The organism is Vagococcus sp. CY53-2 (assembly GCF_022604695.1).
In the GTDB taxonomy this organism is placed as follows: domain Bacteria; phylum Bacillota; class Bacilli; order Lactobacillales; family Vagococcaceae; genus Vagococcus.
The window spans coordinates 57,672-115,342 of record NZ_JALAHP010000003.1; the positions used below are offsets into that span (position 1 = coordinate 57,672).

Below are 57,671 nucleotides of genomic sequence, written 5' to 3' on the forward strand. Positions count from 1 at the left end.
ATTCATTTTCAACTGTAATATCATCATATTTACCTATAGATAACCAGGGCTCTTGTTTGCTAAATCCAGCATAGTCCGTACTATCCCACTGCATAGGTGTTCTAGAGTTATCTCTAGACTTATGTTGAATGACTTCGATGGCTTCATCATGACTTAATCCATCTTCTAATAACTGAGTATACGCATTATGGGTTTCAACATCTTGATAAGAAGTCAACTTATCAAATTGAGGATCTAGCATACCAATTTCTTCTCCCATATAAACATAAGGTGTCCCTCGGTTTAAATGAATTGCTGCTGCTAACATTTTTGATCCACGTACACGATATTTTTCCCAATCAACAAAACGATTAATAGCGCGCGGTTGATCATGATTATTCCAAAACAAGGCATTCCAACCATTACCTTTACTCATACCTGTTCCCCATTCATGAAGCGTTGATTTTAGTTCGTTAAAATCATATGGCATGATAGTCCATTTTTTTCCATCTTTATAATCAACTTTCAAATGATGGAAATTGAAAATCATACTTAACTCTTCTCTTTCAGGTACAGTATATAAAATGCCGTTTTCAATAGTAGTTGAACTCATTTCCCCTACAGTAATAATAGATGGATCTTTTCCAAACGTTTCGCGGTTCATTTCATGAATAAAAGTATGCGCGATTGGTTTGTCCGTGTACTCAGCTTTTCCAATCATATCAGTCGCATCTTTTAATACATCATCTTTTCCAATGACATTAATAACATCAAATCGTAACCCTTTTACACCTAAATTTGTCCAGAAATCAACGACTTTATATAATTCTTTTCTAACATTTGGATTTCGCCAATTTAAATCAGCTTGTGTTTTATCATATAAATGTAAAAAGTAATCATCGGTCTGACCAAATCGCGACCAGGCATTTCCACCAAATTTTGACTCCCAATTTGTCGGTTCACTTCTTAATATAAAGAAATCTTGATAATAAGTATCACCATTCACTGCTTTTTTAAACCACTCATGTTCAATTGAAACATGATTTAGTACCATATCAAGCATGATTTCTATATTTCGTTCACGTGCTTTTTTTACTAATTCTTTAAAATCATCTTCTGTTCCAAAAACAGGATCAATCGCAATGTAATTGGAAATGTCATAGCCATTATCCTTTTGTGGACTTGGATAAATAGGGTTCAACCAAATCATATCTATTCCTAACGTTTCTAGATAGGGTAATTTTTCAATAATTCCTTGTAAATCACCCACTCCATCACCATTTTTATCATAAAATGATTTTGGATAAATTTGATAAATTACTTTATCCTTAAAACTCAATGAGGCCACTTCCTTTACTAAATCGATTTTACTTGTAAAATACTGGTGTCTTTATTTACGTAACCATCTTTTATAATTGGATCTACTTGATAACTATCTGAATTTGTAATCACAATTTGTGTTTGGGTTAAGAATCCTGATTCTTTAATGCCCTCAATATCAAAATCTAATAATAAATCACCGACAGTCACTCTATCACCTTGTTTGACATGTGTTTCAAAATATTGACCATTTAAATTGACAGTATCTAATCCCACATGAATTAACATGTCAATGCCATGATCATCTGTAATCCCAATGGCATGTTTACTTGGAAAGACTAAACTAATTGTTCCGCTCATTGGAGCATAAACATGACCTTCACTTGGTTCAATCACAACACCTTGTCCCATCGTACCTTGTGAGAATACTGGATCTTTTGATTCAGTAATTGGTGCCATATCTCCTATCAATGGCGCATAAACTGTTACGACTTCACTGACTACTTTTTCAGGAGCAACCGGCCCACTTAAACTAACGTCTATTGGTGAAATCGCTTCTCCTACTCTATCCAACTGATTAAAAATACCTGCTCTTCTAAAGAACAAGGTTAAGACGAATGGGACTGCCACAGCGATGATCATTCCGATAAAGAATACACCGTAATATTTTGGCACAATCGCTAAAATACCTGGTAATCCACCCACTCCAATTGATAGGGCTCTAACACCAAATAACGTCACAAACAAACCAGCAATTCCACTACCAATCATTGCCGCAACAAATGGGTACATATATTTTAAATTAATCCCAAACATCGCAGGTTCTGTTACACCTAACCAAGCTGAAATAACTGATGGAACAGATACTTGTTCTTCTTTTTTATTTCCTCTATGAGCATAAACAACAGCTAAAACAGCTGCCCCTTGAGCAATATTTGATAAACAAATCATTGGCCAAAGATTGGTTGAGCCAAAATCTGCTACTAGTTGTTGATCAATTGCTAAGGTTGTATGGTGTAATCCTGTAATAACAAGTGGGGCATAAAAAGTACCAAACACCGCTGCAAACAGCCAATTTAATGATGATGTTAAACCTGTATTAACCACTGTTGAAATAGCTGAACCTATTTTCCAACCAATTGGCCCTAAAATTAAATGAGCTGCTAAAATAGTTGGTAATAAAGCAAAAAACGGAACAAATATCATTGAAACAGCTTCTGGAATATGTTTTCTTAAAAATCGTTCCAGATATACTAACATAAATCCTGCTAACATCGCTGGAATAACTTGTGCTTGATACCCAATTTTATCCATTGTAAAGAAACCAAAATCCCAACTCCAATTAGCTGCAATATCTGCCGCACTTGTTGAGTTTACTGCATAGGCATTTAAAAGTTGTGGAGAAACCAATGTAATCCCTAAAACAATCCCTAATATTTCAGTTCCTTTCATTTTTTTAGCAATACTCCATGTAATTCCTACTGGTAAGAAATGGAAAATCGCTTCACCTGGTAACCATAAAAATCCATTAACTCCATTCCAAAAAGTAGATGACTCTGTAATCGTTTTACCATTTAAAAATCCCATCGGAACAGCTTCTAAAATATTTCTAAAACCTAAAATTAATCCTCCAACAATAATTGCTGGCAATAATGGCGTAAAAATTTCCGCTAGAACAGTTACTGCACGTTGTAGCATGTTTTGATTTTGTTTTGCTGCTGATTTAATTTCCTCTTTTGTTCCACCTTGAATACCTGAAATAGACATAAATTCTTGATAAAATGTTGGTACTTCATTCCCAATAATGACTTGGAACTGTCCAGCATTTGTAAAAATCCCTCTCACACAAGAAATATCTTCAATCTTATCTTCCTGTGCTTTTGATGGATCGTTTAACACAAACCTCATACGTGTGGCACAATGTGTGACTGCGGCAATATTTTCTTTACCACCAACATAGTCTAGTAATAATAATGCATCTTGATTAAATTTTCCCATCTTCTTTCTCCTTTCACTTGTACATACAAGTTATCTTAAATAAAATATACACCCTCCTCACCACTTTGTAAAGCGCTAACACATTTTATTTATTTTTCATTATTCCAATTCACATCATTTTGTCATAAAAAATCTAATAAAATAGCTTATTTTCACTATAACTGTACACTTATATAGTCAAATACTAACAAGCTATCAATTTAATGATTGATTTATTAAAATTCTTTCATAATTAAAACGCTTTTATTTTTTTCTTTTATACTAACTTGTATAGTTGTTCATACAAGTTTAATTGAAGGGGAAAATAGGAATGAAAGCATATGAGGTTATTTACCAATCAATAGAAAATAGTATTTTAAGAGGAGAATTTTTACCTGGAGATTATTTACCTAGTGAAAATCAATACGTGAAACAATTTAAAGTATCTAGAGATACTATAAGAAAAGCATTAAATCTTCTTATGACTAACGGTTATATTCAAAAAATACATGGAAAAGGGTCGCTTGTTTTAAAACGAGAACAGTTAAGATTTCCTATATCTGGATTAACAAGCTATAAAGAATTGCAAAATGCTTATGGTTATCAAAGTATTACGAACGTTATTTTCTTAGAAAAAATCATTATTGACAAAAAACTTGAATCACTCACTGGATTTTCTGTAGGAGAACAAGCATGGAAAATGATTCGAACTCGTGAAATTGATAAACAAAAAATTATTTTAGATACGGACTATCTTTTATGTCGATTTATTCCTACTCTCACAAAAGAAATCGGTGAAGACTCTATTTATAAACACATCGAGAAAGACTTAAATTTACAAATTTCATTTGCGGAAAAAGAAATTCGCGTAGTGAAATTAAATCAAGAAGAAAAACAATACCTTGATTTAAATCCTCAAGATACCAATATTGTTTCCATTCAAAGTCGCGTCTTTTTAGCTAATGCAGAACAATTTCAATATACAGACAGCAGGCATCGTGTGGACAAATTTTTATTTTATGACTTTGCTAGAAGAAATCCCTCAACTATATAACAAATCAAAAATCACCCACTAGATAACTCTAATGGGTGATTTTGGGTTTTATTCAGATTTTTCTTTTGTTTCTTCTTTTTTCTCTTCTTTAGGTTTTTCAATCATTGCTTTACGTGAAGCATTAACGCGTCCTTGACGGTCAATTTCTGTCACTTTCACAAGGATTTCATCGCCTAATTTAACCACATCTTCTACTTTATTCACACGTTCATGTGAGAATTGAGAAATATGCACTAACGCATCTTTTCCTTTAAATAAGTTAACAAAAGCACCGAATTTTTCAATTCTTACAACTTTAGCTAAGTATACTTGTCCCACTTCAACTTCACGAACTAAGTCTTTAATGATTTCAATCGCACGGTTGATTTTATCTTGATCTTGATGAGCAATACTTACATTACCATCTTGATCGATATCAATTTTAACATCAGTTTCTTCGATAATTTTATTGATGGTTTCGCCACCTTTACCGATAACATCTTTAATTTTTTCAGGTTTGATTTGAATCATTTCAATCTTAGGAGCATATTTACTTAACTCTTTACGAGGTTCAGCAATTGTTGATGTCAATTCAGCTAGTATTTCCATACGTGCTTTTTTCGCTTGAGTTAAAGCTTCTGTTAAGATAGCCTCTGTAATTCCTTCGATTTTAATATCCATTTGTAATGCTGTAATACCATCTTTTGTTCCGGCAACTTTAAAGTCCATGTCACCCAAGTGGTCTTCCATACCTTGTATATCTGTTAAGATAGTGTAGTTATCCCCATCCATTACAAGTCCCATTGCAATACCCGCAACAGGTGCTTTGATTGGAACACCAGCATCCATTAAGGCTAAAATTCCTGCACAGATACTTGCTTGAGAAGAAGATCCATTTGATTCTAATACCTCTGAAACCACACGAATCATATATGGAAATTCTTGTTCATTTGGAATAACTTGTGCCATCGCACGTTCACCTAATGCACCATGTCCGATTTCACGACGACCTGGTGATCTCATTGGTCCAGTTGAACCAACTGAGTATTGTGGGAAGTTATAGTGATGGATGAATCGTTTACTTTCTTCCACACCTAATCCATCAATAATTTGATGTTCGCCAAGTGGTGCTAATGTACAAACTGATAAAGCTTGCGTTTGTCCACGAGTAAATAATCCTGAACCATGAACACGAGGTAAAATTCCTACTTCAGATGATAACGGACGGATTTCGTCAATTTTACGACCATCAGGACGGACTTTTTCAACTGTAATCAGACGACGAACTTCATTTTTTTCCATGTCTTCTAAAATTTGACGTACTTCTTTCATCCATTTAGCAGACTCTTCGTCTTCAGCAAATTTTTCTTCGTAAACAGCAATCACTTCATCTTTTAAAGCTGAAATATTGTCTTCACGAGCTAATTTTTCTTCTGTTTGAATGGCTTGTGTCATACGAGGCATATATGTATCATTGATTTCTGTTTCTAGCTCAGCGTCAACTTGTAATAACTCGATTTCCATTTTTTCTTTGCCAATTTCATTGGCAATTTCTTCTTGGAAAGCCACTAAACGTTTGATTTCTTCATGACCAAATAACAGTGCACCTAACATATCTTCCTCAGATACTTCTTTTGCACCACTTTCAACCATATTAATCGCATCTTTTGTTCCAGCTACTGATAATTCAATCGTTGTTTGTTCTGCTTGTTCAACAGTTGGGTTGATAACATACTCACCGTCAACAAAACCAACTTCAACACCAGCAATTGGGCCATTAAATGGAATATCAGATACACATAGAGCTAAAGATGAGCCTAACATTGCTGCCATTTCAGGTGAGCAATCTTGCTCAACACTCATAACAGTGTTCGTAATTTGAACTTCATTACGGAATCCTTCAGCAAACATTGGACGGATTGGTCTATCAATTAAACGAGCAGTTAATGTTGCTGTTTCACTTGGACGGCCTTCACGTTTAATGAATCCTCCTGGTACTTTTCCAACAGCATACATTTTTTCTTCATAATTAACTGTTAGTGGGAAAAAATCAACATCTTTCGCTTGTTTTGAAGCTACAGCGACACTTAATACCACCGTGTCACCATATCTTACTAACACTGCTCCATTTGCTTGCTTGGCTAATTGTCCGATTTCAACAGATAATGGACGGCCTCCCCAAGTTGTTTCAAAAACACGTTTTTCACTATGCACTATAATTTTTCTCCTTTGCATACTCGAGGTGAACAGACTACTAAACAAATATCAATCATCTCAAAAATTTAAGAAAACTCATATTTGCATAGTAGACAATCAGCTCATCCTCGGTTTTTTATTAAAAGAAAAGCGAGATCAAAACGACCTCACTTATCCTCCTATTTTTGACTCAATTGATTAACGACGTAAGCCTAAACGTTTGATTAATTCACGGTAACGTTGAACATCATTTTTACGTAAGTAAGCTAATAAGTTACGACGGTGACCAACTTTTTTCATTAATCCACGGTATGAATGGTGGTCTTTTTTATGCACGTGTGCATGCTCGTTTAATGCATTAATTTCTGCAGTTAAAACAGCGATTTGTACTTCTGGAGAACCAGTATCTCCTTCGTGACGTGCGTATTCTTTAATGATTTCGTTCTTGCGTTCTTTTGAAATTGCCATGTCTTTCACCTCTTCTATATTATTTCCCCAAAACTGAGTATATCGTTGGTGATTCGATGTACCAAGTAATAGGCATGTGACGATTTATCACACAATGGTACTTTACATGATTTTTAGCATAAAAGCAACTGTTTCATACACTTAATTCTCGTTTTATTTATCTTTTTTGTACCAATCATAATGAAATATTCCGTCTCTATCTTTTCGCTCGTAAGTATGTGCACCAAAATAATCTCTTTGTGCTTGAATAATGTTGGCTGGTAAGTCTTTTGAGCGGTATGAATCATAATAAGAAATCGCCGAAGACAAGCTTGGTACTGGTACACCTAGTTTAACAGCTAAAGAAACAACTTCTCTTATATCACGTTGGTATTCTGATACAATACTTAAAAAGTAGTCATCTAACATTAGATTTTTTAGTGTTGGATTCTTTTCATAAGCATCTGTGATTTTTTGTAAAAATTGTGCACGTATAATACAGCCCTCACGAAATATTTGAGCGATTTCTCCATAGTTTAATGACCAATTGTATTCATTACTTGCCATCATCATTTGTGAGAATCCTTGTGCGTAACTCATAATCTTACTAAAATATAAGGCTCTTCTGACTTTTTCTATCATGACGTTTTTATCTATGTTTTTATCTATGTCTATATCAGCATCTGGTCCTGGTAAAATACGACTTGCCTCGCATCGCTCTTCTTTTAAAGCTGACATAAATCTAGCAAAAACTGCTTCTGTTACAAGAGGTAATGGAACACCTAAATCAAGTGCATTCTGACTGGTCCATTTCCCAGTTCCTTTATTGCCTGCTTTATCTAGTATGTGTGTGACGATGTAATCTTGCGTGTCTAAATCATCTTTCTTCATTAATAGTTCAGATGTAATCGTCATTAAGTAGCTGTTTAGTTCGCCATCATTCCAAGAATTAAAAATTTGAGAAATTTCTTCTATATTAAGACCCAATCCTTTAGATAAAATATCATAACTTTCAGCAATCAGCTGCATATCACCATACTCAATACCGTTATGAACCATTTTAACAAAATGTCCAGCCCCGTCTGGTCCAATATAAGACACACAAGGTTTTCCATCACGAGCTTTAGCTGCGATATCTTCAAACAAAGGTTTAATTAAATCATATGCTTCACGTTGACCACCTGGCATGAGTGATGGTCCGTTTAGTGCCCCCTCTTCTCCACCAGACACACCTGAACCTACAAACTTAATTCCAAACTCTTTCAAGTAATTACTTCGTCTGAGTGTATCAGTATAATGAGTATTTCCTCCATCAATCAGTACATCATCTTTATCTAAATAAGGTACTAACTGCTCAATGATAGTATCTGTTATCTTTCCAGCAGTTACCATCAGCATTATTTTTCGAGGTGTTTCAATTGATTCAATAAAAGAGTCAATTGTTTCAAATCCTTTAATGTTTTTTTCTGGATGATTTTTTAAAAACTCATCTGTTTCATGATAAAAATGACTGTAAACGGACACGCTATATCCTTTCCCTTCACTATTTAAAGCCAAATTTTTTCCCATAACACCTAATCCGACCATACCAAACTGCTGCTTACTCATTTAATCAATTGCCTCCTGTAGCTTTTTCCATTAGTTATAAATCCTTTAAAATAATAACATAACTGATTTAGTTTCTTAGAAAAATATGAAAGTTTTCATCGTTCTATTACCAAATTAAAATAAGTAAAAATAACATTTATTAAGGGTTTAAGCGATTTATTTATTTCTCAAGGTTTTCATTTTATGGTAAAATGAAAAGTACTATATTAGAATAGAAAGGAAGGGATATTGATGATTACAATGGATGATATTATCCGTGAGGGGCATCCTACCCTTCGTGAAGTTGCCAAAGAAGTTGAGTTACCTTTATCAGAAGAAGATATTGAACTAGGTAAACGTATGCAAGAGTTTTTAAAAAACAGTCAAGACCCAGAACTTGCAGAAAAATACAAACTACGTGGTGGTGTTGGACTTGCCGCACCACAATTAAATATTTCAAAACGCATTATTGCAATTGAAATTCCTAGTCAGTCAGAAGAAGATACTGAACCACTTTTAAGCACTGTCATGTACAATCCCAAAATAGTGAGTCACTCAGTTCAACAAGCTGCTCTTGAAGAAGGAGAAGGTTGTTTATCTGTTGACAGACCAGTGCCAGGTTACGTTATTAGAAATGCACGAATTACAGTTACTTATCATGATATAAATGGTGAAGAACATAAAATTCGTTTGAAAAATTACATGGCCATTGTGGTACAACATGAGATTGATCATATCAATGGTATTATGTTCTATGATCATATTAATGAAGAGCATCCAAATTATGCACCAGATGATGTGATTTTTATCCAATAAAAAGCTTGTCATACAAATTGTATGACAAGCTTTTTTGTTTTACTCGATTAATCTAAGTAGTGAACAGATTCATCTTTATTCAACCAAGAATAAGTTAACCCAATAACCAATCCCCCACCAATAAAGTTACCAATGAAAGTAAAAATCAAATTGGTCGCTACTGCACCAACCGTCATCCCAGCAATCATTCCACCTGATGAAAAATAGGCTAATGGGAAGTAAATGAAATTGGCGATAACGTGCTCAAATCCTAAGAAGGTAAAAATAAAAATAACTAGAATGATACCAAATAATCGACCCACATCATCTTTTAATTTCATCGACATCAAAACAGCCAGGTTAACAATCACATTGGCAAAAATCCCTTCTATTAATGTTTGAAGGATTCCCTTTTCAAATTTCCCCTCAACCAGATGCGTTAAAAAATTATCTGCTGGTAATCCTTTAAAAGATCCTGTAAGAGATAACATATAAGCAATAACGAGTGCACCGATTAAATTAAACAGCACACAAACCAGCAATATTTTTAACGCACGACTTGGTGCTAATTTCTTTCGGTAAGTCGCAACTGTCATATACATCATGTTAGATGTTCCAAGTTCTGCATTAAGAAAAATGATTAAAGCTAATCCCAAACCAAACGCCATCGCGTATAAAGCTTTTCCCGCTGCTGGGTCTGTAAATTTCAATCCTAATCCTATTGCAATCGCTGATCCTAAGCTCAGATATAGTGTTGCTAATACCGAACGCATCGCGTATTTCCCAAAATGTTTTTGGATTAATTCATCTTTTTTTTCGATGGACGCATCTAGTTTGGCCATCAATTCTGAATGTTGTGCCATTGTCTTATTCCTTCCTTTGATAACATTGTTATTTTTTGAGCAAACTTTTATTTATAGTAGATACTATATCTTAAAAACTCGTCCAAATCTACTAAAAGTTTAATAAAAATGTGGATAAAATACGTCAAATTTTTCTATTTAAACTTTTCTACAAAACATCAATTAATTCTTGTCTTTTCAAAATTGATAAAGTATAATGGAATTTGTGTAAAATAATGCAGCTAGAAAATAAGTAGCACGTTTATTAGTTTATTGCCTTTATGGGTTCAATTGCGTAACCGCGGCTGCAAAGGTGAAGATTGAAGAATAAACTAAGCGTCTATTAATATTTTCAAGAAATTATTTTACTCCAAATAAAAAATTATATTGGAGGATTTTTAAATGTCTCGTTATACAGGACCAAGTTGGAAATTATCTCGTCGTTTAGGCGTATCTTTATCAGGAACTGGTAAAGAATTAGCTCGTCGTCCATATGCACCAGGACAACACGGACCAAACCAAAGAAGAAACAAATCAGAATATGGTATGCAATTAACTGAAAAACAAAAATTACGCCATATGTACGGTTTAAATGAACGTCAATTCCGTAATCTTTTCATGAGAGCCGGAAAAATTAAAGAAGGTAAACACGGTGTTAACTTTATGGTTCTTTTAGAACAACGTTTAGACAACGTAGTATACCGTCTAGGTTTAGCTACAACTCGTCGTCAAGCACGTCAGTTAGTTAACCATGGTCACGTTTTAGTTGATGGCAAACGTGTTGACATCCCTTCATACGAAGTGGCTGTTGGACAAATTATCTCTATCCGTGAAAAATCTAAAGATTTAACAATCATTAAAGATGCTGTTGAATCAACTTTAGGTCGTCCTTCATTTGTAAGCTTTGACGCTGAAAAATTAGAAGGTAGTATCACTCGTTTACCAGAACGTGATGAATTACCACAAGAAGTTGATGAATCTTACGTAGTTGAATTCTACAACAAATTACTATAAGATTTTCAATTATCTTTATGCAAAAAAAGAGATGGTTCCCATCTCTTTTTTTGTTTGTTATTTATTAATAAAAATCAATCATTAGTAGTCTTACCTGATGTGAAACATCGTTCACTATATTATTACAAGAACACCATTCCGTCTGATTATATCGTGATAAAAAGAATTAAGAGAATAACTACTAAAAAGGAATTTTTTTCCGACCACTCATTTTTACTCAATAAGTGATCTAAATATCGCTGCTTCTTATAATTTATTGTTACCTAAACTAAACTATTTGTTTCTATCTCTAAACGACTCTTTTTTGATAATGATTATTTCTTTAAAAATATCTTTATTTTCTTTTATGATTAATAAACATAATTAACCACATAATTAAAACAATAGAAAGTATCACCACATACATCCATTCATAATCAGAAGGAAAACGTGGTAGATCAATATTCATTCCATAAAAACCTGTAATTAATGTTGGAATAGCTAATGCTAAAGACCAAACAGTTAAAAATTTCATGGTATCATTTAAATTATTGTTCATAATACTATCAAAAATACGAGCAATACGGTCCACAATATCTGATTCTAATTCTGTCATATGGGCTACTTGATTTGCTTCAATGAGCGCATCATCTAAACGTTCTAAAGTTTGCTCGTCAAATCGTTGTCCCAATCTAGAACGCTTTATTTGTTCAAGTATTTCTAAATTATTTTCTGAAGCGCTAAGTAAAAATGTTAATGTTTGTTGTAAATAAGACAAACGAACTAAATCTTTATTTTTTACCTTTTCAGTCAACAAATCATCCATTTGATGTCGTTCTTTTGATATTTCTCTTAAAATTGGTAAATATCGATCTATCAATTCTCGAATTAATTCGAAAAGAAATATCATTGGTGTTGAATGAATATCTTGATTAATCGTATTTTTAATCCCATCATAACTTACTATGCTCTCACCCTCATTAAAAGAAAATAACTTATTGCCCTTTACTAAAAAACTAACTGGGCGAGATACATAACGAATCTCTTTTGGTTGTTTTGTTGGAACATGAATAACGATTAATTCCAAATCATTAACTGTATCGGTAATATAGTTACTTCTTTCGTAGATATCCCTTACATATTCTAGCGTTTCTTCTGGTAGATGGTATCGTTCTCTCAATATGTTTTTTTCACTTGATGATAAATGATGTGTCTCAATCCATTCAAACCTTGAATTTATTTGATGTTCAACCAACATAGACATTTCCCCTTTTTTTAATTATCCTAATAAAAAAGAAGCCATTTTATGATGACTTCTTAAGATTTCTATTTTCATTATACACTACCAATAATTAAAGGCATAAATAAACCCGCAATATTAAAATAAATCAACACACTAGTCAAATCACTCAACGTCGTTATAAACGGACCACTAGCAACTGCAGGGTCAAAACCAAGCTTCTCCATTAAAATAGGAATCAAGCTTCCTGCTAAGTTAGCAATCGTAATGGCACAAAGCATGGCTATTCCGATAACAAGTCCAAGTGGAAAATTTTGCTTCCAAAATCCAACTACTAAAAAAATAACTACCCCTGTTACAGCTCCGGTAATAATTCCTGTCAAAATTTCACTCATCACAAGTGAGAAAAAATTTAGTTCTTTATCATCGGATACTGCTAATTTTCTAACTGCCACAGCTAAAGATTGTGTTCCGGCATTCCCCGCAGTTCCTGTAATAAGAGATATAAAAACAGCCAAAATGCTAGCTTCACTAATCAAGACTTCATAATGACTGATTAAGGAGGCAGTAGACATTCCCAAAAAGAGCAACGTCACAAGCCACGGCAGGCGCTTCAAAGCAGCTTGAAATGAACTTTCAGTTGTTGCTTCAACGTCGACACCAGCTAGTCCAGAATAATCACTCGCTGCTTCATCGTCAATAACATCAATAATATCATCTACCGTAATAATCCCAAGTAAATGATTATTATCATCAACAACTGGGATAGCGAGAAAATCATAATCACGAATCATTTTTGCCACTTCTTCTTGATCTTCATTTACATTCACACTAATTACACGTTCACCCATCATGTCTTCAATCATCATATCATCATCACTGACAATTAAATCCCTTAAAGAAATAACTCCCACCAGTTGATTACTTGGACTAACCACATAGACATAATAAATAATTTCTGCTTCCTGTGCTTTCTTCTTTAATAGTGTTAGAGCAGAACGTACCGTTTGATTAGCAACAATGGATACGTATTCTGTTGCCATGATTGAACCAGCTGTTTTGTCCTCATAATGAAGTAGTTTTTTCATATTAACAGAAGTTTCAGGTTTCATTCTGTCTAGATATTTTCGCGCTGTTTCTTCTTCTAGCTGACTTAAAATATCCACCGCGTTATCGGTGTACATACTTTCTAAAATAGCTACAACATAGTTAGGTGACATTTCTGTAATATAGTCAGTCAATCCTTCATGGTCTTCTTCAATCACATCCAGCATATCTGCCATCTCTTTTGGTGAAAGATAAGCATACATTAGATGTCGTTCTTTTTTATCAAGTGATAAATAAAATTGTCCTTGTTCATATAAATGCCAATCTAAGAATTTTTCCCTAAATAATTCCATATCTTGGCGCTGTAAAAGGGACAATAACTCTTTTTCTTGCTCTTCTTTGTTTAACACTTCTGTCATACCAACGACTCCCCTTACTCTATTAACTCTTCCATATCATTTGGTAATGGCAACTCAAATGTTAATTCCTCTCTTGTGAATGGATGTAGGAAAACCAACTTCTGACAATGAAGTGCTTGCCTATTCAATCCTTTTGTTAAGTCCCCACCATATAACTCATCACCGATTAAAGGACAACCAATTGCTGAAAAATGGACACGAATTTGATGTGTCCTTCCTGTATGCAACTGTACAGCAACGTGGGCAATATCGCGATTTATTTCAACTAATTTATATTCCGTAATTGCACGTTGACCATTTTCGATGACACAACGTTTAATAATAGATGTCTCATCTCTTCCAATCGGCAAATCAATGGTTTCATGTTTTTTTAAACGAGACAAATCACCACCAACTAATGCATGATAATATTTTTTTAACTCACCTGATTGGAGTTGCTTGTCCATCATCGCATGGGCAAATCCATGTTTTGCAAACATCATCAAACCTGTTGTATCTCTGTCTAAGCGCGTCACGACATGAATGATACGATTAACATATTGTTGCTGATTGTAATAATATTTAACGTAATTGGCCATCGTACCATTTTTATGATATTGCGATGGAATAGAGGCCACTTCTGTTGGTTTATTAACTATTAGCAAATGCTCATCTTCATACACAATATCTAGTTTGGATTCAAAAGGAAGCATCGTTTCGTGCTCCCCTTCATCTGGAATGATAATCGTCACGACATCATCTAATTTGACTTCAAACTTTGTATTTCTAACTTGCTTATTAACTAAAAGTGTCCCACCTTGAAACTTTATTTTAGCTAAAAGTCGCCTTGATACTCCTTTATTATTTAAAAAACGTTTTAACGTAGTTTTTTCTTCATCTACTGTCCAACTAAATCTCATATTCTCTCGCTACTTTCTTTTGAAGTCCCTATAAAGGCGTTATTCACACGGCGCCAAAAATGGGTATGCCGATACAAGGCAAAATGAATTCTTTTTTCTGACAAACGAAATGTCACTTGTTTAATATTAGAATTAGTTAACGACAAGTTGTCCACATGTAAACTATATGTTTCTCGTTTTTTCATATCCAATTTAATCCATTCATCTGGTGCAATAATCATCGGAGAACCTAATGAACGATAAACTCGATTATTTAGTGAGGCAATTTCATTTAATTGAAGTGTATTTACTCGTGGATGAACAACTGCGCCTCCTAAACTTTTACTATACGCTGTTGAACCAGTTGGCGTTGAAACAGATAAGCCGTCTCCTCTGTAGCATTCAAACAACTCATCTTTTATATAGACATTTGCTACCATAGTTCGTTCCACATTTTTAATCGTCGCTTCATTAAGTGCTAAAAAATGTCTGTTTGCCATATTATTCGTATAAGTTAAACAAACATCTAACAATGGATAACTCACACTATTTTGCTTTTCTTCTTTCAAACTTCGAACTAATTCATCTATCTCATAATCTCGCCAATCAGTATAAAATCCTAGATGTCCCGTGTGAACACCAATAAACCTAACAGTATCTAATTGATTTTCATAAGCATGAAATGCACTTAATAACGTACCATCTCCACCAATCGTTATAACAACATCTGGATTTTTTTTATCTAAAATAAACCCTGCCTTTCGGAGCTTTGACAAAAGTTCTTGCGTAACTTTTCTTGAGGTTGGTTTACGATTAGAATAGACTCTAATTCTCATCATTATCTTCCCTCTTTTCATTGACGTATCTTTCCAAGTGATCCAAGTCTCGATATGAAAAGAGATGTTGGGCTTCTTGAATTTCATCACGTATTTTTGACATTTCTTCATCCAACAAATAGGCAGCTTCTGCTGTTAGCTCTAACCGCTTATTAATTTCTTCTGGAAATTCGCCATCATATTTGTAATTAAGCGAATGTTCAATCGTTGCCCAAAAATTCATTGCTAAGGTACGTATTTGTATTTCAACATAAATATTTTTTTCACCCATAATAAGTTGAACAGGGTATTCTACTACCACATGATAAGATCTGTATCCACTTGCTTTTTTGTTGGTAATATAGTCTCTTTCCTGAATAATTCTAAAATCTGTTCGTTTCCGAAGAAGTGCCACCACTTCATAAATATCTTCAACGAACTGACACATTACACGGAGTCCCGCAATATCTTGCATATCTTCCTCTAATCTATCCAACTCAATACCACGTAATGTTGCTTTCGTTAAAATACTATCTTTAGGCTTTACACGACCTGTGACAAATTCAATTGGAGTATGCAAATTATTTTCTTTATACTGTGTTCGAATATTTCGAAGTTTAACTTTTAATTCTGAAACTGCTTGTTCGTATGGTGCCAAAAATAATTGCCAATTTCTTTCTTCCATCCTATTCGCCACCTTTGTTATCAACATACATGCTATATTTTAACATAATTGTTCTTAAAAAGTTAGCTTACAAATAAGGTCATTATAGTTGTTTTTTTAGAATGATTTCATTACACTATCAACGAGGTGAAGATTGTGTCTAAAGAACTAGAAATCGAATTTAAAAACATGTTAACTAAAATAGAATTTGAACAACTGATAATGAAATATTTTCCAACAACGCCAGCTTTTTCTCAAACAAATTGTTATTTCGATACACCAAATACACAATTAAAAGAGCTATCAATGGGGTTGCGACTTAGAAAACGTGTTGGAAAAAATGAATGCACCTTAAAAATACCAACTAAAAATGAACATGCTTATCAAGAGATTACCGATAATTTAACCGAGGAGCAAATCACTCATTTAATAAAAGAAAAGCGGATTTATGCACAAGGAGAAGTGGCTCGTTATTTAGAATCAATTAACGTCCCGATAAATGAATTAAATATGATTGGATCATTAACAACTAATAGACGCGAGAAAAAATTAAATAATAATACTCTGCTAGTCGTTGATGAGAACTATTTTGATAAGATGATTGATTTTGAACTTGAAATGGAGGTAACTGTTTCTTCACAAGGAGAACAATTTTTTAATGATTTTTTAATAAAAGAAGAGATAAAAAGGCGTCCTGCTAGCAAAAAAATAGCACGTATGATAGAATATCGAAGTTGATTTTAAAACATTGATATGAAAGACTTTTCCCTTTTATTTTTTGTGAATCTTTGTTACATTATTCGTTAGTAGTAAAACAGTTTTCTTATATAAGGGAGGGGCATAATGGTAGAGATATATTTATTTGTTAATCCGTTAGATGAACTTTGTCTTTTGTCTGAGCAACGCTTTTTAGAAGCCATCGAACACGAAGAGACTAAAGTCTATTTGAAATTAATTCCTATATTAAATCCTTTAATTATCCACCATTACTTGATTGATAATAACTACCCTACAAACGATTTAGTTTTTAGAAATCACTTAATTGAAACAGTTTATTCTGCTTGTTTAGACGTTAAAGCAGCACAACTTCAAGGAAAAAAGATGGGACGAAAGTTCTTATTTCATTTACAAAATTTAGTAGGAAAAGAAAAAATGGCTTATTCAGATGAATTAGTTGATATGATTTTAACTAAGATCAATGCTGATAGAGAGACGTTTAAATTAGATAGACAATCTAAACTAATTAAAGAATTTTTTAAAATAGATCAACAAATAGCAAATGAGATGGGTATCAATCGATTCGCCAAAGCTGTCATTTTTAATTATGACTCAACTCGAAATTTTGGTGTGTTAATTGATGCTTTTTCTTCAACCGATTTAATCAAACAATTATTAAAAGTCGAACACACACAAACAAATTACGCAAAATTATTAGAACACTAAAAAGGAATGCCCTATATGCTAGAGCATTCCTTTTATGTTATTCAAATGACTCAATTAATGTTTCTAATTCATTAAGACGCGCTTCAAATACTTTCATCGTTTCTTCAATATAAGCTGATTGTGTCATATCAACACCAGCGCGTTTCATGACATCAATAGGGTAGTCACTATTTCCTGATTTCAAGAAAGTTAAGTAATTTTCCAAAGCCCCATCTTCTTTACGAATGATTTTATCTGCTAAAGCAGTTGCAGCAGAAAAACCTGTTGCGTATTGATACACATAATAATTATAGTAGAAATGAGGAATACGACTCCATTCATACGCGATTTCTGGATCGCGCTCTACCGAATCACCATAGTATTTCGCATTTAAATCAGCATAGTACTCACTTAAATAATCACTTGTTAATGGTGTTCCCTTCGCATCTTCTGTGTGAATAAAATGTTCAAATTCAGCAAATTGCGTTTGTCTAAAGATTGTGCCTTTTACACCATCCAAGTAATGATTTAAAATAAAGGCCTTAACTTTCGGATCTTTTTCTGTTTTTAACAAATAATCTGTTAGTAAGTTTTCATTAGTTGTTGAGGCAATTTCTGCTAAAAAGATAGAATAATCGCCATACACATAAGGCTGATTTTTTCTTGTATAGTAACTATGAACACTATGTCCCATTTCATGAACTAGCGTAAATAAATGATTTAAACTTTCATGCCAATTTAATAAGATATAAGGTTTTGTGTCATAACTTCCTGAAGAATATGCCCCACTGCGTTTACCTTTGTTTTCAACCACATCAATCCAACGGTCACCATACGCTTCTTGAACGATTTCTAAGTATTCTTCACCTAATGGAGACAACCCTTCAAGTGATTTTAATTTTGCCTCGTCATAAGTGTAACGAATTGGTGCATCACCTAATATTGGTGTATACATATCATACATATGCAACTCACTAACATTTAATAATTTTTTGCGCAATGCAACATAACGATGTAATAATGGTAAATTTTTATGTACCACATCTAACAATGTATCATAGACTGATTCTGGAATATGATTAGCACTTAAAGAAGCTTCTCTAGCAGATTCATAATTTCTAATCTGTGCGTTAAAATTATGTTTTTTCACGTGGGAAGATAACGTGCTTGCAAACGTGTTTCTAAATTGTTTATATACTTTGTACAATCCTTCAAATGCTTCTTTACGAACTTCGCGATTAGTACTTTCCATTAATTGACCATACATTCCTGAAGATAATTGAACTTTTTCACCTTCTTCATCTGTTACAATTGGAAATTCTAAATCAGCATTATTTAGTATAGAAAAAGTATGACTTGATGCTGAGAATATCTCACTTGCCCCAGCTAGTAACGCTTCTTCTTTTTCAGATAAGGTGTGTGCTCTATCTGCCGTAATTTGATTAATAAAATGACGATAGATTTCTAAACCAGATTCTTCTTTAAAATATGCCTCTATTGTCTCATCTGATAATGTTAAAACTTCTGGACCAAACCATGAAACAGCCTCCCCTGCTTTAGCTGCAATCGTGCTAGCTTTTGCATACACGCCTTGGTAAGTCGCATTGCCTGTATCTTGATCATTTTTTAAATGTGAGTACACATAAATTTTTTCTGTCGTACGATGAATAGATAATACATATTCAATCGCTGATAGAAAAGCCTTTGCACCATTTTTTAATGTTCCTTGATACTCGCTTGCTTTTTCTAAATCTGATGTTAATGACTCTAATGCATCGTTAAAGGCATCATCTGATGCAAAAATAGGTGTTAAGTCCCATGTTAAGTCCTCTGGTAGTTCCGAACGATTTGGTAATTGTTTTGTTTCACTCATCTTTAAATAACCCCTTTCTCATTATCACTTAATAATCATATCATATTTTAACGGAAGAGTTAGTCTTTCACTTCTTTTTTTTAAAAATTTTTTCCATTGAGCGTTATTCAATACCTCCTCTTCTTTAACATGAAATACATTTTGAGATATTTCTTCAATGACTGTTAGTTCTTTTAAAAAGTGGAGATATAGAGATAAACAATAATCTATGACTTGATATTTTTCTAAATTAGCGTAATCATCCAACATTTCGTCTGGTATCTCACTTATAATCCTTTCTTTTAATTCAACATAAGACCTCTTTTTTTGATGCTTTAATTCATTAAATATAATCAAACGAACTACTAGCTCTGTCTCTTTAAAGAAAGGATGATATAAACTCGGTAAATACACCACTTCTGGTAAATACAATAAATGATACGATTGTTGATATAAATACTCTTGTAACACTCTTAATGACTTATCTGATTGCAACAAACGCCTGGATAGTCTATCTTTTCTTCGACTCACCTCTTTTAATGGACTTAAAACACTATAACTAGCGATCACACACTGTTTCAATAACAACTCTTTTAAGCTATAATCCTGTAGCGAATAGCTTTTCCTTCGAACAATCATATCTTTACCATTATGGGCTAAATAATGTGTCATAACTAACATCTCTTTATCAATCAACAAACAAAAATCAACATATCCTCTGTCATTATCAAAATAAATAAAATGTTTTTTCAATTCTGTCAAACTGGTCAACTGTCCTAACTTCTGGCCTAAAATCCAGAAAACTTGGTAACCATTTTGTTTATAATGTGTTGTTCTTTTTTTTAACCGTTCAATACTTAATGAACTACATTGAAATTCAATTGCCAGAGTTTTATCAATCAATACATCTGCTCGTTGGTTAATTTCTGGTAAATAGGCCTCAAGTTGGCACTCTGAACCAAATATCTCACAATTTTTAGCAATAAGTAGTTTTCCTGCTACATGCTCAAAAGACTCATTTTCAGTAGCTGTCTGACAAACAGTTGTTTTTTTATGTGCAAAATGTGGGTACTTAATCTCACCTTTTTTTAAAATGACTTCACCATGACAACATGGACAATAATACGTTTCTCTTTTAGTAGCATGTTGACTCATAATCATCTCTTCTTTTTTATTGATTGCAACAAGCATATTTTCACCTCTTTTAAACTACATTCGCAAATAGCAGAAAAAAGCTTGAAATATAAAAAGGTTTGTTTGATACTTAGTAAAGAATCAAACTGGAGGGATAATGCGTTGGATACTCACTTATTAAAACAAAAAATAATTGAAGCAAGCAAAGAAATTGGCATTGATAAGATTGGGTTTACTACTGCTGAACCATTTGATCATTTAAAAGATAGTCTCATCGAACAAAAAGAAAACCATCATACAACAGGCTTTGAACATGGAAACATTGATGAGCGCCTTTTTCCAGAATTAATTTTTGATCAACCGCAATCTATTATTTCAATTGCCCTAGCATACCCAACACGAATGAATAACCGCTTAAAATCTGTCCGAGGTGAAAAACGTGGAAAATTTGCTCGAGCATCTTGGGGGATTGATTACCACGATATTTTAAAAGACAGACTGAATAAACTAATCGACTTTATCAAAGAAGAAGCATCTCAAAACTTAAACGTAACATTTAAACCAATGGTCGATACTGGTGAATTAATAGACGTTGTTGTGGCACAAAGAGCAGGACTTGGTTTTATTGGAAAAAACGGATTATTAATCACAGAAGAGTTTGGGTCCTATGTTTATTTAGGTGAAATTATTACAAATATTCCATTTGAACCAGACATGCCAATTGAAAATCAATGTGGCGATTGTACTAAGTGTATCGATCAATGTCCCACTTCTGCTTTACTAGGAGATGGTAGGATGAATGCTCAAAAATGTTTATCCTATCAAACACAAACAAAAGGATTCATGCCTGAAGAATACCGACCAAAAATCCGGTCAATTATTTATGGATGTGATATTTGCCAAGAAGTCTGTCCTTTTAATAAAGGGAAAAACTTTCATTTTCATAAAGAAATGGAACCAGACCCTGAAATCGTGACGCCTTTACTAAAACCGATATTAACAATCTCCAATCGTGAATTTAAAGAACGCTTTGGTTACCTTGCCGGATCTTGGCGGGGGAAAAAACCAATCCAACGAAATGCCATTATTGCATTAGCAAATGTGAGAGATAAAACAAGTATTCCTAATCTATTAAGCTGTATAGAAAATGACCCTCGTCCTGTTATAAGAGGAACAGCTGCCTGGTCACTCAGTGTAATTGACCCAAACAATCGGGCTATCCTTGACTTTTTAATCGAATACTTTAACAAAGAAACTGACGATGAAGCAAAAGAAGAAATGAGAAAAGCAATCGACAGAATGAGAATTTTAAAAAAAAATAAGATAATAGATGATTTTTAGTAAGAATAGGCTAATAAAAAAGTAATAATTTAATAAACATATTAAAAGAACTGAGTAAATTTACTAACATTTTACTCAGTTCTTTTAATCTATTATCAGAATATTTGATACTATAACTATGGGGTATAACAATGTATTTTAATTTAAGGAGGATTTTTTATGACAAAAGCAACAAAAAAAGTAACCCTGTTCGGTTTAATCTTAATGATTTTTACCTCGGTATTCGGGTTTGGTAATGCTCCAGTCGCCTTTTATCGTATGGGATACGGTGCAATCATTTGGTATATTTTAGCTGCACTCTTTTTCTTTATACCATATGCACTTATGATGGCTGAATATGGGTCTACTTTCAAACATGAAAGTGGTGGGATGTACACTTGGATGGAAAAATCTGTTGGACCAAAATATGCGTTCATTGGGACATTTATGTGGTACACCTCTTATATCATTTGGATGGTTAATGTATCAACTAAGGTATTCATTACGCTATCAACCACTTACTCAGGTTCAGATCACACCAATTATTGGAGTTTATTTGGTCTTGATTCGACTCAAACAATTGGATTACTTGCTATTTTATTTATTATTATTGTCACCTTTTTCGCAGCAAGAGGATTAGATAAAATCACTAAAATCACATCTGTTGGTGGGATTGCTGTAACATTTTTAAATGTTGTATTAATCGTTGTCAGCTTAATTATTTTAGTTTTTAACAAAGGACAAGTCGCTCAACCAATCGAAGGCATGAAAAGTTTTATTGATTCACCTAATCCAGGATTTAATTCTCCACTGGCCATTATTTCATTTTTAGTATTTGCTATTTTTGCTTATGGAGGATTGGAAGCTGTCGGTGGTTTAGTTGATAAAACAGAAAACGCTGAAAAAAACTTTCCTAAAGGAGTTATTCTTTCAGCTATCATCATCTCTATTGGGTATGCATTAACCATTCTTTTATGGGGTGTGTCAACAAACTGGGATTCTGTTTTAAGTGGTAATAATGTCAATCTTGGTAATATCACTTATGTCTTAATGAATAATCTAGGATTTGAATTAGGTCGAGCAATTAATTTATCAACAGATACTGCTTTAGCCATTGGGCATGCATTTGCTAGATTTACAGGTTTATCCATGTTTCTAGCTTACTTAGGTGCTTTCTTTACTTTAATCTATTCGCCATTAAAAACGATTATCGAAGGAACACCAAAAGGACTTTGGCCTGAAAAAATGGTTAGAGAAAATGACAAAGGCATGCCAGCTTTTGCTATGTGGATTCAATGTGTGATTGTGGTTCTTATCTTAGCTTTAGTGTCATTTGGTGGTAAAGACGCACAATCATTCTATAATGTTTTAACCTTAATGGTAAACGTCTCAATGACTGTTCCATATCTATTTTTAACAGGTGCTTTCCCGGCGTTTAAACAAAAATCAGATATTGATCATTCAATTAATATTTTCAAAACCAAAACACAATACATGATAAGCACCATTATTGTCATGGCTGTTATTGGGTTTGCTAATATCTTTACCATTATTGAACCATTATTTAGAGAAGGTGGTCCTGTTTGGGGAGATACACTATGGCAAATTGCCGGACCCGTATTATTTTCATTAATTGCCCTACTTTTATTCAATCGCTACGAGAAACGTAAAAAAGACTAAATACCAAAACCAAAGTACGCTTATACGCACTTTGGTTTTTTTTTATGATTCAACTATGTTATATCAAATATACTAAAAATATAACACTTTATCTTTTGATATTGTTATTTATAAACAGCTATGTTAGGTTTTGTAAGGGGATACATAAATGTCACCAAAAATCGAAAGGAGAAGTATATCAAATAAAGGTGATATACAACAGATTATGAAAAAAGTTAAATTAGCAACAATCACATTATTAGGGATTGTCGGGTTAGTTGGTTGTACAACTAAAACAAATGAAGACTCTTCTAAGAAAAAAGAGTCAGAACAAAAAGAATTAACCATTTTAGGAACATCTGATATTCACGGTCGGTATATGGCCTGGGATTATACAACAGATGTCGAAAATAAAATCGGTAGTTTTTCTCAAATTGGAACTATCGTAAAAGAAGTTAGAGATAACAATAAGAATACTCTACTTGTTGATGCCGGGGATTTAATTCAAGACAACTCAGCTGAAATTTTTAAAAACGATGATAATCACCCTGCAACAACTGTACTAAAAGCTCTTAAGTACGATGTTTGGACTATGGGAAATCATGAATTTGATTATGGTTTTGATGTTTTAGACAACATCACTGACCAATTTGATGGAGCTGTCCTAGCAGGTAATGTTAAATTAGATAATGATCAACCTTATTTTGATTCTTACAAAGTTATTGAAAAAGATGGGATTAAAGTTGGTTTTATTGGAATGACCACTCCAATGGTTGCGGAATTTAAAAAAGATACTACAATTTTTGATGGAAAAAAACTAACAGACCCAGTCAAAGAAACGATTAACGTTGTAAAAGAGTTGAAAAGTAAAGTCGATGTTTTAGTTGGTGTAGTACATATGGGATTAGATAATGAAAATGATGTACATAATACTGGTGTTGCGGATATGGCTGAAGCCATTCCTGAATTAGATGTGGTTTTTGCCGGACACATGCATAAATTAGTAGAAGAGGAATACATTAATAATGTCTTAATTGTAGAACCTGATAAGTATGGTCGATTTGTCTCACGCGTTGATTTAACATTAGACAAAACAAAAGATGGCTACAAAGTAAAAAATAAAAAAGGATCAGCGATTGAAGTTGCTAAATATAAGGAAGATAAGGAAATCAATGATTTATTAAAATCATCTCATGAAAAAGCGCGTAAAGTCGCGAATACTGTCGTTGGTCAATTAACTGGAATGGACTTAGTTCCTAAAAACGATATTAAAGGGATTTCAAATGCTCAAATAGAAGAAACACCTTTAGTTAACTTCTTTGGTGAAGTGATGCTTCATTATAGTAAAAATGCTGATGTTGTGGCTTTCCAAATCGATACCGATACACCGTCATTAGATATCGGTGACATTAAGAAAAAAGATATTGCCAGAAACTATCAATTTACTGATGGCGAAGTGACAGTCTTTGATATTACCGGAAAAGACTTAAAAGACTACATGGAATGGGGAGCTGATTACTACAATCAAAGCCAACCAGGAGATGTCACCATTAGTTATAATCCAAAAAGAAGAATCAATAAATACAACACAAACGATCGCTTTTACAATGTAAAATACGACATTGATTTATCCCAACCAGCTGGTAAACGCATTACTAATTTAAGACGACTTGATGACACCCCTATTGATTTAAATGAGCCTTTGAAAATTGGAATGAATCAATATCGAATGAATTTCTTAACTTCAGAAGAAGGGCCTTTAGCTGGTAGAAAATTCAACCAAGTATACTCTACCTTTTCTCCTGATGCTTTTGGTGAAGTTGAAGGTCGTATTCGTGAATTATCTGCTCGATATATCAAAGAAGAAAAAAATGGTGTCTATGAAGGTAAGTTACTGAATAATTGGAAAATCGTTGGTACTGATACTGACTCTAAAGCTCATCAAGACGTTGCTGAATTGATTAATGATGATATTATTGAGATTCCAAGTATGGAAGACGGAAAAGTAACCAATATAAAATCAATTAATGTGGATGAAGTTGCCAACGACGATGATATAACAAAACTAAGTAAAAAAGCTAACATTGATAAAACAAAATTAAAAAATGTTAAAACAACTGGAGATTTATATTCCCAAATAAACCAAATTCGAAAAAAATAGTCACTAAAAAGAGGCTGGCCCAAAAGTAATTTATTAAATAAAAATCACCAAACTAATAAAACAGAAATCCCATGAAATCAATATTTTAATAAACTGATTTCACGGGATTTTTTCTATTTTAAGACTTCTGGGTCAGCCTCTTTTTTAAAATGACTCTAACTCCACTGAAGCATGTTCCCAAGATTCTAATAGCGTTTCTTGTTTAGCATAGGTTTCTTGTAATTCTTTATCTAAATCTAAGAGTTGTTCATGATCCTCTAAAATCTCTGGTTGCTCCATCTCTTTTTGGATAGATTCTATTTTTTCTTCTGCTTCTTGCAACTCAGCTTCCAATGAATCAACTAATCGCACCAGTTTACGTTGTTCTTTTTGTCGCTCTTTTGATTCTTCGTAACTTAATTTATCTTTAGTTACTTGATTCACTACATTGTCTTGTGTTTCATTCAATAAAGCTTGTCTTTCTTCTTCTTCTGCTTTTTTCTCGAGGTAGTAATCATAATTCCCATGATAATAAGTACTACCATGTTCTGACAACTCTAAAACGCCTGTTGCGATTCGATTAATAAAGTAACGATCGTGAGAAACAAATAATAATGTTCCATCATACTCGATTAACGCATTCTCCAAAACTTCTTTACTGTCAATATCCAAATGGTTAGTCGGCTCATCAAGAATAAGGAAATTATCTTTTTGCATCGCTAATTTTGCTAATGCTACTCTCGCTTTTTCCCCCCCACTTAATAAGTTAATCGTTTTTTTAACGTCTTCTCCAGAAAATAAAAAACTACCTAAAAGTGTTCTGATATCTTTTTCTGGTGTCGTTGGATGCTCACGCCATAATTCTTCCAACACGCCTTGACTTCCACTAAGTTTTCCTTGTTCTTGGTCATAGTAACCAATATCTACTTTATGGCCAATATCAGCTGTTCCTTTAATAAATGGAATATCTCCAATAATACTCTTTAATAATGTTGATTTACCAACTCCATTTGGGCCAACTAAAGCAATGGATTCTTGTTTACGCAAAGCTAGATTAATAGGTTCACTTAAAATAAGATCATCATACCCCACTGCCACATCTTCCAGCGTTAGCACTTCTCTACCTGACGTGCGATTGATTTTAAATAGAAAATGAGCTGATTTCTCATCACCTAAAGGCTTCTCTAATTTTTCCATTTTTTCTAATTGTTTACGACGACTTTGTGCTCGTTTTGTTGTTGATGCACGTACAATGTTTCGTGCCACAAAGTCCTCTAGTTTTGCAATTTTATCCTGCTGTTTTTCGTATTCTTTTTCTTCTTGTTCTAACCTCTCAGCTTTCATTTCTAAAAACTTCGAATAATTACCTTTATAATGACTAATTTTTCTTCGACTAATATCATATACTTCATTCACAATCTTATCTAAGAAATAACGGTCATGGGATACCATCAAAATAGCCCCACGATAGCCGTGTAAATACCCTTCTAACCAATTTAATGTATCAATATCTAAATGGTTAGTCGGCTCATCTAAAATGAGTAGATTAGGTTTTTCCAATAACAAACGAGCCAATGCTAAACGAGTTTTTTGACCACCTGATAGATTTTGAATTGGGACATCAAAATAGCTTTCATCAAAACGAAATCCATGTAAAACAGATTTTATTTCAGACTCATAACCATACCCATTCATTTCATTAAACTCATGTTGTAATTTATCGTAATCTTTTAGTACTTGTTGATATTTTTCTTCATCATCATGGATATTTGGATCGGCGATGTCTTTTTCTAATTGTCGTAAGTTTTTTTCCATCTCTTGAACATAGTCAAAGACACTAAGCATCTCTTCCCAAATCGTTTTATCTGATTCTAAACCAGTATGTTGGTCTAAATAACCCATTGTTAAATCTCTTGTTTTCGTAACTAAACCTGTATCTGGCTCTTCAATGCCAGCTAATATTTTTAATAATGTCGATTTCCCTGCACCATTACGTCCAACAAGCGCAATTCGACTTTTATCTTGTATATCTAATTGTATATTTTCAAATAATACGTCATCTCCAAATAATCTAGAGACATTGTTAGCTTGTAATAAAATCATGACGTCCTCCATCTTTTAACTTATAAGAACAGTTTATCATAAAACATAAGATATGTTTGGTATATTTATCGTTCAGAATTACTCAAATATAAGCGTAAAAATTGCTTTTATCCCTTAGTAAAGGTATCCTATTAACGTGAACTTTATAACAATGAGGGTATATGAAAAGTGAGGGGAATTATTATGAAAGACACGACTATTCCAAAGGCAACTGCCAAAAGGTTACCTTTGTATTATCGATATTTAAAATTTTTATTTGATTCAGGAAAGAAAAAAGTCTCTTCAACTGAGTTAAGTGAGGCTGTGAAAGTTGACAGTGCTACTATTCGACGTGACTTTTCTTATTTTGGGGAACTAGGTAAACGTGGTTACGGGTATGACGTGGAAAGTTTAATGACTTTTTTTGCTAAAACGTTAAATGAAGATCGTTTAACAAATGTAGCTCTTGTCGGTGTTGGTAATTTAGGACACGCATTATTGAACTACCGTTTCCATCAAAGTGATAGTATTCGTATCAGTGCTGCATTTGATGTTAAACCTGATATTGTTGGTCGCATACTTGATGGCGTTCCTATCTATGATGCTAATGATATGGTCGAACAAATTCGTGCACAACATATTGATGTTGCCATTTTGACTGTCCCACCAGCACATGCACAAGAAAATGCTGACCGTCTAGTTGAAGCCGGAATCAAAGGCATTATGAATTTCACACCAATTCGTATCAACGTTCCAAAGGATGTTCAAATTCAAAATGTTGACCTAACAAATGAAATGCAAACATTAATCTACTTCTTATCTAACTACAAAGAAGACTAAATAAAAAGCTTATCGACCGCTGTCGCTAAGCTTTTTTAATTTAGCCAAAGCACTATCCCATTCATCACCATATGTACCAGAATAGATGTTAAAATACTTCCACTTTTTTTATAAATATATGAAAAAACCATACCCAAACCAAAGTAAATCATCAGATTCCCACTTGTGTGCATCAACATAAAAATCAGCGAACTTACTACAATCCCCACCCAAATCGGTAATTTTTGTCCAATCCAATTGACAAAACTAAACCGAAAAACCAATTCTTCCATGATAGGATTAAATAAAATAGAGACAAGCAAAAATAAATAAGTTGATTGACCTGATATATCTGTGTTGAGATTTAAACTTGGAGAAATCATATTAGTGATAAATAAAAATCCCCATTGGACCATAAAACTTAACAACAGACCTACAACTCCCCACCATGCTATTTTTTTTATAGAAGAAGTTGATTTTGTTAACGTATCTTTTTTTGTCGTTTTAAAATAAATAACTAAAATTAACCATACTATGACACTATAAAGCAACATAGTTTGATTGTTATTTAATGAAAAAAATAAATGACTGTTCAATAAAAATAAATATAGAAAACTTGTATAAATCATATTTCGATTCAATGTCATCTGTGCTTACACCTATCTTTTCTATCGTTGATTTTGATATCTTTTCTTATTGTATCAAAATACTTGCAAAAAAAAACATTTATCTGTATTATAAAAGATGTAATTAGCACTCATTAAACAAGAGTGCTAAAAAATAAAATTATGGAGGGATACACATTGTTAAAACCATTAGGAGATCGTGTTGTTATTAAAGTAAAAGAAGCGGAAGAAAAAACTGCCAGTGGACTAGTTTTAACATCAGCTTCAAAAGAAAAATCTCAAACAGGTGAGGTCATTGCTATTGGTGATGGTCGTACTTTAGAAAATGGGACAAAATTATCCGTATCTGTAAGCGTTGGACAAACTGTCCTATTCGAAAAATATGCCGGTCAAGAAGTCAGTGACTCTGGTGAAGATTACTTAGTACTACACGACAAAGATATAATCGCAATCGTAGAATAAAAATAAAATGATGAGGTGAATAATAAATGGCAAAAGATATTAAATTCTCTGAAGACGCTCGTAGCTCAATGGTACGTGGTGTTGATACATTAGCAAATATTGTAAAAGTAACATTAGGACCTAAAGGACGTAACGTTGTTTTAGATAAATCATTTGGTTCTCCATTAATTACAAACGATGGTGTCACTATCGCTAAAGAAGTCGAACTTGAAGATCGTTTTGAAAACATGGGGGCTCAATTGGTGGCTGAAGTAGCTTCTAAAACAAATGACATCGCAGGTGATGGAACAACGACTGCAACTGTTTTAACTCAAGCAATCGTTCGTGAAGGGCTTAAAAATGTCACTGCGGGTGCTAATCCAATTGGCATTCGTCGTGGGATTGAACTTGCTACTAAAAAAGCTGTTGAAGAATTACATGCTATTTCTAAAAAAATTGACTCTAAAGAATCAATCGCACAAGTAGCTGCTGTTTCTTCTGGTAGTGAAAAAATTGGTGAATTAATCTCTGAAGCAATGGAAAAAGTTGGTAACGACGGCGTTATCACAATCGAAGAATCTAAAGGGATTGAAACTGAATTAGACGTTGTTGAAGGAATGCAATTTGACCGTGGTTATTTATCTCAATACATGGTAACAGACAACGATAAAATGGAAGCTGTTTTAGAAAATCCATACATCTTAATTACAGATAAAAAAATCTCTAATATTCAAGATATTTTACCTTTATTAGAGCAAATTTTACAACAAGGTAAACCATTATTAATCATTGCTGATGATGTTGATGGTGAAGCTTTACCAACATTAGTCTTAAACAAAATCCGTGGTACATTCAATGTGGCTGCTGTTAAAGCTCCTGGCTTTGGTGACCGTCGTAAAGAAATGTTACAAGACATTGCTGCTTTAACTGGCGCAACTGTTATCACTGAAGACTTAGGATTAGATTTAAAAGACACAACAATTGATGCCCTAGGTTCTGCAAGTAAAGTGGTTATCGACAAAGATAACACAACAATTGTTGAAGGAAATGGTGACAAACAAGCAATTGAAAATCGTGTGTCATTAATCCGTTCTCAAATTGCTGAAACAACATCAGATTTTGACCGTGAAAAATTACAAGAACGCTTAGCTAAATTAGCTGGTGGTGTTGCTGTTATTAAAGTTGGTGCTGCAACTGAAACTGAATTAAAAGAATTAAAACTACGTATTGAAGATGCGTTAAACGCAACTCGTGCTGCTGTTGAAGAAGGGATTGTTGCTGGTGGTGGTACGGCATTTGTTAATGTATTACCAAAAGTGGCTGAACTTGATGTAACAGGTGACGAGAAAACTGGTGTGAACATTGTTGTCCGTGCTTTAGAAGAACCAGTTCGTCAAATCGCTGAAAACGCTGGTATGGAGGGCTCAGTTGTTGTTGATAAACTAAAACAAGCTGATGCAGGTGTTGGATACAATGCAAAAGAGGATACTTGGGTTAACATGATTGATGCTGGTATCGTGGATCCAACTAAAGTATCACGTTCAGCTTTACAAAATGCTGCAAGTGTTTCTGCTTTAATCTTAACGACTGAAGGGGTTATTGCTGACAAACCAGAACCAGAATCTGCCGGCATGCCTGGTGGAATGGACCCATCAATGATGGGCGGTATGATGTAAACTCTTTAAAGGAGACATATTGAAATAAAAGGAACCACTTGAGACTTTATGTTTCAAGTGGTTCCTTTTATTTCATCCAAAAATATTTATTCATAACTCTTTTTAAACTTTTTTATATCTTTATATAACATAATATGATAAAACCCTCATATTATGTTAATCTTTCTATTTTTAATACATCATCTTGTAATTCAATTTCAATCAGTTCTTCATAAGGTGTTGGAGATTCCAAACAAAGAACCCCACTACCTTTTATATTTAAATTAAACAATCCTTCGTTTCCCACCATAGCTGATGACATCTTTGAACGCATAATTGCTTTATGTTTTAATCTTGAGTCACAGGCTAAGAATAAACCATCATCAAGTACAATTGAATTGTCCCAGTGTGTTACATCAAATAATAGAATATATTTATACACGTTGGTTCAAGCACTAGTAATCCTTTACCTGTATATTCAGACTTAATCGCAGATTATTTCGTTATAGCACCTCGAACATTGTTACTAAAAAAGTTGCCTACACCTTTTACACCAGTTGTTGCACTGACATCTCCAACTGTCCACTACATAACACTAGCTTGTAAAGTGATATCTGTTTATTCGGCGCCACAAATCACCGCTTTTTTGTCTAAATAATCTTTTATTATTAAGCAAATTTCTCCATCGACCTTCCTCTTACATAAACGCCAACTCTAACAATCTAATTTCTTGTTTCTCACTATCAACTTGTACACGAACCCCATATGGCAATACACATCGTGGCGTCGCATGGCCAAAATTAACATTGTAAACTATTGGCAACTCTTTATTATCAATCACTTTAACTAAAGATTGTTTGTATTCTTCATAAAATACTTCGTCTTGTGGTTTACCAAAAATAACACCATTCACCACATCAAATATACCTTTGTCTTTCAATACTCCCAACATTTTTTCAACTGTTTCTGGCGACTCTTTCACTTCTGACGTTTCAATAAATAAAATCTTTCCTTGCCAATTCGTTAAGTCTGGAAAAATACCGTATCGTTCAACCACTTCTGGTTCATCACTATTTGTAAATGGTGTTAACATATCATACAAACTATCGATACAACCACCTAACAATTCTCCTTCAAATACCGACTTACCTTGTAGCAACTCATAGCCTTTTGTCTCAATATGGCTAATACGTTGTTGCCCTAATGCATTTTTAGAAAAATCCAGCCGTTCATCATACCAAACTTCACTAGGTTTTATTACTTCATATAGCGGACTTTCTGAAAAATAATAACTAAAATACTTTTCAGTATAAGGCAACATACTATCACTAATTTCGCCTAAATCAGGAATAAAAGCCATCCCATAATAAGTGGTTAAACCAAGACAATAAAACATCAAATGATTAATCGTAGAATCAGAAAATCCAGTGAATAATTTTGGTTTAGTTTTGACTAAATTTTTAAATTTTTCATTCTCCATTAGATATGGAAGTGTTCGATAAGTATCATCTCCTCCAATCGCACAAATAATCCCTTTGATAGAGTCATCTTCAAAAGCTTGAATCAAATCCTTGGCCCTTTTTTCTGGATGTCTATCAACAAAATCTATCCCTTTTAAAGCATGTGGCATAAACACAACGTCTAACCCATAATCTTCCAATCTCTTTTTCCCTAAAATAAGGTTATGTTCAACAAATTCTTCTCCCAATAATCCTTTTGATAAGCTGATAATCGCAACTTTATCTCCACGTTTTAATCGTCTTGGTTTAAACATATCTTTCCTCCTAACACTAGTCACTGATTCTACAAATTATACCATAAAAAAATAACTTTGATGTCTCCACCAAAGTTACTGTTTAATCATATTCAACAGACTCTTCTACTTGTTTTGAGTGCAAGAGTACCGTTACTTTACGAGAGATTACTGCTAACCCCTATCCGACCACATCCCCGATAAACGTCATCAAGAAACACATCCTGCTACTGTAAATAATTGATCAAAATGCTAAGTATAGACTATAAACACACATAGTCATTGCAGTAATACCAAAAATCACTATGCCATATAGAAAACCTTCTTTTTTAGTCATTAGTAATCTTTTTCCCTCTTTTTTCAACTTAAAAATCAGCAAAAAAAGGGTAGGAATTATCCTTTCAGATAGTTCCTCCCCTTAATGGAATCTTCACTGCATAAAAATACTGACATATTTTGTAAAAAAATATCAAATATGACTGTTATCATAAGGCCACTCTTATTAAAAATAGTTTAAATATATTAGAAAACCATCTCTTACTTTTTTAAAAACAAAAAAATCTGTTATGATAGAATGGTGAATTATGACTTAGTACGAAAGGAGAGCCATGTATGTCAAAAGATAAAAAAATTGTTGCCCCTTTTTTGAAGCCTATTGCTATTTTCAGTATTGCTTTGGGGATTAGTGCAACAACTGCTGTTGTAGATGGAAGTAACTATAAAACCAAAAAAACAGACACTTCTACAACGCAAACTACAACACATACAACTCAAAATCAAACAGACACAACAAAAGAAAGTAACGATTCAGATACAACGAGCAATAGCCCTATTCAACAAACAGATAGCTCAACATCTGAAAATCAAAATAAAACGAGAAATAGTAAAGAAACCAAGCAAAATCAAACACAAGATGAACAATCTTCGGTTGAAAATACCACTCCTTCTTCTGATGTTCAGGAGTCAATGAACAATCAAAATGATATGGAAAAAACAGAAGAAACCGTAACACCAGATGTTCAAACAAAACAAGTTTCTCCTAAAACAAATGAAAATAAAACAGTCACTGGGGGAAATAATTAGATGGATGCAATACTAACCTTGATTTTAAGCAATATTACTAAATTTTTAAATTATTTAAATATTAATCCAAGACTACAAAATAAAATATTAACCGTTGTGAGTGTCTTTCCAACACTTTATATTTTACGAATTGTTAAAGGATATTTTCAAAATGGAAATTACTTAAGAATGAGTTTATATTTACTAATATTTATTGTATTAGCTTATTTTATAGTTTTAAACTTTATCTATTATTTTAAAAATCAAAAAGTTAAATGGGACGTCACTAACTTGATAGAAAATATCGTCCCCGAAGATGCAACGTTTGATGAGACTGTCCAAACCTCATCAACAACTCCTAAAATACAAGGTAAGTTGCTTACTTTAACATTAATAGATAATAGTGATCAAGTCATTGATACTGTTATTCATAATCTACTTGATAAAAATTACATTCAAGCAAAAAAATTAAATGACTATGCTTACGAGCTAGAAGATTATACATTGATTCCATTTTATAAAATATCAAAAGGGGAATTATTTATTGGTAGTAGCTATAAAGACTTAACCAAAGTTGCCACCATTAAAATTAATGATGAGGCTGATTCTTTAATCCCACTTGGTGTTTTTGTTAATGGTGGTTCTTATGAAAAAGATGGTATTATTTACAAAGAACCTTATACTTTGGAATTACGGGTTAAAGACAATGATGAACATATCATCCCTCAATCTAGTCAGAATAAGTCTTCTAAAGAGGTATCACATATGAGTCGACGCAAAAAAAGTCAGAAGAAATAATTCAATTCTTCTGACTTTTTTATTAATCCATGTCTACATTGTGGAAGATTTGTTGAACATCTTCTAATTCATCTAACGCATCAATCATCTTTTCAAATTGAGCTAAATCTTCTTCTGATAATTCTACTTCATTTTGAGCAAGCATTTGGATTTCAGCTACTGAAAATTCTGTAATTCCTTTTTCTTTTAATGCTTCTTGAATCGCGTGGAAATCACTTGATTCACCGTAAACGATGATTTGGTCTTCTTCTTCGAACACATCTTTGACTTCAATATCTTTTTCTAATAGATACTCAAAAATTTCATCCACGTCTTCACCTTTAAAACCAAAAATCGCTGTATTGTCAAACATGTATGCTACAGCACCTGATACACCCATGTTCCCACCATTTTTACCAAATGCTGCTCGAACGTCTGCTGCTGTACGGTTGACATTATTTGTTAACGTATCAACAATCACCATCGAACCATTTGGCCCAAATCCTTCATAACGTAATTCAGAATAATTTTCATCGCCTGATCCTTTTGCTTTTTCGATAGCACGATCAATAATATGTTTTGGTACATTGTATGTTTTTGCGCGATCAATAACGAAACGAAGTTTTTGATTAGAGTGCGGATCTGGATCACCTGATTTTGCTGCTGCATAAATTTCAATTCCAAATTTGGCATAAACTTTACTGTTATTTGCATCTTTAGCTGTTTTCTTAGCTACGATATTAGCCCATTTACGTCCCAATAGTCTCACTTCTCTTTCTTAATAAATTGTTTCAGTTGTAACGCAAAAACGTCCTGTTTTATTATACTTGCTTATTAGCATTTCGCAAAGTATTTTTTTCAATCTTAAACATAAAACACTGATTATCAACACGTTTTTTAACTTTTTTCCTCTAATACCTTTTATTTCCCAATAATATGAGCTATTCTTAGGTAGTAATAACTGTTCCATACAGATAGAAAGAGGTATATATTTTATGAAACATTTTAATACAATTGATTTTCCATCCATTCATATTCGATTACTTGATGGAAATAATGAAGCAGATTTGGTTATCTTTAAAGAATTTTTATTAAGAACCAAAGACTACTTTACTGATTATGTAACTGCTGTTCCAACGGATGAACAAGTAAAAGAATTCTTCACTTCGTTACCTCCCAAAGTATTACCTTCTCAAAAATACATGTATGGTATCTTTGATCGTGATAGATTAATGGGATTCATTGACTGGGTAGAAGATTATCCTCAAAAAGAAACTGGCATACTTGGTTACTTTATATTAGAAGAAGAATACAGAGGAACAAAACTCGCTCAAGAACTGTATAATGCCTTAGAAAAAACAGTATCTGATACAGGAACTAAAATCATGCATTTAACGTTTATAGAAGATGATAAACGTGCTTCTCGTTTCTGGGAAAAACAAGGTTATAAAGCTATCTCTACACATAATGGTGACTATGGCAAACAATTAGTCGTTGAAAAAATACTCGGATAATACAGAAGCGTAAAAATAAGATTAACTTATTTTTACGCTTTTTTACTTATGATATTTTATATTCACTAACAATTGTTTTGATTTCTTCAAATATTTCTTCCACTTCATCCATATCCTTAGCATTTGCTCCACTAGCCAATGGGTGACCACCACCATGATGTCGTTTTGCAACACCATTAATCACAGGACCTTTACTTCTCAAGCGAACTCTAAAAAATCCTTCAGGCTGCTCAACAAAAATTGCCCACGATAAAATCCCACGAATCTTTCCTGGTAAAGGAATAATAGCTGGTGTTTCCGAATCAACTACATCAAACTCTTTCAATGCATCCTGTGTTAATAACACCATCGCTGCACCATTTTCATCCGAAACCATATTTTCGTAGATGTATCCTGACAAACGCGAAATTTTTTCATCTACTTCGTCCATATATCGACTTAATCTTGCCGCATCGAAGTCGTATGTTAGCAATTGACTAGCTACCCATAATGTGTGAGACGTTGTTCCAGGATATAAAAATCGTCCAGTATCTCCAATAATACCGGCATAAAGTAATCTCGCAGCATTATCTGTCATAACAAGATGTTCTTTGTTTTCTTCATAAAAATCATAAATCAATTCACTTGTACTACTTGCTTGTGTATTTACCCATGATAAATCACCATAAGGCTCATCATCCGGATGATGATCTATTTTAATTAATTTTTTTCCTAAGTAATACTGCTCTCCACTTATTCGTGGAGCATTCGCAGTATCTGTCACAATAACTAAAGCATCTTGATACATCTCATCACTCACGTCATCCATCGTGACAAGGTAGTCTAAATCATTCACAGGGCCACCAACTAAATAAATGGATTTCTTAGGAAAACTTGCTTTTAATATTTCTCCTAAACCACCTTGTGAGCCTAGTGCATCTGGGTCTGGGCTTTGGTGGCGATGAATCATGATGGTATCATAATGTTTTATTTCTTTTAAAATTTCTTGACTAATAGTCATACTTTTCCTCCTAAACTGGATCCATTAACTGACATACTGCAATCGCTTTTGCAGAAACGATATTATCTTTATATACACTTACTTCAACTTTTCCTGAACGTCTACCAACTTCTATCACTTGAGTTCTGATTTCTATTTCGCTATCCATTTGGATTAATTTGAAATAATATAAGCTACTTTGCTCAATAACCGAATGAAAATTGTATCGTGATAACATCGTTGAACGAACAACACTTGAAATAATTTGATTTAATACACCAAAAGAGAGCGTTCCTAAATTATTAATCATCTGTGGCGTGACAACAAATGTAAAAATAGCATCTCCTTTTTCAGGCATTTCTTTTTCCACAATCTGGTTAGTAATATGATCCGTCAATTTATGTGCAGCCTGCGGTTGCTTTTGTGCTAATTGAACAGTTCTCATCACATCTTGTCGTGATATAATTCCGACAAGCGTTAGATCATCTTCCACCACAGGAATAATCTCCAAACCATCCCAAATCATTTGATGTCCGATACTTGCTACACTCATATGTGATTTAGCATATCGTGGATCTTTCGTCATAACTTTTTCAATAGATTGTGTCAGTGATTTATCAGACACGTCTTTTGCTGTTACCATCCCCACTAAGCGATTAGATTTATTTACTACAGGAAAACGTGTGTATCCAGTTTTCTCAACCAATTTAACATAATCTTCAACCGTATCTTTCGTTGTCATATAGAATGTTTCATTTTCAGGTGTTTGGATATCTTCTACCAACACGATATCCTTTTTAATCATCTGATCACTAATAGCACGGTTTATTAGCATTCCAACAGTAAAGGTATCATGAGATGTACGTAAAATAGGCATTTTAACTTCATCTGCTAAGTCTATAATATCTTGACTGATTTCAAATCCACCAGTTAACAGAACAGCCGCACCATTATTTAGTGCTAACCGCTGAACACCTTCTCTATCTCCAACAATCATTAAAGCTCCTGGCGTAATATAGCGTAACATGCTTTTTTCTGTCATCGCCCCAATAATAAATTTATCTAATGGTTTTTTTAATCCTTTTTTCCCCGCTAATACATCACCATCGATAATTTTAACAATTTCTTTGAAGGTTAGATTTTTTATGTTCTCTTTTGTTTTCGTTTCAATTCTTATCGTTCCAACTCGCTGTATAGTGGATACCAATCCCACATTTTCTGCCTCTTTAATGGCACGATAAGCCGTTCCCTCACTAACGCTTAACATTTTGGCAATGCCTCGAACAGAAATTTTATCTCCTACAGGCAAGGACTCAATATGTGCTAATATTTGATCATGTTTTGTCATGCTCATATGTGTCACCTTATTGCTTTCTTCTTGTTATAGTTAACTTAAAAAATCTGTATTAATACAAATCCTTTTGTAATGTTTATATTCTATCATAAAACACATTAAAAATACATTTGAATCCTATAACAGAAAACAAATAACTGATATAAAACAACACGTCAAAACGTAAATTCACGTTTTGACGTGTTGTACTTAATTTATTTTCTTTTCTGACTTGATTCCATAATAACTGGTAAAATAACTGGTCGACGTTTCGTTTGTTCGTAGAGATAACGACTTAATTGGTCTCTTATTTCTTGTTTCAAAATCCCCCAATCAAAATCTTGTTTCTCTAAGTTTTCTAAAACTACGGTTTCAACTATGTCGCCACTTTCTTTCATCAAATTGTTGCTTGATTTCATATAGACAAACCCACGTGACGTAATTCTAGCTGGTGAAATAATTTTTTTCTCACGGCGATTAATCGTAATCGCTGCAATAATAATCCCGTCTTCTGATAATATTTTTCGATCGCGTAACACAATGTTTCCAATATCACCAACACCTAATCCATCAATCAAGACATTTTCAACTTCAATTGAACCAGTCATACGCAAACGACCGTTTTCAAACTCTAAAACGTCTCCTCGACCTAAAATAAAGATATTTTTAAATGGAATGCCTATTTCATTAGCTAACTCTGCATGTTTTGCCAACACACGATACTCACCTTGAATTGGTATAAAGAATGTTGGTTTCATCAAATTCAGCATTAATTTTAAATCATTTTGATTCGCATGACCTGACACTTTTACTGTATCAGAAATAGTTTGTACTGTTCCACCGGCACGATAAACCATGTCTTCTGTTTTGGCTACCATTGTTTCAACAGCAGTTGATGGTGTTGTTGTGATGTAGATTAAGTCTCCTTCAGCAATGCGAATAAAACGATGGCGACCACTAGCCATTTTTTGTAATGTGTTTAACGGCTCACCCATACGACCAGTTTCTAAAATAACTAGCTCATGAGGCTCTTTATTTTTCATTTGTTTTTCTGTAATAATTAATTCGTCATTTGGTAAGGTTAATTTTCCTAAACGAATGGCTGTCCGAACAATTTGTTCAACGTCTTTGCCTGTTAACACAACAAAACGTTCACTTAAATAAGCTGCATCAAATACTTGTTGAATACGTTGTAAGTTACTAGCCACACTAGCAACAATGATTCTTCCTTCCCAATATCTAAAGGTATCAACAACTTCATCAGCCACTTCATTTTCAGAAGCTGACAACATATTACTTTCAGCATTTGTCGAATCACTTAATAAGGCTAAAACACCTTTTTTACCAATTTCTGCTAATCTTGCAAAGTCCGTTTGATACATTGGGCTAGCACTTTGATCAAATTTAAAATCACCTGTATACACAATTTGTCCTTCAGGAGTTGTCAAGACAATTCCCATTGAATCTGGAACAGTATGTGTTGTCCTAAAGAAACTCACTTCAGATTGAGCAAACTCTATAATAGTATTTTCATCTATTACATGAAAATCATTAAAATCTTTTGTATTTGGATAATTTTTCACATTAATTTTTGCTAATTCAATAGTTAATTCTGACCCAAATACTGGAACTGAAACTTCTTCTAATAAATAGGGCAATGCTCCAATAGCATCTGCATGTCCATGACTTAAGAAGATACCCGCAATATTATCTTTTTTTTCAATTAAGTATGAAAAATCAGGAATAACCATATCAATTCCTAATTGTTCATTTTCTGGATACTTTAATCCACAATCTAAAACAAAGATTTCTTCTTCAATTTCTGCTACATAAATACTTTTTCCATTCTCTCTGACTCCACCAAGAGGAACTATTTTTACTTGACTCACTAAATTTCCACCTCAATTATGCTATACCAATTCATTCATATAGCTACTTTCATTATTTTTCTTGTTCACGATCTATATTTATTGATAATGCCACAAAATAATTGCCTACATAATTCTTGTGCGAATTATTTTTATCAATAAATTTTACACGTCTTAAGTTGATACCATTTTATCATAAAAAACAAAAAATTTCTGTAAGATATACTTTCTTACCCATTTATTATGAAATAAGTGTATCATTCTAGTATTTGTTTATTCCATTGTAGAATGATCTCTTTCAGTTTCAATACAAATAAATCCATTTTTTTCTTATCTAATCTTGCTATATTCACACGACAACTTTGACTGCTTTTGGTAATCGTAAAACTAGGTAATACTGCCAAACGGCTATCTATTAATAATAGCCAATCTTCTTTTGTCAATATTCTCCTATTGTAAGTTAACCAAATATAATACCCACCCTTTGGTAACGTAAAGTCAATATCTTTGGATAAAGTCATTTGAAGTAAATTAACAAAATAAGTCATTCGATTTTTAAGTGTTTCTTGTAGAAGAGATAATTTTTTTGAAAAATTTGGATCAGTTAATGCAAATGATGCCATAACTTGCGGAAAAATATTTAGCTGCGTTTCATACTCATCTCGTAATTTAACTACTTTATCTAATACATAGCTTGGTGCTTCAATCCATCCTAATTGCATACGACTTCCCAATATTTTAGATAAAGAACCTATATAAATAACAGATTGTGGTTCTAGCTCTTTTAACAATGGGTATGGATTTAGCGAATGAAATGATAGTTGACCAAACACATCATCTTCAATAATTGGAATACGATACCTCTGACATAATTCAATCAATTTTTTTCTGCGTGTCAAAGTCATAGTGGTACCAGTAGGATTTTGAAAATTAGGATTGGTTAAAACAAGTTGAATACTTTCTTTTTTCACGATTTTTTCTAAAACTGATACACTCATCCCGTCTTTATCAACTGGAATTTTAATCACCTTTATCGACATCGCATTTAAAACAGAAATACCATTAAAAAAAGAAGGATCTTCAACGGCAACTGTATCCCCAGACTTTAATAAAGCTTGAATCAATAAAACCAAACTTTGTTGACCTCCAGCAGTTAACATAAGTTCTTGTGATTTGGGATAATGTGAATACATATCATACACTAATTGGGCAATCTTGTTTCTTAATGGGAGGTACCCCAAATTAGATACTTCTTCCGATAAAAAAGATTGCCAATTAACATTAGGTAAACTAATATTCGGGATTAAGCTATAAGGTAATTCTCCAGTGTAACCATCCAATACACTGTATTTATCATTCAACAATAATTTTTCTAATTGCTGTTCGTACTCACTTTTTTGATATTTAACGTCATTATATTGAATTCTCCTTCTTAAATGATTTTCCTGTTTTTCTCCAGATTGACTCAAAATATACGTTCCACTACTTGCCTTTTTTTCTACGAATCCTTGTGCTTCTAATTCATCATATGCTCGAACGACTGTACTTCGATTAATAAGTAGCTGATTAGCTAATGTTCTTTCTGATGGTAAACGATCCCCTTCATATAAAAGCCCATCACTAATTTGATTAATTAATTGATTCATAATTTGTCGATATAAAGGAGTGTGGGATGATTTGTTGATTTTTATTTCCATAAAATCACCTCTTTGATGTTAGTATATCATAAATTGGATGGGTCCAGTTTTCTAAAACCGGATGTAGTTTTTTTTTATGAGCATGATAAACTTTAGTACAACATCACTAAGGAGCAAACTTTTATGGTAAAAAAAATATTAACAGTCGCAGGATCTGACGCTGGGGGTGGCGCAGGAATCCAGGCTGACTTAAAAACATTTGAAGAGTATGGCACATTTGGTTTAAGTACCATTACTAGCATTTTAACTGTTAGTCCTAAAACAAAAACACCTTTTATTTATCCTATCCCGATTGAGATTGTTGAAAAACAATTAGAGACAGCTTTTTCTGGTGGTCCACTGGATGCTTTAAAGATTGGATTACTTGGAAGTTTACCAGTGATTGATTTATTAGAAGCCTCTATCAAAAAAGTAAATCAACCACATATTGTTTTAGATCCTGTCATGGCTGTCAAAACAAATAAAGATGTCTTACAACCTGAATTAGTAGAAGCGATGATAAAGAAATTAATCCCCCTAGCTGATATCATCACACCAAACTTGGTTGAAACAAGTATTTTAGCCAATATGTCAGTTATTGAAACTGAAGATGATATGAAATTAGCAGCACAAAAGATAGTTAATTTGGGAGCAAAATCAGTTATTATCAAAGGTGGCGCTCGATTAAAGGGAGATAGTGCAACTGATTTATTTTATGATGGAAAACAATTTTTATTTATTCATGAAGATAAATTAGAGACCAATACTAATCATGGTGCAGGATGTTCATTTGCTGCAGCAATCACAGCAGGAATGGCTAAAGGTTTAAGTACCGAATCAAGTGTCAAACTTGCAAAACATTATGTCACCAGTGCCATAAAACATGGAATTTATTTAAATGATTTCACAGGATATGTTTGGCATGGTGCGTTTCGAGAAGCAACAGATCGAATGATTATAGGAGATGAATATAAATGATGACAAGTACTAAATGGAGTATCAAAGAAACAACTTTAATGGGATTATTTGCAGCATTAACTGTGGTGGGAACGAGTATACGTGTTCCTCTACCAGCTCTTGTGGGCAATCCTTTCTTTCACTTTGGGTTACCTATTCTTTCATTAGCTGTTTTAACACTTGGATTTTTCAAAGGTTCATTAGCTGGAGGAATCGGATTTGCTATTTTTGATATTTTAAATGGATTTGCTGCTGAAGCACCTTACTTTATCTTAGAAAGTTTTGTTGTGGGTGCCACTTTAACATTTGCTTATCACCGTTTTGAAAAATATGAAAGTAAAACCTGGTTTATCCCTGTTATTATGATTATTGCTGCAATTGCAAAAATTTCGATGACATTCCTGAAAAATTTAGTAATTCAATTGATGATGGGAAATGAATTTAGCGTTTCTGCATTCGCTAGTTTTTCAACTTTATATATTACGGTGATTAATGCTATTGCCGCTATTATCATTGTGTCACTACTATATAAACCCATTAAAGCTTTAACTAATAAGATGCTTTACTAAGATATAAAAAAAGTTGCCTTAATTGGCAACTTTTTTTGTGTGCTTAACTCCGATTCCAGTTAACGCACTTAAAATAGAAAAAATAGGTGATAACAAACTAAATAATACAAATGGCAAATAACTCATCGTTGAAACACCAAATGTATTGGCGACAAAACTTCCTGCTATTCCCCATGGAATTAAGTAATTAATTACCGTTCCGCCGTCTTCTAACGTTCTACTTAAAACAACTGGGTCTAAACCCATTTTTTTGTATACTTCTTTAAAGGCATTACCTGGTAAAATAACGGATAATAACTGTTCACCAATAAAGATATTAACACCTATACTAGAAAGCAAACTGACAATAATCAATTGACTTGGTGAAGCTAGACATTTAGCCAATGAGTCAATAACTGTTGTAACTAACCCTATCTTCATCAAAATCCCACCCAGAGATAAGGTTAAAATTATTAATAATACGGTAAACGTCATGCTATTTATTCCACCGCGAGTTAACAACATATCCACTTGTTCATTACCCGTTTTTGATACAAATCCATTCTCAACGACACTCGCTAAATTAGCTAAATCAATATTTCCTTGTTGGATTACAATCATCACCACTGCCACGATAACATTTAATAAAATAGTGATAATCGCTGGTAACTTCTTCCAAGCACATACTAGCATCAGTAGAATAGGGATGAGCGACCACATGGATATATGAAAATGTGTTTCAAGTACTTGTGTCACTTCTTTAACGTTTGTTAATTCTACTGTAGCATCTGATTTACCAATAATGGTAAATAAAATCAATGACACTAAAAAAGCAGGAATAGTAGACCACATCATATTTTTTATGTGATCAAATAAATCTGCCTCTACGACAGCTGAGGCTAAGTTAGTTGACTCAGAAAGTGGCGACATCTTATCTCCAAAGATTGCTCCTGAAGCAATTGCTCCTACAATTAGTGGTGGATTTAGTCCCAATGTGACGCCAATACCAAAAAAGGCGATGCCGATTGTTGACATGACAGTAAATGCACTCCCCACTGCACTCCCTACTATCGCACATACAAGAAAAATAGATGGAATAAACCATTTTACACTGAGTAATTTAAACCCTATCACCATAATCGTTGGGATAATACCTGCTTGTATCCAGACTGCAATCAGTGCACCAACCAACAAAAAAATAAAGATAGGGATAATACCTGGTTTTAAACCACTAACGATCCCTTCATTGACCCACTCTAACGGCATTCTTTTTATGACCATATAGCCAATGGTCAATGCAATAGCAAATAATATCACAACATTAGGAGAGAGTTTAAATACTATAACTCCCATTGAAATACAACATAGAATAATCAATAATACAATACTTGCTTCTAATAAACTAATCCTCTTTTGCATGATAATCCCTCTTTTCATTTAATAAATTTTTTATTTATCAAATGCAACGATATCGTATCATCCCACCACAACTCATGACCATTCTCCTTTTTTATAATAAAAAAAGTCGCCCTTATGCATTTAAACATAAGGGCGACTTTTTTCGCGGTACCACCTTAATTTAAAGATAGTCCATCTATCTTCATCTCTTTAGTTATATTTAATTAGATTCATCTTATGTGTAATTCAGATAAATAAGCTGGATCGATTTTCAGCAACCATCGACTTTCTAAACGCAGTTCTTATTCCCTACTTGCATAAAATGTAAAACTTTTACTCATACTATCTATTTATTTGATAAATGTCAATAGTTTATTTTTTATCCCATAAAAATTGACTCACTATCTCATCCACTTCCTGATTTTCATGAAGTCCACTATGATCTGCACCTTTTCCTTCTATCAACACGTGTTCTACTTGATTACCATGCTCTAATAACATCGCATTAACAGCAAAAGAACTGCTAAGTGGGACTACATTGTCACTCAAATTATCATCAGATAATTTCCCTGCAACTAATAACAGACTAACCTCTTTAGATAACCCACTTAACTCATTCCCATAGAGAATGTAACGATCACTTTTTTCATTTGGTCCGTTAGTTAATAAATCCTCCAAACTCTGACTAGTCAACGTATCAATAAACTCATTAAATGGTGATCCTATTGCTACTAACTTATTAACTTTAGGCAAATCAGTCGTTTGGCTATCTTGTAATAAATATCTCAATCCACTAATTCCACCCATAGAATGTCCTACAATATTTACTTCTTGAATATCATACTCTTTTTGCAAAAATTCTAATACTAGTTTTATCCATCTAGCTTGTTCCCATTCATTATTTCGATTATCTCGAAATAAAACTTGTATCATTGGATTATCCTCAGAAAATTGATTTGAGTCTAATTTATTTTCAGTTGAAATACTCCCGTCACTTGACACAATGACAACAAGTGATTTTGTCGCCACATCTTGACTAGCTAAACGATTAATCATGTGTCCTAATGATCCTCTTCCACCACCAGCGCCATGGATAAAAAGTGTAGGGACATTCGTATAATTTACGTTACTTTCTATTTTTTCATTAGTCGCGCCCGTTACTGATTTTTTTTCCTGCTGATTTATTTGACAAGACGTCAAAACAACTAATAAAAAAATCATAGGGATTAAAAAATGTTTCAAACGCATGAAAATCCCTCCTTAATAGAAAAAAAACATGAAAATAAAAACCGATAAAAATATCGGTTTTTATAGTTTATCTACTTGATCAAAGTCTAATTCTGTACTTGTTTCGCGACCAAACATATCAATATTTACTTTTAATTTTTGTTTTTCTAAATCGATTTCAGTAATCTCTCCAGTTAAACCAGAAAATGCTCCTTCTGTAATTGTCACGGTTTCACCTAGCTCAACATCTAAATCTGTGACACGTTTGCTCATTCCTATTTTACCTAAAATATGAGTCACTTCTTCTGGTAATAGTGGAGCAGGCTTACTACCAGCACCGTGTGATCCCACAAAGCCTGTTACACCTGGTGTATTACGTACAATATACCATGATTCATCAGTCATAATCATTTCAACTAACACATAGCCTGGGAAAGTCTTTCTAGCTGTTACTTTCTCTTGACCATTTTTGATTTCTCTTTCTTCTTCTTCAGGAACAACTACACGGAAAATAAAATCTTCCATCCCCATGCTTTGCGCACGAGATTCAATATTTGTTTTTACTTTGTTTTCATAACCTGAATATGTATGTAATACGTACCACTGTCTTTCAAACGATTCCACAGAATTCAACCATCCTTTTCATGATAAAATAAAAAAACCTCAGAGAGCCGAAGTTTTTCTTTCAACTTAATTGTAACACTCAAATGTGCATTTTTCTAGTTATATCTACAGACCTTTTAGCCCAAGATATGAAAGTTTTGCTAATAAAAAGTCAACCGCTGCGAAAAATAGAGCAAATAAGATAGTTGACTGAATCACTGTAATCACATCTTTAACTAATTTTTTACGACTAGGCCAAGTAACAAGTTTCATTTCTTCAATAACGCTTTTGAAAAATTTCATTCTTTTTCTCCTCCTTAATGATGACTATTTCGTCTCTTTATGAAGTGTATGCTTTTTACAATACTTACAGAATTTTTTTACTTCTAAACGCTCAGTACGTTGTGAATCACTAACTGCTTTTGAATAGTTACGAGAACCACATGCGGTACAAGCAAGTGCAGATTTTTTTTGAGCCAAGGGTAGAATCCTCCCACTTTATTAATAACGTTTAAAGTATAACGTTTAAAAGAAGTTTTGTCAAACACGCTCATTTACTGAACAGGTTATTGTTCTTTTATTTAATCATTTGTTTATGGTATTATTAGATTATAATAAAAAATGAAGGGAGCTACATATTATGTTAATTGAATCAGTCTGTATTCCAAAAAGATTGCTAACAACCGTTAGTGAAACTTGTACGCTAGAAGATGCGTTGAATATCTTAGAAGAATCTGGTTTTCGTTGCGTCCCTGTACTTGACGAAACTGGAAAATTCTTTAGAGGAAATATCTATAAAATGCATATATATCGTCATAAATCAAACGGCGGTGACATGACTCTACCTGTCACACATTTAATAAAAAATGCGACAAAATTTATTCATTTGAATTCATCTTTTTTCAAAATCTTTTTCACTATTAAAGAGTTACCATACATCGCTGTTTTAGATGCCAACGATCAATTTTACGGCATTTTAACACATAGTAGTTTATTAGGTATTTTATCTCAATCATGGAACGTTAAAGAAGGACGCTTCGCATTAACGATTGCTTCAACTGGCCGTAAAGGTGACCTAGCAAACATGACGAAAATTATTTCTAAATATTCTGATATTGCAAGTTGTATTACACTTGATGTTGGTCGCGATGAATACATTCGTCGAACGATTATCACACTACCAGCAGATACTGATAAAGAAACATGTGATTTAATCATCAAAGCATTAAACAAAAAAGATTTCTTTGTCGCTCAGGTCGAAGATTTACAACAACCCTTAAATTAAAAAAATGCAGCCAATTAAATTTGGTTGCATTTTTATTTTCATGATTAAAATTTTTCAAAGTGAACCATACGATTAATTCCAAACATAATTGGTGCTGATATACTCATAGTAATTAATTCACTCAAAAATAGTGAGCCATATGTTGCCCAGAAAAAGTTTGAGCCAATCGATTGATTAGAAATAATGCAAATCATAATAGCAATTAGTATCATACTTACTGAAAAAGCAATCGTATTGATAACCATTCGTATTTTCTCACTCTTAATCCATCTAGCAGATATAGCTGTGATACTTAAAGCCAACAATGTTTGACCTCCACCAAACAAGACATCCATCATGCCTCCTTCAGAAAAGAACAAATTAAATGCCACGACTCCTAAAAGAACACCCCATAATAATTTTTTATTAAACACAACTAAATGATTCAAACTCTCAGATACTCTAAACTGAATCGGCCCTTGCGCAATAGGGGCTACAACAAGTGTTAACACAACATAAAGTGCTGCTATTAACCCATTGACAACTAATGTAGTTGTCTTTGATTGTGATACTGATTTTTCCATTTTTCTTTTTCTCCCTTCCTAGTTTTGATATCGCAGGATGGTATGAACGAACTGCGGTTATTCAACATAACGATATTATCCTACCTGTTGTTTACCCAAATGTCAAAGTTTTTTGGTATGATAAGAGCATGACTAACAAAAAGGAAGAAAATGATGTCACTTATTATTCAAAAAATCAAAACGATTACAACACAGCATTTCTCTTTATTAAAACAAGCAGATCCAGATGAGGATATGATTAATTCATATATTTATCGTGCTTTTTTGTTCGAATGCCTTTATAATAATAAAATTGTAGGTGTTCTAGTATTAAATCAGAATAAAGGGAACGCATTAGAAATTTTAAATATTTCTGTCCTTGAAGAATATCAACATCAAGGAATCGGGTCTGCTCTCTTAGTTTTTACTGAAAATTTTGCAAAAGAAAACCATTACTCTACACTTGAAGTTTGTACAGGTTCTACAAGTATCTGGCAACTTTATTTTTATCAAAAACACGGCTTTCGCATAACAGACATCCAGATTGACTACTTTCTCAAAAACTATTCTGAACCTATTTTTGAGCATGGTATTCAATTAAAAGACCAACTACGTCTTAAGAAAGTGGTTTAATCATATCGTGTTTATTAGTAGAACCGTCAGAATTTAAGGAGTTACTTTATGAAAAAATTAATCTTACATTTATTAGTTAATCAACATGCTGGTTCTGGAAAAGGAGCTAAACAATATAAAGAAGTTCAAAAACAATTGATAGCAAAAAACATTCCATTTAAAACCTATTTTACTGAATATGCTGGTCATGAAAAAGAGATTGTCCAAGAACTATTAAACGGTACTCTTACCCCTTATAAACAAGATGAACCATTTGAAAATTTATTAGTCGTATTAGGTGGTGATGGTACTTTACATGAAGTTGTCAATGCTTTAAAACACGAGCCGACTATTCCCATTGGCTACCTCCCAAGTGGTTCTGGAAATGATTTTGCTCGGGGGGTCGGCATTTCAAGAAAAATAAATGCAGCCTTAACACGCTTGTTAGATGTAAACGAACCAAAACCAATTAGTTTAATGGAGGCAATGGATGTTGACTCAAATGATACTCGTCTTATTTTAAACAATGTTGGTGTAGGGATTGATGCGAAAATTGTGGCAACCGCCAATCACTCAAAGGCTAAATCATTATTAAATCAGATGAAATTGGGCTCTTTATCGTATGTTAGTGCGGCTCTATCTTCCCTGTTTAAGCAACCTTCTTTTCCCTTAATTATTGAAACAACCACAGAAAAAAAAGAATTTGAACGTGCCTTTTTATGTACCACTACTAATCATCCTTATTTTGGTGGAGGAGTTGCGATTGATCCGACCGCTTCAGCTTATACAGATGACGTTCACTTAATTATTGTTGAAAAAATTTTCCCTTTATCTTTAGCTTGGTTAATTATAAAATTATTTTTTAAACAACATTTAACCTCCCCACATCTACATCGCTTTGTCGATTCAGAATTGACACTAACCTGTCCTCTTGCACAAGTGGGACAAGCAGATGGTGAAGAACTAGGAGAAAGAGACTTTAAACTACGCTTTAAAACCACTCAGCGTTTATTTTGGATGTAAAAATAAGCCATGGCAAAAGCCATCGCTTATTTTTTTATTTCAAAATCGTGAGGAGTTTGGTCACTCATTCCAATCATTGGATCAATGGTAAGATAATTATCTAGTGTTAAAACATATGGTTTAGGAATCTCTTCATCTACTTTTTCAAACAAAGACACTTCTTTAACGTTTGATTTTTTTGGTAACTGTTCAAGTTTTTCTTCTACTTTATGATGTAGAGTTTCTTTAACTTCTTGCTCTTTTTCATCTAAATAATTTTCTTCCTCTTTAGCTCGTTTAACTAATAACTCATCGCTTTCAACAAGTCGTTCTGCTAAGGTTGTTTGTCGCTCTAGTGTTTGACTTTCAATTGCTCTGACAAAAGCATCAGGTTCACCAAGTAAAATCAAAAAATCTCGGCTTCTTGTCACAGCTGTATAAAGGAGTTTTCTTTGAAGCATTCGACCATATTGATTCACTAATGGTAAAATCACCATTTGAAACTCGCTACCTTGTGATTTATGAATTGAACACGCATATGCTAATGTAATTTTTTGCCATTCATTTCGTTTATAAACCACTTCTGTCTCATCAAATAAAATCGTCATCTCATCTACTTTATCATCTGTATCTTTTCCATAAGTAATCCCGACGATTTCTCCCATGTCACCATTAAAGACATTCACCTCTGGACTATTCACAAGATGTAGTACCTTATCACCAATACGATATAACTTGTCCAACCATTTTACTTCTTTTCTTTCGCCAGTATCATTGCTATTTAAAATCTGCTGCATCATAATGTTTAGTTGGTCAATCCCTGCTTTTCCACGATACATTGGCGCTAATACTTGGACTTCTTGATTAGAAAAACCTTTATCTTTCGCTCGTGATACTACTTGTTCAACAACTGACTCGATTTGACTAACATGGCATTGAATAAACGACCGGTCTTTTTTGTTTTCTGTTAAATCATTTGGTACCTTACCATTTTTGATATGATGTGCTAATGAAATGATAGAAGAACCATCATCTTGTCGATAAATATCCACTAATTCTTTTTTGGGTATTTCTTTTACTCTTAATAAATCTGTTAATACTTGACCTGGTCCAACTGAAGGCAACTGATCCTTATCCCCTACAAAAATAACTTGCATATTATTTGGCACAGATTTTAATAAAGTATTAACTAACCATGTATCAACCATTGACAACTCATCGACTATCAAAAGTCCACCTTCAAGTTCTCTAGCCTCTTCTACACCTTCTTTTTCTCGACCTGTCAGACCTAATAAGCGGTGAATGGTACTAGCTGGAAGCCCCGTCATGTCATTCATCCGTTTAGCTGCTCGACCAGTTGGTGCGGCCAAAAGAATTGGAAATATCTTTTGCGTGTAATCCTCCAAATTTAGAGAAAAGCCATTTAATTCTGCATATAAAGACACCAAACCATTAATTACGGTTGTTTTACCTGTACCAGGTCCTCCTGTTAAAATAAAAAAATGGGACATGATGGCTTCTTTCAATGCTTCTTTTTGACTATTACCATACTTGATGCCATTTTGCTTTTCAATCATTTTAATCGTGGCATCAATTTCTTTTTCTTTATAAGGTAACTTTTTCTTTTTTTCAAGTAATCGTTTGATAGACGCAGCCGTACCAACCTCAGAAAAATACAACGATTTTTCAAACAAACGAGTTCCCTCTTGAATAATCACACCTTCTTCAGCTAGACGAATTACTTCATCTGCTACTAATTGTGGATCAATTTCAACAGGTCGACTATTTTCTAACACCTGAATCGAAGCTGATAATAATTGCTTTGCTTCCATGTAAGTATCACCAGCATTCAAGCAACCTTGATATAACTCATGAACCAATGCTGCTCGAATACGTTCTGAAGAAGTAGCAGAAATTCCAATTCGTTCTGCTAACATATCAGCTTTTTTAAACCCTACTCCCTCAATATCTTCCACCAACTGATATGGATTCTCTTCGATAATATTTAATGTATCACCTTTATAATATTGATAAATAGTAAAAGCTAGCTGGTTTCCAAAACCATAACGATTTAAGCCGACAACAATTTGTTCCATGCCGTAATTTTCTTTTAAAGAAGACACCAGTGTTTCTTTCTTTTTTTGATTAAGTCCTGCAACTTGATCAAGTAAATCTGGATTATCTAAGATGTCATCTATAGCCGTTTCACCAAGCAACTCAACAATTGTCTGAGCCGTTTTTTTCCCTATCCCAGGAAACTTACTACTTGATAAATAGTTTATCAATCCTTCTGTTGAGGTTGGTTTATCTTGTTCATATCGTTCTACTTTTAATTGTTCTCCATACCTTGGATGATTAACGATTTCTCCATAAAAACAATACAGTTCTCCCTCTTGAATCTGACCAAATGTTCCAGTGACAACAATCTCATCACCATCATAAGTTGTGTTAGTCTCTTTTACTTTTACCAACATGACCTTATAAAAATTTGTGGCATTTTCAAAAAAAATTGCTTCAACCACTCCCTTTAGAAAAGGCGTCTTTGGCATCTCTTCCATTGTCGTCACCTCCATCTATCATGATAAGAAATCTGTATTGTTCCAATCATCTAAAGTAAATTCTCCATCATTAAATGATAAAACTGTCACACTATTATTATCTAACATTCCCTCAACTTCACGAATACGTTCAATTGGTACACCTAAAAGCGTCCGCATACAGGCAATTAACATGGCACCATGCCCAACAAACAACAATGGCCCTGTTTCATTGTCTTCTATTGCTTCTTTTACAACAGTCGTGCTTCTTTTAATCATCGAGTCATAATTTTCTCCATTAAAAGCGGATGGATCATACTTATCTGGGTGATTTCTCAAATAAAACATCTCATTAGGAAACGTTTCCTTTGCTGTTAAAAACTTTTCTCCTTCTAAATCGCCAAAACTAAGCTCTACAAAGCCTGGTCTTTCATACATAGGGACATCATAGTCAAATTGTGACACAATGCCCTCAGCCGTTTCTTTGGCTCGTTTAATAGGACTTGTATACACTGCTTTAAACGGAATCTCTTTTAACGCTTGACCACATTTTTTCATGTCTTCATAACTTTGTGGTAATAAAGGAGAGTCTTTCACTCCTTGTAACCGATCGTCTAAATTCCATTCTGTTTTTCCGTGACGGACAAAATATAATTTCATTCAACTAACTCCTAGCTTAATTTATCATTGTCATAGATATGGACTGCTTCTAAATCAGGAAATGCCTGTTGTCTTAATGCTTCATAAACAACTAACGCAACGGTATTCGATAAATTCAATGATCGAACGTGTTCATCATTCATTGGAATACGGATGCATTTTTCTTCATTGTCTCTCATAAATGTTTCTGGTAATCCTGTTGTTTCTTTTCCAAAAATAAAATAATGGTCACGCCCATCATTAAACGCCACATCGCTATAAGTATTTCTAGCAAATTTTGTGACCAAATGTAGTGGCGAATCACCTAATGTTTCTAAAAAAGCATCTAAGCTTTTGTGATATGTAATATTCACATCATTCCAATAATCAAGCCCTGCTCGTTTTAAATGTTTATCATCTGTTGAAAATCCTAATGGCTCAATTAAATGTAATGGGGAATTTGTTGCAGCACAAGTTCGTGCAATATTTCCGGTATTTGCCGGTATTTGTGGCTCAAATAATACGATATGATTCATTATTTTGGGTCTCTTCTTTCCTATTTTTTTGCATAAAAAAAACGTATCGTCTCGGTGTTAGTTCACTGCGAGTCGCTACGTTGGCGGTTTGCCATCTCACCAACTTTTATCAGAACAGGAATCTGATAAAAACCGCTGAAAATGACTTGATGCTATTGTAGCACTAACAACTATAAAAAACAACCTTAGTTTTGGAAATCAATATTTTTTACCAACCAATATTTTCACATCTATTGTTAATTTCTGAAAATAATTACCACGAGCATGCTCTTTTGCCTGAATACTGGCTCCCCAATGCATTGGTGACATCATCAAAACATCTTGAAAATCTTCTTTTTCCACAACAAATTGATAGGTTATTCTTTTTTCTTCTATTAACTGCATATCTTTTAAAAATTTTTGATACACTTTTTCATTACTATATTGTTGTTTAGCTTGCTCATCATAATAAAATAGCTCACGTAATTCTTTTAAATAATGTTCTTCTGGAATAACTTTAATCACTAGTCCTTCTTTTTTTAAAGCACGACTCATCTCTTCATAGTGACTAGGTGAAAAAATATTTAATAAAGTATCTACACTCTCGTCTTTAAATGGCATATTTGTGACATCTCCAATGAACCAAAAAGCCTCTTTTGAAAAGTCACTTGCTAATACCATACCATCCTTGGACAAATCAAATCCCATCTTAGTGCCAGAAATATCATTGTTTCTGATTAGCCTCTCTAAGATACTTCCTTCTCCAGCTCCCATATCCACTATTAAACCAATTTCCCCTTGATTTGAAATAATACGGGCTATTTCCTTTTCAATTGGCTGATATAATCCCTTTTGAATCATATTGCGTCGATGTTCAAGCATCTGATGATCGTAATCACTTTCCATATGGTGAAGTGGAAAATGGATCGTTCCTTTTTTCGACAAATCAAAATGATGATTATTCTGACAAACTAAGCCATTATCTAATAATTCAAATGCACTATGACATTTGGGACATGCCATTGCACCCACTATCATTTTTAAGTGATCTATCGCATACTCTTTTTTCTTTTTTAGCATATTTAAACTCCTAAATAAATGTTACGACTATCATACCATAATTTTCATCGACAAATGATGGTTTATGCTATACTAATATTACAAGAATGAATGAATGAAACTCGGAGGATTTGTTTGTGATGATTAAAGAATTTTGTGCTGAAAACTTTACGAATATTCCAAATGCGATTGCTTCAGGTGCAACACGCATTGAACTTTGTGACAATTTAGCTGTCGGTGGGACAACAGTTAGTAAGGGTGTCTTGGCAGAAACCATGGCCTACTGTAGTGAAAAAGGCGTTCCTGTGATGGCGATTATCAGACCTCGTGGTGGAAATTTCGTCTATACTGACATTGAATTAAAAATTATGGAAGCAGATATTTTAGAAGCAAGACAACTTGGTGTTGATGGGGTAGTATTTGGTTGTCTAAATGAACAAAATAAAATCGATGAAGAGGCTATGTTAATCTTATTAGAAGCTTCTGAAGGTATGCAAGTCACCTTTCATATGGCGTTTGACTTAATGAAGCGTGATGACCAATTTGAAGCCATCGACTGGTTAAGTCAACATGGCGTTACTCGGATTTTAACTCATGGTGGAGCAAGTGTCGTACCAATTGAACAACATTTAGAATACCTTAATGATTTAATTTCCTACGCTAATAACCGAATTACAATCCTACCTGGTGGTGGAATTACTTATAAGAATATTGATACAGTGACTTCTTTTTTAAATGTAAAAGAGGTACATGGAACTCAAATTGTTGATTTTCATTTTTAAAAAGTGCTTTGCGTTTTAGACGCAAAGCACTTTTTCTTTTACCAATTATTCTCAATAAACTGATCACGACCAGAAGTTCGTCGATAATTTTGATAATGCTCTTCGTTTTTTTGATAAAAATCTTGGTGATAATCTTCTGCAGGATAAAAAGTTTTAGCTTTTTCTATTTGCGTTACAATGGGTTGATCAAATTTTCCACTTTCCTCTAGCTCTTTTCTTGATTCTTTTGCTATCTCATATTGTTCATCATTCTCATAAAAAATAACTGGACGATAAGAATCACCTCTATCAACAAATTGCCCCATAGCATCTGTTGGATCTGTTTGATGCCAATAAATCTCAACCAAGTCTTTATAACTAATTATTTCAGGATCAAATGTAATTTCAACAGCTTCTGTGTGACCTGTTGTTCCACTACACACTTGTTCATACGTTGGATTAACTGTATGACCACCTGTATACCCCGAAACTACTTTAATAATTCCAGGTAACTCATCAAATGGTTTTACCATACACCAAAAGCATCCACCAGCAAATATTGCTTTTTCTTCCATTAAAATCATCTCCTTATCTTTTTCTAACCATTTTAAACAATCTTCTTTTATTCGTCACATAATATGATTTATTCACAAAATATTCCTTCTTTTAAAGGAATATTATTTTATAATATATAATATTTTAATTGAAAAAAAATTTCAATAAGATATAATAATCTTATCTCATATGAAAACGAATACAATCAAGAAAGGAGTTTAAAAAATAATGTTTGGTTTTTCTATTTTTATGAATCAACCTTTATCGAATGAAAAAAAGAGTTACATAGAAAAAATGAAAACAATTGGATTTACAGGTATTTTCACTTCGCTACATATTCCAGAAGATGATGCCGCTACCTACTATTCCAGACTAATTGAACTTGGCACGGAAGCTAAAAAAAACAATCTTAACTTAATGGTTGACATATCAGGTGATGCTTTGTCTAAAGCAGGATTTTCTATTGATCGTCTTGATGAATTAAAACATATTGGTGTGACAGCTCTTCGAATGGATTACCATATTTCAAATGATACAATCGCCAAGTGCTCTCATCATATGACAGTTGGATTAAATGCTAGTACTATTACACAACATGATATTGATGACCTAATCAAACACAAAGCAAATTTCAAACACTTAGAAGCATGGCATAACTACTATCCTCGACCAGAAACTGGATTAGATAAAACCTGGTATTTAGAAAAAAATCAGTGGCTAAAAGAAAATGGATTTACTATTCAAGGTTTCGTTCCAGGTGATAATGATCTACGAGGTCCACTTTATGAAGGATTACCTACACTAGAGGAACATCGTTATATCCACCCTCTAGCAAGTGCTTTAGATTTAGCTAACCAACTTACTGATGACATTTATATTGGAGACGGCGGCTTAAGCGAGGTCACACAATCTCAGTTTAAAGAGTTTTTACAAAATGATACTCTCACTCTCCATGTTAATACCATTGATGAAGAATTTAGCTCTCTCTTTCTTGGTCAACATCACAATCGTCAAGATGAAGCACGCGATGTGGTAAGAAGCGCCAATGCACGATTTAAACAAATACCTGATATTCCCCCCCAAAAAA

Annotated in this window: 54 protein-coding genes (2 of these 54 cut by a window edge); 21 read left to right on the forward strand and 33 right to left on the reverse strand. The window is 33.4% G+C overall.

Going from position 1 to position 57,671, the window contains the following annotated elements; translation table 11 throughout:
- On the reverse strand, nt 1-1,318 hold the 5' portion of the coding sequence (gene treC / locus MN581_RS06195; RefSeq protein WP_241699417.1) for an alpha,alpha-phosphotrehalase. It extends 308 nt beyond the left edge of the window; 1,318 of the gene's 1,626 nt are visible here — the first part of the coding sequence; the start codon lies at nt 1,316-1,318; its stop codon lies off the left edge, out of view.
- A 17-nt stretch (nt 1,319-1,335) separates the two neighbouring features.
- Nucleotides 1,336-3,297, reverse strand: a complete 1,962-nt coding sequence (gene treP / locus MN581_RS06200) for a PTS system trehalose-specific EIIBC component (RefSeq protein WP_241699418.1) — start codon at nt 3,295-3,297, stop codon at nt 1,336-1,338.
- 310 nt (nt 3,298-3,607) lie between these two features.
- Here treP and treR point away from each other — a divergent pair, with 310 nt between their 5' ends.
- Nucleotides 3,608-4,330: a trehalose operon repressor gene (treR, locus tag MN581_RS06205; protein ID WP_117973238.1), complete on the forward strand. Its 723-nt coding sequence runs from the start codon at nt 3,608-3,610 to the stop codon at nt 4,328-4,330.
- A gap of 48 nt (nt 4,331-4,378) precedes the next feature.
- On the opposite strand, the gene pnp is transcribed toward treR, so the two are convergent.
- The 3 genes from pnp to gndA form a co-directional block, all read right to left on the reverse strand.
- Complete coding sequence (pnp, locus tag MN581_RS06210; protein WP_241699419.1) at nt 4,379-6,544, reverse strand: polyribonucleotide nucleotidyltransferase; 2,166 nt, start codon at nt 6,542-6,544, stop codon at nt 4,379-4,381.
- A 159-nt stretch (nt 6,545-6,703) separates the two neighbouring features.
- On the reverse strand, nt 6,704-6,973 hold the full coding sequence (gene rpsO, locus MN581_RS06215; protein ID WP_071457431.1) for a 30S ribosomal protein S15: 270 nt from the start codon (nt 6,971-6,973) through the stop codon (nt 6,704-6,706).
- Between the two features lie 153 nt (nt 6,974-7,126).
- On the reverse strand, nt 7,127-8,560 hold the full coding sequence (gndA, locus tag MN581_RS06220; protein WP_241699420.1) for an NADP-dependent phosphogluconate dehydrogenase: 1,434 nt from the start codon (nt 8,558-8,560) through the stop codon (nt 7,127-7,129).
- Between the two features lie 231 nt (nt 8,561-8,791).
- On the opposite strand from gndA, the gene def reads away from it, so the two are divergent.
- A complete protein-coding gene (gene def / locus MN581_RS06225) occupies nt 8,792-9,355 on the forward strand; it encodes a peptide deformylase (protein ID WP_071457433.1) in 564 nt (187 codons plus the stop codon).
- Nucleotides 9,356-9,402: 47 nt separating this feature from the next.
- Here the strand turns inward: def and MN581_RS06230 are convergent, their stop codons facing one another.
- Entirely contained in the window at nt 9,403-10,197 is a 795-nt protein-coding gene (locus tag MN581_RS06230) for a formate/nitrite transporter family protein (protein WP_117973241.1), read from the reverse strand.
- Between the two features lie 381 nt (nt 10,198-10,578).
- Here MN581_RS06230 and rpsD point away from each other — a divergent pair, with 381 nt between their 5' ends.
- Nucleotides 10,579-11,190, forward strand: coding sequence for a 30S ribosomal protein S4 (gene rpsD / locus MN581_RS06235; RefSeq protein ID WP_117973242.1), 612 nt, complete (start codon nt 10,579-10,581; stop codon nt 11,188-11,190).
- A gap of 334 nt (nt 11,191-11,524) precedes the next feature.
- Here rpsD and MN581_RS06240 read toward each other — a convergent pair whose 3' ends face one another.
- The 5 genes from MN581_RS06240 to MN581_RS06260 form a co-directional block, all read right to left on the reverse strand.
- Nucleotides 11,525-12,427: a magnesium transporter CorA family protein gene (locus tag MN581_RS06240; protein ID WP_241699421.1), complete on the reverse strand. Its 903-nt coding sequence runs from the start codon at nt 12,425-12,427 to the stop codon at nt 11,525-11,527.
- Between the two features lie 77 nt (nt 12,428-12,504).
- The gene (gene mgtE, locus MN581_RS06245) at nt 12,505-13,875 is read right to left on the reverse strand and encodes a magnesium transporter (protein ID WP_241699422.1); all 1,371 of its coding nucleotides are present in this window, start codon (nt 13,873-13,875) and stop codon (nt 12,505-12,507) included.
- A 14-nt stretch (nt 13,876-13,889) separates the two neighbouring features.
- Nucleotides 13,890-14,774 carry an RluA family pseudouridine synthase gene (locus tag MN581_RS06250; protein WP_241699423.1) on the reverse strand — a complete coding sequence of 295 codons (885 nt, stop codon included), beginning with the start codon at nt 14,772-14,774 and terminating at the stop codon, nt 13,890-13,892.
- A complete protein-coding gene (locus tag MN581_RS06255) occupies nt 14,771-15,589 on the reverse strand; it encodes an NAD kinase (RefSeq protein WP_117973430.1) in 819 nt (272 codons plus the stop codon). Before MN581_RS06255 ends, MN581_RS06250 begins: the two co-directional genes overlap by 4 nt.
- Nucleotides 15,579-16,253 carry a GTP pyrophosphokinase family protein gene (locus MN581_RS06260; RefSeq protein WP_147590036.1) on the reverse strand — a complete coding sequence of 225 codons (675 nt, stop codon included), beginning with the start codon at nt 16,251-16,253 and terminating at the stop codon, nt 15,579-15,581. The genes MN581_RS06255 and MN581_RS06260 overlap by 11 nt, the downstream gene beginning before the upstream one ends.
- A 135-nt stretch (nt 16,254-16,388) precedes the next feature.
- Here MN581_RS06260 and MN581_RS06265 point away from each other — a divergent pair, with 135 nt between their 5' ends.
- Both MN581_RS06265 and MN581_RS06270 read left to right on the forward strand, forming a co-directional pair.
- A complete protein-coding gene (locus tag MN581_RS06265) occupies nt 16,389-16,970 on the forward strand; it encodes a CYTH domain-containing protein (RefSeq protein WP_117973247.1) in 582 nt (193 codons plus the stop codon).
- A 105-nt stretch (nt 16,971-17,075) separates the two neighbouring features.
- A complete protein-coding gene (locus tag MN581_RS06270; RefSeq protein WP_241699424.1) occupies nt 17,076-17,675 on the forward strand; it encodes a DsbA family protein in 600 nt (199 codons plus the stop codon).
- Nucleotides 17,676-17,712: 37 nt separating this feature from the next.
- Here the strand turns inward: MN581_RS06270 and pepF are convergent, their stop codons facing one another.
- Together pepF and MN581_RS06280 are read right to left on the reverse strand one after the other, a co-directional pair.
- Complete coding sequence (gene pepF / locus MN581_RS06275; protein WP_241699425.1) at nt 17,713-19,527, reverse strand: oligoendopeptidase F; 1,815 nt, start codon at nt 19,525-19,527, stop codon at nt 17,713-17,715.
- Nucleotides 19,528-19,551: 24 nt separating this feature from the next.
- Nucleotides 19,552-20,697 (reverse strand): competence protein CoiA family protein, encoded by a 1,146-nt coding sequence (locus MN581_RS06280; protein WP_241699426.1) that lies wholly within the window; start codon nt 20,695-20,697, stop codon nt 19,552-19,554.
- 105 nt (nt 20,698-20,802) lie between these two features.
- Between MN581_RS06280 and queG the strand changes: the two genes are divergently transcribed.
- The 3 genes from queG (at nt 20,803) to MN581_RS06295 (ending at nt 25,780) form a co-directional block, all read left to right on the forward strand.
- Nucleotides 20,803-21,981, forward strand: coding sequence for a tRNA epoxyqueuosine(34) reductase QueG (queG, locus tag MN581_RS06285; RefSeq protein ID WP_241699427.1), 1,179 nt, complete (start codon nt 20,803-20,805; stop codon nt 21,979-21,981).
- 159 nt (nt 21,982-22,140) lie between these two features.
- The gene (gene yjeM, locus MN581_RS06290) at nt 22,141-23,640 is read left to right on the forward strand and encodes a glutamate/gamma-aminobutyrate family transporter YjeM (RefSeq protein WP_241699428.1); all 1,500 of its coding nucleotides are present in this window, start codon (nt 22,141-22,143) and stop codon (nt 23,638-23,640) included.
- A gap of 148 nt (nt 23,641-23,788) precedes the next feature.
- A complete protein-coding gene (locus MN581_RS06295; protein WP_233519185.1) occupies nt 23,789-25,780 on the forward strand; it encodes a 5'-nucleotidase C-terminal domain-containing protein in 1,992 nt (663 codons plus the stop codon).
- Between the two features lie 144 nt (nt 25,781-25,924).
- On the opposite strand, the gene MN581_RS06300 is transcribed toward MN581_RS06295, so the two are convergent.
- Nucleotides 25,925-27,862 carry an ATP-binding cassette domain-containing protein gene (locus MN581_RS06300; protein ID WP_241699429.1) on the reverse strand — a complete coding sequence of 646 codons (1,938 nt, stop codon included), beginning with the start codon at nt 27,860-27,862 and terminating at the stop codon, nt 25,925-25,927.
- Nucleotides 27,863-28,045: 183 nt separating this feature from the next.
- Between MN581_RS06300 and MN581_RS06305 the strand changes: the two genes are divergently transcribed.
- Nucleotides 28,046-28,681, forward strand: a complete 636-nt coding sequence (locus MN581_RS06305) for a redox-sensing transcriptional repressor Rex (RefSeq protein ID WP_071457448.1) — start codon at nt 28,046-28,048, stop codon at nt 28,679-28,681.
- A gap of 35 nt (nt 28,682-28,716) precedes the next feature.
- Here the strand turns inward: MN581_RS06305 and MN581_RS06310 are convergent, their stop codons facing one another.
- Entirely contained in the window at nt 28,717-29,307 is a 591-nt protein-coding gene (locus tag MN581_RS06310; protein WP_117973254.1) for a type II CAAX endopeptidase family protein, read from the reverse strand.
- Nucleotides 29,308-29,448: 141 nt separating this feature from the next.
- On the opposite strand from MN581_RS06310, the gene groES reads away from it, so the two are divergent.
- Together groES and groL are read left to right on the forward strand one after the other, a co-directional pair.
- A complete protein-coding gene (gene groES, locus MN581_RS06315; protein ID WP_277756553.1) occupies nt 29,449-29,748 on the forward strand; it encodes a co-chaperone GroES in 300 nt (99 codons plus the stop codon).
- Between the two features lie 26 nt (nt 29,749-29,774).
- Nucleotides 29,775-31,403: a chaperonin GroEL gene (gene groL / locus MN581_RS06320; RefSeq protein ID WP_241699430.1), complete on the forward strand. Its 1,629-nt coding sequence runs from the start codon at nt 29,775-29,777 to the stop codon at nt 31,401-31,403.
- Nucleotides 31,404-31,554: 151 nt separating this feature from the next.
- On the opposite strand, the gene MN581_RS06325 is transcribed toward groL, so the two are convergent.
- Together MN581_RS06325 and MN581_RS06330 are read right to left on the reverse strand one after the other, a co-directional pair.
- Entirely contained in the window at nt 31,555-31,824 is a 270-nt protein-coding gene (locus MN581_RS06325) for an AIM24 family protein (RefSeq protein ID WP_241699431.1), read from the reverse strand.
- Nucleotides 31,825-32,079: 255 nt separating this feature from the next.
- The gene (locus MN581_RS06330; protein WP_117973257.1) at nt 32,080-33,156 is read right to left on the reverse strand and encodes a S66 peptidase family protein; all 1,077 of its coding nucleotides are present in this window, start codon (nt 33,154-33,156) and stop codon (nt 32,080-32,082) included.
- Between the two features lie 591 nt (nt 33,157-33,747).
- Here MN581_RS06330 and MN581_RS06335 point away from each other — a divergent pair.
- Together MN581_RS06335 and MN581_RS06340 are read left to right on the forward strand one after the other, a co-directional pair.
- On the forward strand, nt 33,748-34,218 hold the full coding sequence (locus tag MN581_RS06335; protein ID WP_241699432.1) for a hypothetical protein: 471 nt from the start codon (nt 33,748-33,750) through the stop codon (nt 34,216-34,218).
- The gene (locus MN581_RS06340) at nt 34,219-34,995 is read left to right on the forward strand and encodes a DUF6681 family protein (protein ID WP_117973259.1); all 777 of its coding nucleotides are present in this window, start codon (nt 34,219-34,221) and stop codon (nt 34,993-34,995) included.
- Between the two features lie 22 nt (nt 34,996-35,017).
- Here the strand turns inward: MN581_RS06340 and MN581_RS06345 are convergent, their stop codons facing one another.
- The gene (locus MN581_RS06345) at nt 35,018-35,734 is read right to left on the reverse strand and encodes a YebC/PmpR family DNA-binding transcriptional regulator (protein WP_117973260.1); all 717 of its coding nucleotides are present in this window, start codon (nt 35,732-35,734) and stop codon (nt 35,018-35,020) included.
- Between the two features lie 235 nt (nt 35,735-35,969).
- Here MN581_RS06345 and MN581_RS06350 point away from each other — a divergent pair, with 235 nt between their 5' ends.
- A complete protein-coding gene (locus MN581_RS06350) occupies nt 35,970-36,488 on the forward strand; it encodes a GNAT family N-acetyltransferase (protein WP_117973261.1) in 519 nt (172 codons plus the stop codon).
- Nucleotides 36,489-36,534: 46 nt separating this feature from the next.
- Here the strand turns inward: MN581_RS06350 and MN581_RS06355 are convergent, their stop codons facing one another.
- From MN581_RS06355 to MN581_RS06370, 4 genes are all read right to left on the reverse strand, one after another.
- Nucleotides 36,535-37,488: a bifunctional oligoribonuclease/PAP phosphatase NrnA gene (locus tag MN581_RS06355; RefSeq protein ID WP_117973262.1), complete on the reverse strand. Its 954-nt coding sequence runs from the start codon at nt 37,486-37,488 to the stop codon at nt 36,535-36,537.
- A 10-nt stretch (nt 37,489-37,498) separates the two neighbouring features.
- Nucleotides 37,499-38,815, reverse strand: coding sequence for a DRTGG domain-containing protein (locus MN581_RS06360; RefSeq protein WP_117973432.1), 1,317 nt, complete (start codon nt 38,813-38,815; stop codon nt 37,499-37,501).
- A gap of 200 nt (nt 38,816-39,015) precedes the next feature.
- Nucleotides 39,016-40,689, reverse strand: coding sequence for a ribonuclease J (locus tag MN581_RS06365; RefSeq protein WP_241699433.1), 1,674 nt, complete (start codon nt 40,687-40,689; stop codon nt 39,016-39,018).
- Between the two features lie 236 nt (nt 40,690-40,925).
- Nucleotides 40,926-42,365, reverse strand: coding sequence for a PLP-dependent aminotransferase family protein (locus tag MN581_RS06370; RefSeq protein WP_117973264.1), 1,440 nt, complete (start codon nt 42,363-42,365; stop codon nt 40,926-40,928).
- Between the two features lie 123 nt (nt 42,366-42,488).
- Here MN581_RS06370 and thiD point away from each other — a divergent pair, with 123 nt between their 5' ends.
- Nucleotides 42,489-43,322, forward strand: coding sequence for a bifunctional hydroxymethylpyrimidine kinase/phosphomethylpyrimidine kinase (gene thiD / locus MN581_RS06375; protein WP_241699434.1), 834 nt, complete (start codon nt 42,489-42,491; stop codon nt 43,320-43,322).
- A complete protein-coding gene (locus tag MN581_RS06380; protein WP_347247403.1) occupies nt 43,319-43,870 on the forward strand; it encodes an ECF transporter S component in 552 nt (183 codons plus the stop codon). Before thiD ends, MN581_RS06380 begins: the two co-directional genes overlap by 4 nt.
- An 18-nt stretch (nt 43,871-43,888) precedes the next feature.
- On the opposite strand, the gene nhaC is transcribed toward MN581_RS06380, so the two are convergent.
- The 5 genes from nhaC to rpmG all read right to left on the reverse strand — a co-directional run bounded on the left by nhaC (nt 43,889) and on the right by rpmG (nt 47,557).
- Nucleotides 43,889-45,286 (reverse strand): Na+/H+ antiporter NhaC, encoded by a 1,398-nt coding sequence (nhaC, locus tag MN581_RS06385; RefSeq protein WP_117973266.1) that lies wholly within the window; start codon nt 45,284-45,286, stop codon nt 43,889-43,891.
- Between the two features lie 333 nt (nt 45,287-45,619).
- Nucleotides 45,620-46,495: an alpha/beta fold hydrolase gene (locus MN581_RS06390; protein WP_117973267.1), complete on the reverse strand. Its 876-nt coding sequence runs from the start codon at nt 46,493-46,495 to the stop codon at nt 45,620-45,622.
- A gap of 60 nt (nt 46,496-46,555) precedes the next feature.
- On the reverse strand, nt 46,556-47,098 hold the full coding sequence (gene nusG / locus MN581_RS06395) for a transcription termination/antitermination protein NusG (protein ID WP_117973268.1): 543 nt from the start codon (nt 47,096-47,098) through the stop codon (nt 46,556-46,558).
- A gap of 105 nt (nt 47,099-47,203) precedes the next feature.
- Nucleotides 47,204-47,380 (reverse strand): preprotein translocase subunit SecE, encoded by a 177-nt coding sequence (secE, locus tag MN581_RS06400; protein WP_117973269.1) that lies wholly within the window; start codon nt 47,378-47,380, stop codon nt 47,204-47,206.
- 24 nt (nt 47,381-47,404) lie between these two features.
- Nucleotides 47,405-47,557: a 50S ribosomal protein L33 gene (rpmG, locus tag MN581_RS06405; protein ID WP_117973270.1), complete on the reverse strand. Its 153-nt coding sequence runs from the start codon at nt 47,555-47,557 to the stop codon at nt 47,405-47,407.
- 160 nt (nt 47,558-47,717) lie between these two features.
- Here rpmG and cbpA point away from each other — a divergent pair, with 160 nt between their 5' ends.
- Nucleotides 47,718-48,362, forward strand: coding sequence for a cyclic di-AMP binding protein CbpA (cbpA, locus tag MN581_RS06410; protein ID WP_117973271.1), 645 nt, complete (start codon nt 47,718-47,720; stop codon nt 48,360-48,362).
- A gap of 44 nt (nt 48,363-48,406) precedes the next feature.
- Here cbpA and MN581_RS06415 read toward each other — a convergent pair whose 3' ends face one another.
- On the reverse strand, nt 48,407-48,925 hold the full coding sequence (locus MN581_RS06415; RefSeq protein ID WP_241699435.1) for a QueT transporter family protein: 519 nt from the start codon (nt 48,923-48,925) through the stop codon (nt 48,407-48,409).
- A gap of 153 nt (nt 48,926-49,078) precedes the next feature.
- Between MN581_RS06415 and MN581_RS06420 the strand changes: the two genes are divergently transcribed.
- Both MN581_RS06420 and MN581_RS06425 read left to right on the forward strand, forming a co-directional pair.
- Complete coding sequence (locus MN581_RS06420) at nt 49,079-49,537, forward strand: GNAT family N-acetyltransferase (RefSeq protein WP_241699436.1); 459 nt, start codon at nt 49,079-49,081, stop codon at nt 49,535-49,537.
- Between the two features lie 48 nt (nt 49,538-49,585).
- Nucleotides 49,586-50,539, forward strand: a complete 954-nt coding sequence (locus MN581_RS06425; protein WP_241699437.1) for a diacylglycerol kinase family protein — start codon at nt 49,586-49,588, stop codon at nt 50,537-50,539.
- Nucleotides 50,540-50,565: 26 nt separating this feature from the next.
- Here MN581_RS06425 and MN581_RS06430 read toward each other — a convergent pair whose 3' ends face one another.
- The 4 genes from MN581_RS06430 to MN581_RS06445 all read right to left on the reverse strand — a co-directional run bounded on the left by MN581_RS06430 (nt 50,566) and on the right by MN581_RS06445 (nt 55,289).
- The gene (locus tag MN581_RS06430; protein WP_241699438.1) at nt 50,566-53,076 is read right to left on the reverse strand and encodes an ATP-dependent RecD-like DNA helicase; all 2,511 of its coding nucleotides are present in this window, start codon (nt 53,074-53,076) and stop codon (nt 50,566-50,568) included.
- A gap of 18 nt (nt 53,077-53,094) precedes the next feature.
- Nucleotides 53,095-53,715, reverse strand: coding sequence for a histidine phosphatase family protein (locus tag MN581_RS06435; protein ID WP_117973276.1), 621 nt, complete (start codon nt 53,713-53,715; stop codon nt 53,095-53,097).
- Between the two features lie 11 nt (nt 53,716-53,726).
- On the reverse strand, nt 53,727-54,233 hold the full coding sequence (gene trmL, locus MN581_RS06440; protein ID WP_117973277.1) for a tRNA (uridine(34)/cytosine(34)/5-carboxymethylaminomethyluridine(34)-2'-O)-methyltransferase TrmL: 507 nt from the start codon (nt 54,231-54,233) through the stop codon (nt 53,727-53,729).
- A 195-nt stretch (nt 54,234-54,428) separates the two neighbouring features.
- Nucleotides 54,429-55,289, reverse strand: coding sequence for a putative RNA methyltransferase (locus MN581_RS06445; RefSeq protein WP_241699439.1), 861 nt, complete (start codon nt 55,287-55,289; stop codon nt 54,429-54,431).
- A 119-nt stretch (nt 55,290-55,408) separates the two neighbouring features.
- Between MN581_RS06445 and MN581_RS06450 the strand changes: the two genes are divergently transcribed.
- Complete coding sequence (locus MN581_RS06450) at nt 55,409-56,050, forward strand: copper homeostasis protein CutC (protein WP_241699440.1); 642 nt, start codon at nt 55,409-55,411, stop codon at nt 56,048-56,050.
- A gap of 38 nt (nt 56,051-56,088) precedes the next feature.
- Here MN581_RS06450 and msrA read toward each other — a convergent pair whose 3' ends face one another.
- Nucleotides 56,089-56,604, reverse strand: a complete 516-nt coding sequence (msrA, locus tag MN581_RS06455; RefSeq protein WP_241699441.1) for a peptide-methionine (S)-S-oxide reductase MsrA — start codon at nt 56,602-56,604, stop codon at nt 56,089-56,091.
- 208 nt (nt 56,605-56,812) lie between these two features.
- Between msrA and MN581_RS06460 the strand changes: the two genes are divergently transcribed.
- On the forward strand, nt 56,813-57,671 hold the 5' portion of the coding sequence (locus MN581_RS06460) for a MupG family TIM beta-alpha barrel fold protein (RefSeq protein WP_241699442.1). 206 nt of this gene lie beyond the right edge of the window; the window shows 859 of its 1,065 coding nt (coding positions 1-859); its start codon is at nt 56,813-56,815; its stop codon lies off the right edge, out of view.

What these genes read in the sequence shown, in the direction of transcription:
- yjeM (WP_241699428.1), top strand. Translation starts at nt 22,141, where the DNA reads ATGACAAAAGCAACAAAAAAAGTAACCCTGTTCGGTTTAATCTTAATG.
- msrA (WP_241699441.1), bottom strand. Translation starts at nt 56,604, where the DNA reads ATGGAAGAAAAAGCAATATTTGCTGGTGGATGCTTTTGGTGTATGGTA.
- cbpA (WP_117973271.1), top strand. Translation starts at nt 47,718, where the DNA reads ATGTTAATTGAATCAGTCTGTATTCCAAAAAGATTGCTAACAACCGTT.
- MN581_RS06240 (WP_241699421.1), bottom strand. Translation starts at nt 12,427, where the DNA reads ATGTTGGTTGAACATCAAATAAATTCAAGGTTTGAATGGATTGAGACA.
- MN581_RS06250 (WP_241699423.1), bottom strand. Translation starts at nt 14,774, where the DNA reads ATGAGATTTAGTTGGACAGTAGATGAAGAAAAAACTACGTTAAAACGT.
- MN581_RS06300 (WP_241699429.1), bottom strand. Translation starts at nt 27,862, where the DNA reads ATGATTTTATTACAAGCTAACAATGTCTCTAGATTATTTGGAGATGAC.
- treR (WP_117973238.1), top strand. Translation starts at nt 3,608, where the DNA reads ATGAAAGCATATGAGGTTATTTACCAATCAATAGAAAATAGTATTTTA.
- MN581_RS06445 (WP_241699439.1), bottom strand. Translation starts at nt 55,289, where the DNA reads ATGCTAAAAAAGAAAAAAGAGTATGCGATAGATCACTTAAAAATGATA.
- MN581_RS06355 (WP_117973262.1), bottom strand. Translation starts at nt 37,488, where the DNA reads ATGACTATTAGTCAAGAAATTTTAAAAGAAATAAAACATTATGATACC.
- MN581_RS06435 (WP_117973276.1), bottom strand. Translation starts at nt 53,715, where the DNA reads ATGAAATTATATTTTGTCCGTCACGGAAAAACAGAATGGAATTTAGAC.
- MN581_RS06260 (WP_147590036.1), bottom strand. Translation starts at nt 16,253, where the DNA reads ATGGAAGAAAGAAATTGGCAATTATTTTTGGCACCATACGAACAAGCA.
- MN581_RS06310 (WP_117973254.1), bottom strand. Translation starts at nt 29,307, where the DNA reads ATGACATTGAATCGAAATATGATTTATACAAGTTTTCTATATTTATTT.
- MN581_RS06330 (WP_117973257.1), bottom strand. Translation starts at nt 33,156, where the DNA reads ATGTTTAAACCAAGACGATTAAAACGTGGAGATAAAGTTGCGATTATC.
- MN581_RS06430 (WP_241699438.1), bottom strand. Translation starts at nt 53,076, where the DNA reads ATGGAAGAGATGCCAAAGACGCCTTTTCTAAAGGGAGTGGTTGAAGCA.
- treP (WP_241699418.1), bottom strand. Translation starts at nt 3,297, where the DNA reads ATGGGAAAATTTAATCAAGATGCATTATTATTACTAGACTATGTTGGT.
- MN581_RS06305 (WP_071457448.1), top strand. Translation starts at nt 28,046, where the DNA reads ATGAAAGACACGACTATTCCAAAGGCAACTGCCAAAAGGTTACCTTTG.
- secE (WP_117973269.1), bottom strand. Translation starts at nt 47,380, where the DNA reads ATGAAATTTTTCAAAAGCGTTATTGAAGAAATGAAACTTGTTACTTGG.
- MN581_RS06425 (WP_241699437.1), top strand. Translation starts at nt 49,586, where the DNA reads ATGAAAAAATTAATCTTACATTTATTAGTTAATCAACATGCTGGTTCT.
- MN581_RS06415 (WP_241699435.1), bottom strand. Translation starts at nt 48,925, where the DNA reads ATGGAAAAATCAGTATCACAATCAAAGACAACTACATTAGTTGTCAAT.
- thiD (WP_241699434.1), top strand. Translation starts at nt 42,489, where the DNA reads ATGGTAAAAAAAATATTAACAGTCGCAGGATCTGACGCTGGGGGTGGC.
- groES (WP_277756553.1), top strand. Translation starts at nt 29,449, where the DNA reads ATGGAGGGATACACATTGTTAAAACCATTAGGAGATCGTGTTGTTATT.
- rpsO (WP_071457431.1), bottom strand. Translation starts at nt 6,973, where the DNA reads ATGGCAATTTCAAAAGAACGCAAGAACGAAATCATTAAAGAATACGCA.
- nhaC (WP_117973266.1), bottom strand. Translation starts at nt 45,286, where the DNA reads ATGAAAAGAGGGATTATCATGCAAAAGAGGATTAGTTTATTAGAAGCA.
- pnp (WP_241699419.1), bottom strand. Translation starts at nt 6,544, where the DNA reads ATGCAAAGGAGAAAAATTATAGTGCATAGTGAAAAACGTGTTTTTGAA.
- MN581_RS06255 (WP_117973430.1), bottom strand. Translation starts at nt 15,589, where the DNA reads ATGAGAATTAGAGTCTATTCTAATCGTAAACCAACCTCAAGAAAAGTT.
- def (WP_071457433.1), top strand. Translation starts at nt 8,792, where the DNA reads ATGATTACAATGGATGATATTATCCGTGAGGGGCATCCTACCCTTCGT.
- mgtE (WP_241699422.1), bottom strand. Translation starts at nt 13,875, where the DNA reads ATGACAGAAGTGTTAAACAAAGAAGAGCAAGAAAAAGAGTTATTGTCC.
- MN581_RS06230 (WP_117973241.1), bottom strand. Translation starts at nt 10,197, where the DNA reads ATGGCACAACATTCAGAATTGATGGCCAAACTAGATGCGTCCATCGAA.
- MN581_RS06420 (WP_241699436.1), top strand. Translation starts at nt 49,079, where the DNA reads ATGTCACTTATTATTCAAAAAATCAAAACGATTACAACACAGCATTTC.
- MN581_RS06335 (WP_241699432.1), top strand. Translation starts at nt 33,748, where the DNA reads ATGTCAAAAGATAAAAAAATTGTTGCCCCTTTTTTGAAGCCTATTGCT.
- pepF (WP_241699425.1), bottom strand. Translation starts at nt 19,527, where the DNA reads ATGAGTGAAACAAAACAATTACCAAATCGTTCGGAACTACCAGAGGAC.
- MN581_RS06280 (WP_241699426.1), bottom strand. Translation starts at nt 20,697, where the DNA reads ATGCTTGTTGCAATCAATAAAAAAGAAGAGATGATTATGAGTCAACAT.
- MN581_RS06370 (WP_117973264.1), bottom strand. Translation starts at nt 42,365, where the DNA reads ATGGAAATAAAAATCAACAAATCATCCCACACTCCTTTATATCGACAA.
- MN581_RS06350 (WP_117973261.1), top strand. Translation starts at nt 35,970, where the DNA reads ATGAAACATTTTAATACAATTGATTTTCCATCCATTCATATTCGATTA.
- MN581_RS06390 (WP_117973267.1), bottom strand. Translation starts at nt 46,495, where the DNA reads ATGCGTTTGAAACATTTTTTAATCCCTATGATTTTTTTATTAGTTGTT.
- gndA (WP_241699420.1), bottom strand. Translation starts at nt 8,560, where the DNA reads ATGAGTAAGCAGCAGTTTGGTATGGTCGGATTAGGTGTTATGGGAAAA.
- MN581_RS06340 (WP_117973259.1), top strand. Translation starts at nt 34,219, where the DNA reads ATGGATGCAATACTAACCTTGATTTTAAGCAATATTACTAAATTTTTA.
- MN581_RS06270 (WP_241699424.1), top strand. Translation starts at nt 17,076, where the DNA reads ATGGTAGAGATATATTTATTTGTTAATCCGTTAGATGAACTTTGTCTT.
- groL (WP_241699430.1), top strand. Translation starts at nt 29,775, where the DNA reads ATGGCAAAAGATATTAAATTCTCTGAAGACGCTCGTAGCTCAATGGTA.
- MN581_RS06450 (WP_241699440.1), top strand. Translation starts at nt 55,409, where the DNA reads ATGATTAAAGAATTTTGTGCTGAAAACTTTACGAATATTCCAAATGCG.
- MN581_RS06380 (WP_347247403.1), top strand. Translation starts at nt 43,319, where the DNA reads ATGATGACAAGTACTAAATGGAGTATCAAAGAAACAACTTTAATGGGA.
- MN581_RS06360 (WP_117973432.1), bottom strand. Translation starts at nt 38,815, where the DNA reads ATGACAAAACATGATCAAATATTAGCACATATTGAGTCCTTGCCTGTA.
- MN581_RS06295 (WP_233519185.1), top strand. Translation starts at nt 23,789, where the DNA reads ATGTCACCAAAAATCGAAAGGAGAAGTATATCAAATAAAGGTGATATA.
- rpsD (WP_117973242.1), top strand. Translation starts at nt 10,579, where the DNA reads ATGTCTCGTTATACAGGACCAAGTTGGAAATTATCTCGTCGTTTAGGC.